This window comes from Rhodoblastus acidophilus (genome assembly GCF_009720655.1).
Taxonomy (GTDB): domain Bacteria; phylum Pseudomonadota; class Alphaproteobacteria; order Rhizobiales; family Beijerinckiaceae; genus Rhodoblastus; species Rhodoblastus acidophilus_A.
Window position 1 is genome coordinate 112,818 of sequence record NZ_WNKS01000003.1, and the last position, 56,413, is coordinate 169,230.

Consider the following 56,413-nt stretch of genomic DNA (forward strand, 5'->3'; position numbering starts at 1 on the left):
GTCTGCCGATGCGCGGAAATGATCAGTGCGCCGCCGTGCTCCATCGCGTCGCGGCCGTTGATGGCGAGATTGATGAGCACCGTTTCGAATTCGGCGCGGTCGAGACAAACGCGCGGCAAATCCGCGCCAATCTTCACGGTCAGCTTCGCGCCCTCGCCGAGAGACATCACCAGCAAATCGGAAAGTTCGACCAACAACACGGATGTATCGACCGATTGCGGGCACCTGTCCGATGGGCGCGAAAGCGAGAGCACGCGTCGGACGATCGATGTGCCGCGCGCTGCGGCGAGGGACAGGAGTTTCGAGGTTTTCTCGACAAGCTGTGTGTCGTCCGGCCGCTGACGGATGATTTCGGCGCCCATGATGACGGCCTGAAGGATATTGTTGACGTCGTGAGCGACGCCGCACGCCAGTTCGCCGACTGCGGCCAGCTTTTCCGACTGCGCCAGCCGCGCCACGAGTTGATCCCGCTCGATGACGGCGTCGCCTCCTCCGAACTGAGGATCGGAATTCGCGCGCTTCCTGGACGCCACCTTGCGCATGATGAATTCGTTTCCGACGACTATTCGCAGTTCAGAGGCTTCGGGATGATCTGCAAGCCCGCATCAAGGATGCATGGGCGCGACAATATGACGCACTATCGCCCATCTAAGCCTTTACGGCAAGAAACATTTACGTGCGTTCTTTGCGAGGCCAGTGTCAGCTGTGGCTTTGCTTTGCGCCGCCTCGGACAAAACCGCTGTTTTGGCGCGCTCTTCCCGCTATGGTCGCGGCGAGGAGCGAGCGGTGACCGAGTCGAACACGATCGAAATCTACAGTGATATCCTGGTGGTGCTCGGCGTCGCCGGGATCATCGTGCCCGCCTTGCGCCGTTTCGGGGTGAGCCCGATCCTCAGCTATCTCGGCGCGGGGGCCGTGCTGGGGCCGCTGGGGCTCGGCTCGCAAATCGAGAAATTCCCGTTCCTCTACTGGGTCACGGTGGTCAATCCGGACAGCGTGTCCGGCATCGGCGAACTGGGCGTGGTGTTCCTGCTGTTCCTGATCGGCCTGAAACTTTCGATCAAGCGGCTGTTCACCATGCGCCGGCTGGTGTTCGGTTTAGGCGGGCTCCAGGTGGCGGTCACCGGCGCGGCGCTCACGGGCATCGCCATCGCCCTCGGCCAGCCGCCGGCCGCCGCGACGATTATCGGCCTGAGCCTCGCTTTGTCCTCGACCGCCATCGTGCTCGAAATTTTGGCGGGGCAGGGGCGTCTCACCTCCAATGTCGGGCGCCTGAGTTTTGCCGTCCTGCTCGCCCAGGACCTCGCCGTCGTTCCGATCATCGTGCTGGTGTCGATCCTCGGCAATGGCGCCGGCGACTCCGTCCTGGTCAGCATCGCCACCGCGCTGCTCAAGGCGAGCGTCGCCATCGGCGCCATCGTCCTGTTCGGCCGTTTTTTGCTTCGCCCGATGTTCGAACTGGTGGCGACGGCGGGCTCCACGGAGCTGTTCATCGCCGCCGCCCTATTCGTCATCATCGGCTCGGGGCTGCTCGCCCACCAAGCCGGACTGTCCATGGCGCTCGGCGCCTTCGTCATCGCCCTGATGCTGGCGGAAACGGCCTACGGCAAGGCCATCGAGGCGGCCATCGACCCGTTCAAGGGTTTGTTGCTCGGCGTGTTCTTCTTCACCGTCGGCATGAAGATCGATTTCCGCGAATTTTTACATGAGCCCGGCGTGCTGCTTGGCGCCGTCGCGGGCCTGATCGCGCTGAAGCTGGCGATCTTCGTCGCTCTGGCGAGCTTTTTTCGCGCCAACTGGCGCACGTCGGTCGAAACCGGCGCGCTGCTCGGCCCCGGCGGCGAATTCGCCTTCGTCAGCATCGGCATGGCGTCGGCGCTGAAACTGCTGCCGGGCCCGGTCGCGAGCCTCGCCCTGGCCGCCGCCGCCGTGACCATGGCGCTGACCCCGATCCTGTCGCTGGCGGCGCGACGCCTGAAACCGCCGGCCCCGACCGCCGCCGAGCCGGACCTCACGTTCCGCGCGCAGCCCGGCGACAGGCACGCCATTGTCGTCGGTCATGGTCGTGTCGGAAAAGTGGTGTGTTCGCTGCTGCGGCAGCACGGGGTCGGCTTCGTCGCCATCGACCAGGACGCCACCGGCGTGGCCCGCGACCGGGGCGACGGCCATCTCGTCCATTTCGGCGACGCCTCCGATCCGCGCGTGCTCGACGCCATCGGCTTGCGGCAGGCGACCGGCGTGATCATCACCATCAACGGCCGCAAAACCATCGACCTGATCGTCGAGCGCATCCGCGCCGCGCGCCCCGATGTCATGATCGTGTCCCGCGCCCGCGACGAGGACCACGCGCGCCGGCTCTACGCGGTGGGCGTGACCGACGCGGTGCCGGAAACCATCGAGGCGAGTCTGCAATTGTCGGAAGCGTCGCTGGTGGGCTTGGGGGTGGCGACTGGCCACGCCATCGCCTCGATCCATCAGAGGCGCGACGAATTCCGCCATGCGCTGCAACAGGCGGCGCGCCTCGCCGGCCGCGACGAGAGCCACGCCGTCAAGGCGAAAACGACGTAAACGGGGACGGGATCGAATTGCGCTCGGCGCTCTTCCGGTTGAGGCGAGCGGACGGGCGCAATTCGTTCCTGTCCCCGGCCCACGAGCGCTCGCGCGTCAATTGTCGTCGGCGACCCGCACGATCACGTCCACGCCGACGATGCGCTTGCCCTTCGGCGCCTTCAACTGCAACTGGTGCGTGACGTCCTGCTCCATGTCGAACAGCACGGAGTGGTCCTCGTCGTAATAGTGGCAGTGCGACCCGGTCTTGGTGTCGTACCAGACTTTTGACCCGTAAAGCGCGATCTCGCGCACGAGGCCGGCGTCGGCGAACTGGTGCAGCGTGTTGTAGACGGTGGCGCGCGACAGCGGCATTTTCAGCGCCTGCGCCTCGGCAAAAACCTGTTCCGCGGTGACATGGCGGTCGCCGGCGACGAACAGCAGGCTGGCGATGCTCACCCTCTGCCGCGTCGGACGCAAGTCGACGGCGCGCAATTTTTCGCGGACCAGCCGCGCCAGGGCCCCGTTGACCCAGTCGTAGGTTGGCTTGGCCGGTTTGCCGGGGGTCAAAGTCGATTGCGTCATCATTCCCGCCTCATTCGTGTCACGATTAGCACGGTTTGACGCTCTTAGAAAGACTCTAAGTTTGTCGTAATTGTTCTGAAGCAAGTTAGGCGCCAAATGGAAAGCGCGCGGCGCTGAACGGGCCAGAGCGCTTGACGCCGCGCGCCCTCGGGTCCAAGTATCGCAAAAGCCAAGGGGAGCCCCGGCAGGGGGCTGAGAGGCTGGCAAGGCTCGAAAAACGGGCTGCCCGGCGACCCTCACACCTGATCCAGTTCATGCTGGCGGAGGGATGGCGCTGATCGACTCGAAAAATCCCGAGCCTTTCCGCGCCGAATGTTGCGGGAGGGTTTATGCGCATCAGAGTCATCGGGGCCGGCGCCGCCGGATTGACCGCGGCCTTCGAACTCGTGCGACAGGCGGAAAGCCAAAACCGCGACATCGCCGTTGAAATTGTCGAAAAGGCCGAGGGCCCCGGACGCGGCTGCTCGCATTACGCCGGCGGCATGATCGCGCCCTGGTGCGAGGCCGAATCGACCGAGCCGATCGTCGCGACGCTGGGCGAAGAGGCGCTGAAATTCTGGACCGAAACGTTTCCGGTCGCGGAAAAGCGCGGCAGCCTCGTGGTCGCGCCGAAACGCGACCGTCCCGACCTCCTGCATTTTTCCCGGCGCACCAAAAATTTCGTCACGCTCGACCGCGATGGCGTCGCGGCGCTCGAACCGGACCTGGCGGAAAATTTCGATCTCGCGTTGTATTTCGCGGAAGAGGCCCACCTCGCCCCCCGCGACGCGCTGACCAAACTCGCCGAGCATCTGGCGCAAAAGGCCAACGTGACCATCCACTATGGCGTGGACGCCATGGCGCTGGCCGAAAACTGCGACTGGACGCTCGACTGTCGCGGTTTTTCCGCCAAGCCGGACCTTTCCGGGCTGCGTGGCGTGAAGGGCGAGATGATGATCGTGCGCGCGCCCGACATCAAACTCACGCGGCCCGTGCGCATGGTGCACCCGCGCCACCCCGTCTATCTCGTGCCGCGCCCGGACGGGACGATCATGGTCGGCGCCACCATGTACGAGAACGAGGAGCGCGCCCGGGTGACGGCGGAAAGCCTTGTCGAACTCGTCAATTCCGCCTTCGCGCTGAATCCGGCCTTCGCCCAGGCGGAAGTTTTGGAGACCGGCTCGGACGTGCGTCCGAGTTTTGCCGACAACCTGCCGCGCATCCGCCGCGAGGGTAAAAAGCTGTTCCTCAACGGGCTGTACCGCCACGGCTTTTTGCTGTCGCCGCCCTTGGCGAGCCGCGCGGCGCGCGTCATTCTGGAAGGCGCCCATTTCCCGGAGGTCATGGATGAAAATCGCGGTCAACGGCGAAGCGCTTGAGGCGCAGGCGGGGACGCTCGCCGGTTTGCTGTCGGAACTCGGCTACGAGCCAGCGCTGGTCGCCACGGCGATCAACGAAACTTTTGTCCGCGCCAAAGACCGGGACGCTTGCGCGTTGAAGGAGGGGGATCGCGTGGAAGTGTTGAGCCCCAGGCAGGGAGGGTGAGATGATGATGAACAAAGAGGCGCGCTGGGGCCGCTTCCTTCTCCCCTTGCGGGACAAGGTGGCGCGCCAGCGCCGGATGAGGGGTTCGTCCTCTGCGACCGGCGGGTCCCCCTCATCCGTCTCGGCGCTGTGCGCCGAGCCACCTTCTCCCGCAAGGGGAGAAGGGAGGCCGTCACTTGCGGGAGCGCGCGCATCATGACCGATCCGCTGAATTTTTACGGCGTCACGCTGACCTCCCGCCTGCTCGTCGGCACCTCGCAATACCCATCGCCCGCCATTCTCGCGGAGGCCCTTGAAGCGTCGAAGGCCGAAGTCGTCACGGTCTCGCTGCGCCGCGAGGCCGGGGGCTCCCGCGCCGGCGAAAGTTTTTGGGGCCTGATCCGCGATCTGGGCCTGCGCGTCCTGCCCAACACGGCGGGCTGCCGCAGCGTCAAGGAAGCGGTCACCACCGCCCACATGGCCCGCGAACTTTTTGACACCACCTGGATCAAGCTGGAGGTGATCGGCGACGACGACCTTTTGGCGCCCGACCCCTTCGGCCTCGTCGAAGCCGCGCGCATCCTCTGCGACGACGGGTTTGACGTTTTTCCCTACATGACCGAGGACGTCACCCTGGCCGACCGTCTCGTGGACGCCGGCTGCCGCGTGCTGATGCCCTGGGGCGCGCCGATCGGCTCAGGCCGCGGCCTGAACAACATCTTCGGCCTGCGCGCCCTGCGCGCCCGCTTCCGCGACATCCCCCTTGTCATTGACGCCGGCCTCGGCGCGCCCTCCCAGGCCGCGCAAGCCTTCGAACTCGGCTATGACGCGGTTCTGCTCAACACCGCCATCGCCCGCGCCGGCGACCCCGCCGCCATGGCCCGCGCCTTTGCGCTCGCCTGCGAGGCGGGCCGCGCCGCGTACAAAGCCCTGCCCATCGAGCCGCGCGACATGGCCGAGCCCTCGACCCCCGTGCTGGGACGCGCCTTCACATGACACTCGACCCGTTTTACCTCATCGTCGATCACGTCGGCTGGCTGCGCCGCCTGCTCCCCTGCGGCGTCAAGCTGGCGCAACTCAGGGTCAAGCAAGCCGACGACCTGCGCGAACAGATCGCGGAAGCCCGCGACCTCTGCCAAGCCCACGGGGCGCAACTGATCGTCAACGACCACTGGCGCCTGGCGCTGGAGCTCGGCTGCGACTTTGTCCACCTCGGCCAGGAAGACCTTTCGAATGCCGACCTCCAGGCCATCAAGGCGGGCGGCCTGAAACTCGGCGTCTCCACCCATGACGAGGCCGAACTGCATAAGGCGCTGGCGGTCGAGCCGGATTATGTCGCGCTCGGCCCCATCTTCCCCACGATCCTGAAAAAGATGCCCTGGGCGCCGCAAGGTTTTGATAAAATCGACCTTTGGCGCAACAAAATCGGCGCGCTGCCGCTGGTCGCCATCGGCGGCCTGACGCCGGAGCGGGCGCTCGACTGTTACAAGGCCGGGGCCGATAGCGCGGCTGTCGTCACCGACATCTCGCTGAACCCGGACCCGGAAACGCGCTGCCGGGAATGGATTGCGGCGACCCGCCGCCCCATATCAGCGGCATGAGTCTGCACACCACCACGCTTGAAATCGAAGGCATGACCTGCGGCGCTTGTGTCGCCCATGTCGAAAAGGCGCTGAAAAGCGCGCCGGGCGTGCGCGACGCCCGCGTCAATCTCGCCACCGAGCGCGCGGAACTCGACCTCGCCCCGGACGCCGATCTCGCGGCTGTGGCGCGGCGGGTGGAGGAGGAGGGCTATCCGGCCCGCCGCCAGATTTTTGAAATCGGCGTCGGCGGCATGACCTGCGGGGCGTGTGTCGCCCATGTCGAAAAGGCGCTGAAAAAAATCCCCGGCGTGCTCTCGGCCACGGCCAATCTCGCCAACAACCGGGCGACAGTCGAGGTTTTGGCGGGCGTTGTCGATTACGCCACGCTGGCCGCCGCGATCCGCGCCGAGGATTACGAGCCGAGCCCGGTCGAAAGCGCCGCCCCCCTGGAGAACCGCGAAAAGGAGGCGGCGCGGCTCAAGCGCGATTTTTTCCTCGCGGCGGCCGGCGCGCTTCCGGTGGCGGCGGTGGAAATGGGCGCGCACATGTCTTCCGCCTTTTCCAACGCCCTGCATGCGACGCTCGGCCACGAGGCCCCGATGATGCTGGCGGCGGCGCTGACCACCTTCGTGCTGGCGGGGCCGGGGCGGCGCTTTTTCAAGCTCGGTTTCGGCTCGCTGAGGCGCGGCGCGCCCGACATGAACGCGCTGGTGGCGCTGGGGGCGGGCGCCGCCTACCTCTATTCGCTGCTGGCGACCTTCGCCCCCGGCGCGCTGCCGGAGGGCGCGCGTCACTCCTATTTCGAATCCGCCGCCGCCATTGTCGCCTTCATCCTGCTGGGCCGCTGGCTGGAGGCGCGGGCAAAAGGTCGCGCCGCCCAGGCCATCGCGGCGCTCGGCGCCTTGCAGCCGAAAATCGCCCATGTCCGCCGGGGCGCCGGCCCGGTCGATCTGCCGGTCGACGAAGTGCGCGTCGGCGATCTCGTCGAGATCAGGCCGGGCGAGCCGATTCCGGTCGATGGCGTGGTGGTCGAAGGCGCGAGCCATGTCGACGAAGCCCTGATGACCGGCGAGAGCCTGCCTGTGGCGAAAAAGCCCGGCGATCCCCTCATCGGCGGCGCGGTCAATGCAGCCGGATTCCTGCTGATGCGCACGGAAAAAGTCGGCGCGGGCACGGCGCTGGCGGGCATAATAAGGCTTGTGGAGGGCGCGCAGGGCGCCAAACTGCCGATCCAAGCGCTGGCCGACAAGGTCACGGCCATTTTCGTTCCCGTGGTGCTGGTCATCGCCGCCCTCACTTTTGCGCTCTGGATGTTTTTGGGACCACAGCCGGCGTTGGCGCTGGCGCTGGTCAATGCCGTCAGCGTGCTGATCATCGCCTGTCCCTGCGCCATGGGGCTGGCCACCCCCGCCGCGCTGATGACCGGCACGGGGCGCGGCGCGCAACTCGGTATTTTGTTTCGGCGCGGCGACGCGCTGCAAACGCTCGCGGGCGTCAAAACCCTGGCCTTCGACAAGACCGGCACGCTGACGCTGGGCCAGCCGCAGCTCACCACTCTGCGCGCCGAGGGCCTCCCCGAGGATGAGGCTTTGGCGCTGGCGGCGGCGGTCGAAGCCCGATCGGAGCATCCGCTCGCCCGCGCGCTGGTCGAGGCGGCGCTGGCGCGAGGGTTGTCCATGCCGCCGGTCGAGGATTTCGCCTATCAGCCGGGGCTCGGCGTGAGCGGCGTGGTCGGCGGCAAGACGGTCGCGGTCGGCTCCGGCGAGCTGATGGCGTCGTTGTCCGCGCATTCCGCCGCGCTTGAAGCCGAAGCCGAATTTTTGAGCGGGCAGGGGGCGAGCTGCTTTTTCCTCGCGGTCGACGGCCGTGCGGCCGCCGTTTTCGCCGTTTCCGATCCGCTGCGCCCCACGTCGGCGGAGGCGGTGGCGGCGCTGAAAAAGCTGGGGGTCGATGTCGCCATGCTCACCGGCGACCGCGCCGCCACGGCGCAATCCATTGCCGCGCAAGCGGGGGTGAGCGAAGTTTTTGCGGGACTGAAACCCGAGGGCAAGGTCGAGGTCTTGCAAAAACTCGGCCTGCGCGGCCCCGTCGCCTTCGCCGGCGATGGGGTCAATGACGCGCCGGCGCTGGCGGCGGCCGACGTCGGCCTCGCCATGGGCGCGGGCTCGGAAATCGCGCGCGCCAGCGCCGAAGTGGTCCTGGTCGGCTCCGACCCCCTCAAGGCGGCGCAAGCTGTGGCGCTGTCCCGCGCGACGCTGAGGAACATCAAGCAGAACCTGTTCTGGGCCTTCGGCTACAATGTGGTCTTGATTCCCGTGGCGATGGGCGCGCTCTATCCCGTGAACGGAACGCTTCTCAACCCGGCGTTGGGCGCGGCGGCCATGGCCTGTTCGAGCCTGTTCGTCCTCGCCAACGCGCTGCGCCTGAGGACATTCGCCTCGTGACGGCGGGGTGAAGTTTTGGTTAATATAAGATTACGCTTGACGTGAGCGGTTCGGGTTTGTTCTGCAAAAATGACGCCAGGACTACAGAGGAAGCGAGTTATCAGACTTATCCACAGGCTGGGGTTGATGTATATTCTCTAAATGTTCTTTTGAGATGCTGCGGTGTGATGACGAAAACGGGCGGAGGCAGGGACCATGAGTGAGTCGACGATTCTCCATGTCGAAGGCATGAGCTGCGGCAAATGCGCGGCGCGGGTCACCAAGGCGATCCAGACGCAGGCGCCGGAGGCGCAGGTGCAGGTCGAACTGGAGACCAAGCGGGTGACGGTCGCTCCAGCCGTCGCCGACCCGCAGGCGCTGGCGCAAGCCGTCACCGAGGCCGGCTATCCCGCGCGTCAGGCGTAGCGCGAATCTCCAATTCGAACGCCAGCGTCGAGGCGACGCCATCCCCATAAAACCCGCCCTCGACGGGCATGGTCGCCAACTGGTCCGCACCGGCGCACAGCGCGACATGCCCGTCGGAGACGACGAGCCCGTGGGTCGGATCGTAACCCCGCCACCCCGCGCCGGGCAGCAAAACCTCCGGCCACGCATGGAGATGCCGCTTGCCGTCGGGCGTTTCCGCGTGCGCCTGGTAGCCGCTGACGAAGCGGGCCGAAAAACCGATGCTGCGGGAGGCGGCCATGAACAGCAGGGTGAGGTCGCGGCACGCGCCTTTTCGGCGCAACAACGTGTCTTCGGGGTCCTGCGCATAGCCGGCGTCGCGGATGCGCCGCTCGGTGCGGGAAAACAGGTCGCGGTTGAGCGCGTCGAGGAAGAGAAGCGCATCACCCCCGCTGCGTTCGAAAAGGTCGGCGGCATAGGCGCGCACCTTTTGGCCAGGATCGAACCCCGCCGTTTCACGCCAGGGCAGGGCCGCAGCCTTAAGGGGGGGTGGCGCGCACGTCTCCAGCTCAAAAAAGCTTTCGATCAGCAGCCGGTCGGCAAGACCTTCAAATTCGACCCTCGTGGAGCGGTTGCCGTCGCGATCGACCTCGGCAGCGCGAAAAACCGGCTTCGGCTCGATGAGCAGGGTTTCGGAGCGTATCGTCACATCGATAGCGCGCGGATGCAGCCGCAAGACATGCCCGCCCAGCCGCACCGGCGCCGAATAGGTGTAGAGCGTGCGGTGGCGGACGGAAAACAGCATGTTGTTTCCCGCTCTAAGCCCCGCCGCGCCGCATCAACAAAGTCGCCCAGCCGTCGATGTGCCGGCGTTTGGCGATAAAAAACCCTTGCGCCGCCCAGGCCGAGGCGACGCCGGGCACGTCGCGCACCAGCATGCCCGACAGCACCACATCGGCGCCCGGCGCGGCCAGAGTGGACAGGCTCGGCGCCAAGACCCGCAGCGGCTTCGCCAGAATATTGGCGAAGATCAGGTCATAGGCGCCCGGACGCCAAAGCGCGGGATGCGCGGCGCCGCGCGCCTGCACGGGACGCAGATAGGGGCCCGCATGGTTGAGCACGGCATTGGCGCGCGCCGCCGCGACGGCTTGGGCGTCGATATCGCCCGCCGCCACGTTTTGCCGCAAGGCGCGGGCGGCGGCCAGCGCCAGAACCCCGGTGCCGCATCCCACATCCAGAATTTCTTGCGGCCGCCGGCATTTCAAAATGTCGTCGAGAAACAGCAGGCAGCCCCGCGTCGTGCCGTGATGGCCGGTGCCGAACGCCAGCGCCGCCTCGATCTCCAGCCCGATGTCGTTCGCCTTGACCCGCTCGCGGTCATGCGAGCCGTGAACGAGAAACCGCCCGGCGCGAACGGCGGACAGGCCTTCGAGCGAAGACGCCACCCAGTCTTTTTGCGAGACGCGGCCAAAGGTGATTTGCGCGGCCAGTTCCGCGCCGACGACGATCGCGGCGAGTTCGCGCAGGTTTTCCTCGTCGGGCTCATGGCCGAAATAGACCTCGACCACCCAGGGCGTCGCCGCCCAGCTTTCGGTCGACGCTTTTTCCTCGAAAGCGGCGGCCGCCGTTTCGGCAGGGTCAAACGTTTCGACGACGAGGTCGGCGAGGGCGCGGGCTTGCGCCTCGGCGCAGCGCAGGCGCATGACATGCGCGGCGTTGTTGGGGGGGAGACCTTCCAGCATGGCGCGGCTGTAGCATGCCGGCCCCGCCAAGTCGATCTTGCGCGCGATGCAGGTGCGGTGAGACAAGGGGCGGGGAGGGTTTTATGCGCCGAATCGTTGTCCTCGCGTTGTTGCTCGCAACCTCGCCGGCCTGGGCCGACGCGCCCACGCCGCCCCCCGCCGACCTGCGCCCGATGCAGCGCTATGGCGCGGACCATCCGGACTGCCTCGGCTGGACCAACGGCTGCACGATCTGCACGCCAAAAGCCTGCTCGACGCCGGGAATCGCCTGCACGCCGCGCGAGACGGTCTGCGAAGCCGAAAAACCCGTTGAGCCGCCGCCGGTTGCGCCGCCTGAGCAAAAGCCCTAAAGCTGGCGCGCCAGTCGGCCGGACAGCCGCCGTCGAAAGATGGAGGAAAGTCCGGGCTCCACGGAGAAACGGCGCCGGATAACGTCCGGCGGGGGCGACCCCAGGGAAAGCGCCACAGAAAGCAAACCGCTTTTCGCCAAGGATTCTCCTTGGCTAGGAGTAAGGGTGAAAGGGTGCGGTAAGAGCGCACCGCGTTGGCGGTAACGTCGGCGGCACGGCAAGCCCCGCCGGGAGCAAAACCGAATAGGGACGACAGGAGCAATCCACCCCTTCTCCGGGGCGTCGTCCGGGTTGGTTGCACGAGGCCTCCAGCAATGGAGGTCCCAGATGAATGGCTGTCACGCGCCGCAAGGCGCCATACAGAACCCGGCTTACAGGCCGACTGGCGCTCCATTCTCCTTATGTTATGCTGCCGCCTCCATCGGGAGGTCCGTCATGAAACGGCGGCTTTGGGCGGCGTTTTCAGCGGTGTTGTTTTTTGTCGCCGCGGCCCGCGCCGAAGATTTCGGCGAGCGTCTGAGGGCGCTGGAGCCTGTGATCGGCCATTACCCCGCCGAGATCAGCGATAGCAACGCCGCCGAGGTGAAGGCGCGTTACGAGGCGCTCAAGACCGATCTCGACCAGGGCCTCGCCCAAAACCCCGGCGACGAAAAGTTTTTGGCGCAACGCGGTTACCTTCAGGCCATGGGCCACAACGCCGACTATTCCGGCGCCTGGGAGGGGGCCACAACAGACCTGACCGCCGCGCTCGAAAAGGACCCCAACGACGTGTTCGCCATTTTGGCGCTGGCGAATTTGTGGGTGAACAGCCGTCCCGACCTTGCGGGCCGCGCGGAACTGCTGTTTCGCGCGGCGCAGTGCAATCGGGGCGACAAGCCGCTGGAGGAGGCGCAGCGCGGCCTGTTCTTCGCCTTCTATTACCAGGGCAAATTCAACGACGCCTGGCGGCAGGCGCGCTATCTCACGCAGACCTGGCCGGAGGTCAAAAACTACGCGCAATTCGTCGAGATCGGCGCCAAGGCCGCCCACAAGAAGGGTGGAGAAAAGCCTTCTCGCGTCGCGATGACGACGTGCAAGGCGCATTGACCGCGACGAGGGGGACTGGATCGCATTGCGCGGAGCAGGCTTCCGGCGTTCGCGACGCGCCGGGGGCGCAATTCGTTCCTGTCCCCGATTCTCGCCTCGCCGCGCCCTGACGTTCCGCAACCCTCTGATCCCGAACCCTCTTCCCCTCTCAACAAAGTCTTAACGCTAAGAATGCTTTAATGGGCTCAAGACCCGCGATCCGGTCCTTTGACGCCCAGACATGACGCATGTTAGTCCGCCCGCACACCCCCAAATGGCGCCGAGTCCGGCTTCGGCGGCGTGTTTCGCGCGCCCGCGCCACAAAATCTCAGGTTTTCATGCCTTTCCTTTCCACAAAAGCCTCGCCATGAGCGACGCGCGCCACATTCCCGTGCTGCTCGCCGAAGTGCTTGACGCGCTCGACGTCGCGCCCGGCAAGACATTCATCGACGGCACTTTTGGCGCCGGCGGCTACACGCGCGCGATTCTCGAACGCGGCGGCGAAGTTCTGGCGCTCGACCGCGACCCCACCGCCATCGCCGCAGGCCAAAGGCTCGTGGCCGAGGCGCAGGGCCGTCTGAAATTGGTGGAAACCCGGTTCTCCCAGATGGAGCAGGCGGCGGCCGGCGAAAAATTCGACGGGATCGCCTTGGATATCGGCGTGTCCTCCATGCAGTTCGACGAGGCCGAACGCGGCTTCTCGTTCCGCTTCGACGGCCCCTTGGATATGCGTATGTCGCGCGCCGGCCGCAGCGCCGCCGATCTCGTCAACGAACTGGAAGAGACGGATTTGGCCAATCTGATCTATCTCTATGGCGAAGAGCATGGCTCGCGCCGCGTCGCCCGATTCATCTGCCAGGCGCGGCAGGAGGCGCCGATCCTCACCACCTTGCGCCTGGCTCAGATCGTGGCCAAGGCCATTCCGGCGCGGCCGCAGGACATCCATCCCGCCACCAAAACCTTTCAGGCGCTGCGAATCGCCGTGAACGCGGAACTGGACGAACTGTCCCAGGCGCTTGAGGCGTCGGAACGGGTCTTGAAACCCGGCGGCCGCCTGGCGATCGTCACCTTCCATTCCTTGGAAGACCGCATCGTGAAAAAATTCTTCGCGGAGCGCAGCGGGCGCGGGCGCGCCGCCTCGCGGTTGCTGCCGGGCGAGGTCGCCCCGCCCGAACCCACGTTCACGCTTCGCCCGCCCCAGCCCGTCGCCGCCAGCGACGCGGAGGCGCGGAAGAATCCGCGCGCCCGCTCGGCGAAGCTGCGCTGGGCGGAAAAACTCCCAAGCCCGGCCGAGGAGAAATAAATGTTTCGCATCCTCAATATCGTGGCTGTGCTGGTGCTGGTGGGCTCGGCGGTCTACGCCTATGAGATCAAATATGCGGCGCTCTATCAGGCGGAGCAGCTCGCCAAGGCCAAGCGCGACCTCGCGCGCGAAACGGATCGCGTCACCATGCTCAAGGCCGAATGGGCGCAGCTCGACAGCCCCGGCCGCATGGAAACCCTGGCGGGCAAATATCTCGGCGGCCAGAAGCTGCACCTGAACCAGATCGTCACCGCCAGCGCCGTGCCCGAAAAGGCGTCGCGCGGCGACGAGATCGCCGCCAAGCTGAGCGACCTCGGGCTGGGCGCGCCGACCAGAACCCCGTCCGGCGACGGCGGCGCCTCGGCGACCCCAGCCAAGCCGTCCGCTAAACCCGCCGCCAAACCCGCCGCCAGTCCGGCCAAGCCGGCCGCCAGCGCCGCGAAGCCGTCCGTCAGCCCGGCCAAGCCCGCGGCCAGCCCCGCCAAGCCGGCGGCCAGCCCCGCCAAGCCGGCGAAAGTCGTGAAAGCGGAGAGATGAGCATGCGTTCCGCCGCCGCCCGCGCCGAGCACTATGACGAGACCGCCGCGCCGCACGCGCCGGGGCTCCAGGACCAGCCGCAGTCCCAGCCCGAGCCCGTCGTCGCGCCGATTGCGGTCGATGCCGCGCCGCCGCCGCCGCGCAAGCCGCCGCCGTTCTTCCTGCGGCGTTCGTTCTGGCGCGCGCTGTTTTCGACCGACCTCGGCAAGAGTCGCAGCCGCATCCGGTTCATCGCCCTGTTGTTCGCGGCGCTGTTCTGCGTGTTCGTCGGCCGCCTCGCCTGGTTCGGCATGACGCCCGGCCAGCAGTCGGCGCGGCGCGAGGCTTCGGAAGCGGTGTCCGCCGCCCGCCCCGACCTCACCGACCGTAACGGCGAGGTTTTGGCGACCGACGTCAAGGTGATGTCGGTGTTCGCGGAGCCGCGCTCGATCGTCGACAAGGACGAGGCGGTCGAGCAGCTCACCGCCATTCTCCCCGACCTCAACGCCAGCGATTTGCGCGAAAGGCTCGGCAAGAAGAAGGGGTTTGTCTGGGTCAAGCGCGAGGTGACCCCGGCGCAGCAACACCAGATCTTTCGCCTCGGCCTCCCCGGCGTCGGTTTTTTGCCGGAGCACAAGCGCGTCTATCCCAACGGACGGCTCGGCGCCCATATCGTCGGCTTCACCAACGCCGACAACAACGGCCTGCAGGGCGTCGAAAAATATCTGGACGACCAGGGGCTCGGCGCCCTGCGCGCCTCCGGCCTCGCCATGCCGCAGCACGACCTGAGGCCCGTTGCGCTCTCGATCGATATGCGCGCCACCCATGCCGTCCGCGACGAGTTGGCATTGGCGATGGACCGCTTCCACGCCAAGGCCGCCGCCGCCGCCATCCTCGACGTCAACACCGGCGAAGTCGTCGCCGCCGCATCTTTGCCCGATTACGACCCCAATGATCCCCGCGACGCGCAAAAGGATGAGAATCTGAATCGCCTCACCGGCGGCGTGTTCGAAATGGGCTCCACCTTCAAGGCGCTTACCCTCGCCATGGCGCTGGATTCCGGCAAGTTCACGCTGAACTCCACGATTTCGGGCCAGCAGCCGCTGCATATCGGACGCAACGCCATCCACGACTATCATGCCAAGAACCGTATGCTGACCCTTCCGGAGGTGTTCAAGTTCTCGTCGAATGTCGGCACGGCGCGTCTCGCCCTGACGGTCGGCCCCGACTACCAGAAGGCGTTCCTGAAGAAGATGGGCCAGCTCGACCGCATGCGCACGGAACTGCCGGAAAGCCGCGAGCCCATGCAGCCGCGTCAGGCGCACTGGTCGCAGGTGTCATCCGCGACCATCGCCTTCGGCCATGGCCTCGCCGTCGCGCCCCTTCAGGCGATGATGGCGGTGGGCGCGCTGGCCAATGGCGGCTATCTGATCACGCCCACCTTCATCAAGCGGCCCGCCGATTTCGACAAGACCGCGCAGCCGCGCGTCATCAGGGCGGAAACGTCCGAGGCGCTGCGCTACATGATGCGGCTCAACGCCGAAATCGGCACGGCGAAGAAGGCGAACGTCCCCGGCTATTTTGTCGGCGGCAAGACCGGCACGGCGGAAAAGGTTGTTCATGGCCGGTACGATCACAAAAAGCTGTTCACCACCTTCATGGCGCTCTCGCCGGCCGACCAGCCACGTTATCTGTTCCTGACCGTGATGGACGAGCCGCAGGGCCTGCCGGAAGACGGGCATTACGCCACCGCCGCCTACAATTCGGGCGTCGTGACCGGTAAGCTGATCGAACGCGTCAGCCCGCTGCTGGGTTTGCAGCCGCGCCTCGAGTTTCCGGCGCAGCCCTTCCCGCTGCTGGCGCGCATGGGCTACGGCTTTGTCAACCAGCCGGCGAAACCGGGGAGCGAGGACTGATGCTTCTCGCCGATTTCTTTCCCGACGTCCCCGCCGCGCTCTGCGATGTCGAGGTTTTGGGCCTGACCGCCGACAGCCGCGCGGTCAAACCCGGCTTCATCTTCTTCGCTTTGGCGGGGGTCAAGGCGGACGGCATGGCCTTTACCGAAAAGGCGCTTGCCGCCGGCGCCGCGCTTGTCGTCGGCGACCGCCGCGCTCCGCCGGCGATCGCCTCGCATTATCAGCGGGTGGACGACGCCCGCGCCGCGCTGTCTTTGGCCGCGGCGCTGTTTTATCCGCGCCAGCCGCAAAAAATCGTCGCGGTCACCGGCACGTCCGGCAAGACTTCGGTGGCCGATTTTTCGCGTCAGATTTTTGCGGCCTGCGGTTTCGCTTCGGCGTCGCTGGGGACCATCGGGGTCATAAAACCGGGCGGCGCCGTCTATGGCTCGCTGACCACGCCCGACCCGCTCACCCTGCACAAAACCCTCGATGCTCTGGCGGGCGAGGGGGTGACGCATCTGGCGATGGAGGCCTCCTCGCACGGGCTCGACCAGCGTCGCCTCGACGGGGTGAGGCTCACCGCCGCCGGTTTTACCAATCTTTCGCGCGACCATTTGGATTACCATCCCGATCTCGACGCCTATTTTGGCGCAAAGCTGCGCCTGTTCACCGACCTGCTGCCGCAAGACGGAACGGCTGTGGTGGCGGCCGACGGCGACCACGCGGAAAAGGTCGTCGCGGCGTGTGAGGCGCGCGGCCTCAAAACGTTCACGGTCGGCGCCAAGGGGCAGGGGATTCGCCTCGCGGAGGTGGTCGCGGACGGTTTCGACCAAATCCTCACCCTCGTCCACGCGGGCGTTGCGTACAAAATTCGGCTGCCGCTCGCCGGCGTTTTTCAAGCCGAAAACGCTCTGGTCGCGGCGGGCTTGGCGCTGGCCGGCGGCGCGCCGGCGGAAAAAGTCTTTCAAGCCCTGGAAAAGCTCAAGGGCGCGCCCGGCCGGCTGGAGCGCGTCGGCGACAGGAATGGCGCTCCCGTTTTCGTCGATTACGCCCACAAGCCCGACGCGCTGGAAAAAGCCATTGCGGCCCTCAAACCTTTCGCCAAAAACCGGCTGATCCTCGTGTTCGGCTGCGGCGGCGACCGCGACGCCGGCAAGCGCCCGATCATGGGTGAAATCGCCGCGCGCGGCGCGGATGTGGTCATCGTCACCGACGACAATCCGCGCGGCGAGCAGCCCGCCGAAATCCGCGCGCAAATCCTGAAGGGCGCGCCGGGCGCGAAGGAAATCGGCGATCGCGCGCAAGCCATTCGCGCGGGAGTGGCGGAGCTGGGTCCGGGCGACGCGCTTCTCATCGCCGGCAAGGGCCACGAAACCGGACAAATCGTCGGTTCGACAATCCTGCCGTTTTCGGATCACGAGGCGGCGCGTGGCGCGCTAAAGGAGTTCGCATGAGCGAATTTTTGTGGAGCGGACCATATTTGTGGAGCGGACTTGGACTCATCGCCCCATTGCGCGCGCGTGTGCTGGGACAAGTCCCGGAGGGCGTGAAAAACATCTCCATCGACAGCCGCAGCCTGGAGCCGGGCGACCTGTTCTTCGCCATCAAGGGCGACCGCACCGACGGCCATGACTATGTCGCCGCCGCTTTCGAGCGCGGCGCCGCCGCCGCTGTCGTCGATGAAGCGCACGCCGACGCGCTCAAGGGTCTGGGAACCCTGTACATCGTCCACGACGTGCTCAAGGCCATGGAAAACCTCGCCCGCGCCGCCCGCGAGCGGACGCGTGCGGCGGTGATCGCCGTCACCGGCTCCGTGGGAAAAACCTCGACCAAGGAGGCGCTGCGCTGCGTGCTCGGCGCGGCCGGAAAAGTCCACGCCTCCGAAAAAAGTTTTAACAATCACTGGGGCGTGCCGCTCACGCTGTCGCGGCTGCCCGAAGACGCCGATTTCGCCGTGTTCGAGATCGGCATGAACCATTCCGGCGAAATCGCCGCGCTGGTGGACATGGTGCGCCCCCATGTCGCCATCGTCACCAATGTCGCGCCGGTCCATCTCGAACATTTTGAAAATGTCGAAGCCATCGCCCGCGCCAAGGCCGAGATTTTTGCTGGACTCGTCGAAGGCGGCGTCGCCATTCTCAACCGCGACATCGACACATTCGCGGTCCTCGAAGAGGAAGCGCGCAAATCCGCCGGCCACATCCTCACCTTCGGCGAGACGGAGTCCGACGCCCAACTCGCGGATTACGAGCCGAAGGAGGCGTCCGCGAACCTTCTGGCGCGCGTGCTCGGCGAGGACGTCTTGTACGCCCTCGGCGCGCTGGGGAAACACTTGGCGATCAACAGCCTCGCCGTCCTGCTGGCGGCGCGTTCGGTCGGCCTCGACGTGCGCAAAGCCGGGGAGGCCCTCCAAAATTTCGCGCCCCCGCAAGGTCGCGGCGCGCGCGAAAACTTGCGCATCGATCCGTTGATCGAGGGCGGCGATGTCCTGCTGATCGATGAGAGCTACAACGCCAACCCCGCCTCGATGCGCGCGGCCATCGACCTGTTGGGCTCGGCGCCGGTCTCCGGCGACGGCCGCCGCATCGCCGCGCTCGGCGACATGCTGGAGTTGGGGTCAACCGGCCCGCAGCTGCACGCGCAACTGGCTGAGCCGCTGGAAAAAAACCGCATTGATCTGGTCTTCGCCGCGGGTCCGCTGAGCCGCTGGCTTTACGACGCCCTGCCGGCCGAAATGCACGGCGGCTGGGCGCCCGACGCCATCGGGCTCGAACCCATTCTGGCCCGCGCGCTGCGCCCCGGCGACGCGCTGATGGTCAAGGGGTCGAATGGTTCGAAAATGCACGCTTTGGTCGCGGCGCTGAAACAACGTTTCGCCGCGCCGGAAATGAATGCAGAGGCATAGATGCTCACCTGGCTCACCGATCTCACCCATTATTTCAACGCGCTGAACGTGTTTCGCTACATCACGTTCCGCGCCGCCGGCGCGAGCGCGACCGCGCTCGCCATCGTGGCCTATTTCGGTCCCGGAATCATCGCGGCTCTGCGGTTGAAACAGGGCAAAGGCCAGCCGATCCGCAGCGACGGCCCGCAATCGCACCTCGCCAAGCGGGGCACCCCGACCATGGGCGGCCTGATGATCCTGGCCGGCGTCGCGCTTTCCACGATCCTGTGGGCCAATCCGAAAAGCGCCTATGTCTGGATCGTGCTGTTTGTCACCCTCGGCTTCGGCGCGATCGGCTTTTACGACGACTATCTCAAGGTGACCAAGCAGAGCCACGCCGGCTTTTCCGGCCGCTCGCGCCTCGCCATCGAGGCGGGCATCGCCATGATCGCCGCCTATTTCATGATGTGCGCGTCAGTCGCGCCGCCGGTGACATCGTTCGCCGACTTGGGCGCCGCCCTGGTCGCGCCCTTCTACACGGCGGCGCCGGCCACCAAGCTCGCCGCCCCCTTCGTCAACGGCTGGTTGATTGATCTCGGCTGGTTCTTCATCCCCTTCGCGGCGCTGGTCATCGTCGGCGCCGGCAATGCCGTCAACCTCACCGACGGCCTCGACGGCCTCGCCATCGTGCCGGTGATGATCGCCTCGGCGACGTTCGGGATCATCGCCTATCTCGCCGGCAATTTCATTTATGCCCACTATCTCGGCATCAACCATGTCACCGGCGCTGGCGAGCTGACGGTGATGGCCGGCGCGGTGCTGGGGGCGGGCCTCGGTTTTCTCTGGTTCAACGCGCCGCCTGCGCAAATATTCATGGGCGATACCGGCTCGCTGGCGCTCGGCGGCATGCTCGGCGCGATTTCCGTGGCGATCAAGCACGAGATCGTGCTCGCCATTGTCGGCGGCTTGTTTGTGATGGAGGCGGTTTCGGTGATCGTGCAGGTGGTCTCGTTCAAGACCACGGGCAGGCGCGTGTTCAAGATGGCGCCGATCCATCACCATTTCGAGCAGCTCGGCTGGTCCGAGCCGCAGGTGGTGGTGCGCTTCTGGATCATCGCCTTCATATTGGCGCTGCTCGGCCTGACCACTCTCAAGGTGCGATAGGATGAAAGCGAAGTCTTTCATCCGTCGCGGGAGGAAAACCCGATGATCCCCGTCTCGACCTTTTCCGGCAAGACCGTCGCGCTGTTTGGCCTCGGCGGCTCCGGCCTCTCGACAGCCAAAGCGCTCGCCGCCGGCGGCGCCAGCGTGTTCGTCTGGGACGATTCGCAAGCCGCGCTCGAAAAGGCGGCCGAGGCCGGTTTCGCGCCTTACGACCTGCGCGAGGCCGACTGGTCGCTGTTCCACGCGCTGATCCTCACCCCCGGCGCGCCGCTGACCCATCCGGCGCCGCACTGGACCGTGGTGAAGGCGCAGGAGGCGGGCGTCGAGGTGATCGGCGACGTCGAGCTTTTCCTGCGCGAGCGCGCGAAAAACTGTCCGCACGCGCCGCTGATCGCCATCACCGGCACCAATGGCAAGAGCACGACGACCTCGCTGATCGCCCACATCCTGCGCGAAGCGGGGGCCGACGTGCAGATGGGCGGCAATATCGGCGTGCCCATCCTCGACCTGGAGCCCCCGGCCGAAAACCGCATCCATGTGGTGGAATGCTCCACCTTCCAGATCGACCTCGCGCCGTCGCTGAACCCGAGCGTGGGCGTGCTGCTGAACCTGACGCCCGACCACATCGACCGCCACGGGACCATGGAGAATTACGCCTCCATCAAGCAGCGCCTGGTGGAAGCCAGCGATTTTGCGGTCGTCGGCCGCGACGACGCCTTTTGCGAGGCGATTTTCCAATATCTGAAAAAGCTCGGCCATGCGGTCGTCGGCATCACCAACAGCCAGCCGCACGCCATCGGCGCGGTGCGCTGCGAGGCCGGCGCGCTGCGCCGCACTTTTGCCTTGCCCGCAATGAAGACGGTGGAAGAGGCCCTGTTCGATCTCTCGCAGGCGCCGGCCCTTCGCGGCGCGCACAACGGCCAGAACGCCGCCGCCGCCTTCGCGGTCTGCGAACGCCTCGGCCTCACGCATGACCGGATTTACGCGGGCCTCAAATCCTATCCGGGCCTCGCGCACCGCATGGAGCAGGTCGCCCGTTACGGCAAGGTGCTGTTTGTCAACGACAGCAAGGCGACCAACGCCGACGCCGCCGAAAAGGCGCTGCTCAGCTTTGACGATATCTATTGGATCATCGGCGGCAAGGCCAAGGAGGGCGGCGTCGAGCCGCTGCGCGGCCTGTTTGGAAAAGTCCGCAAAGCCTATCTGATCGGCGCGGCGACCGAGGACTTTTCGAAGACCCTGGAAGGCGCGGTCGCCTTCGAAAAATGCGGGACGCTCGACGTCGCCACCGCCGCCGCCGCGCGCGACGCGCAGGCGAGCGGCGCGGCGGAGCCGGTTGTTCTGCTGTCGCCGGCTTGCGCCTCTTACGACCAGTTCCCCAATTTCGAAAAGCGCGGCGACGCCTTTCGCGAGGCCGTGGAGGACTTGATCACCGGGCCATCCATCGACACGCCGGCTTCGCGGGCCGCCGAGGATGAGTGGCTCCAGGCTGACGGCGGCGCCGCTGCGGCGGAAGCCGACGAGCAACGGGACGAAACCATTTAGAGCGTTTTCGAGCGAAGTGGATGCCGGTTCGCGTGAAGAAAATGCGTCAAAACAAGAATCGAGAGCTTTTTCATGTTTCCATGAAACGTGAAAAAGCTCTAGGGCGGCGCTGAGGAAGGACGAGCAACATGGTATCACGCGCGGAACGCTCTCCGGTCGCCGATTGGTGGTGGACCGTCGACCGTTGGCTGCTGGCGGCGGTCGGCGCCCTGATCGTCTGCGGCCTGGTGTTGATCATGGCCGGCAGCCCGCCCGTCGCGGAGCGCATCGGCCTGCCCACCTTCCATTTCGTCAACCGACAGGTGGAGTTGCTGGCGCCATCGGTCGCGTTCATGATCGCCTGCTCCTTCCTGACGCCGCGCCAATTGCGGCGCGGGGCGCTGGTGCTCTACATTGTGGCCATGGCCGGCATTTTCGCCGCGCTGCTGTTCGGCCACGAGGTCAAGGGCGCGAAGCGCTGGATCTTTGGCGTCCAGCCGTCGGAATTCCTGAAGCCCGCCTTCGTCATCCTCGCCGCCTGGGCCTTTTCCGAAGGGGCGCGCCGCCGCGACGTTCCCGGCAACCTGCTGGCCATCGCGCTGCTGCCGGTGACCATCATCCCCCTGGTGCTGCAGCCCGATTTCGGCCAGACCTTGCTGATCTGTCTCGTCTGGGGCGCGCTTCTGGTCATGGCCGGCCTGCATTGGCTGTGGTTTCCGGCGCTGGGCGGCGTCGGCGTGGTCGGCGCCGGCCTCGCCTACAAATTCGCCCCGCACGTGCGCGCCCGCATCCAGAACTTTTTGAACCCCGGCGAGGGCGGCGGACAGGCCGACACGTTCCAGGTGGAGACCGCGCACGACGCCTTCGTCTCCGGCGGCTGGTTCGGCAAGGGGCCGGGCGAGGGCACGTTCAAGCAGATCCTGCCGGATTCGCACACCGACTTCATCTTCGCCGTCACCGGCGAGGAATTCGGCCTGATCTTCTGCATGGCGCTGGTCGGGCTGTTCGCCTTCATCGTGCTGCGCAGCCTGATCAAGGCGTCGAGCAACGAGGATCCGTTCTGCCGCTTCGCCACGGCGGGCCTCGCCATGCTGTTCGGCATCCAGGCGTCGATCAACATCGCCGTCAACCTGCACCTGATGCCGGCCAAGGGCATGACGCTGCCGTTCATCTCCTATGGCGGATCGTCGCTGCTGTCTCTAGGCATAGGCATGGGTTTTCTGATAGCGGTGACGCGCAAGCGTCCGCGTTCGGAAATCCTGTTCGATCATAGGCGCCCGCCCGAAGGACACGCCGCCTGATGGAAAGCGACAATCTGATTCTGGTCGCCGCCGGCGGAACCGGCGGCCATCTGTTTCCGGCGGCGGCGCTCGCCCACGAGCTCATCGCCAAGGGCGCGCGCGTCAGGCTCGCCACCGACGACCGCGCGCAGAAATACGTGGCGGACTTCCCCGCCGAAGCGGTTCATGTCATCGCCTCGGCGACGCCGACCGGCTCGGGGCTCGGCTCCAAATTGATGGCGCTTCTGACCCTCGCCAATGGCGTGCTCGAATCCTTCAATCTTGCCGGCGAGTTGAAACCCCGCGCCATCGTGGCGTTCGGCGGCTATCCCACGGTGCCGCCGGCGCTCGGCGCGTCGCTGCGCGGCGTGCCGCTGGTGCTGCACGAACAGAACGCGGTGATCGGCCGCGCCAACAAGTTTCTGGCAGGACGGGCAAAGCTGATCGCCTCCGGCTTTCCCACGCTCGACGGCGTTTCGCCCGGACGGGCGCAGGTCGCCTATGTCGGCAATCCCCTGCGCCCGGCGGTGCTGGAGGCGGCGAAGTCAGCCTATCCCGGCTTCGAGGACCAAAAACTGCGGCTGCTGGTCACTGGCGGATCGCAGGGGGCGCGCGTCTTTTCCGACGTGGTCCCCGAGGCGCTCGGCCTGCTCACCGAAGCGGAGCGGGCGCGCCTCGTCGTCACCCAGCAGGCGCGCGACGAAGATCTTGCGCGCGTCAAGGAAACCTACACGCGGCTGAAGATCGCGGCCGATGTCGCGCCCTTCTTCAGCGACCTGCCCAAGCGCATCGCAGCGTCGCATCTGGTGATCGGCCGCTCCGGCGCCTCGACCGTGTCGGAAATCGCCGCCATCGGCCGGCCGTCCATCCTCGTGCCCTTTCCGCACGCGCTGGACGCGGATCAGGCGGCCAACGCCGCCCATCTCGCCTCGACCGGCGCGGCCGACGTGGTGCGGCAGATCAATTTCACGCCCCTTGGGCTGGTGGAGCGGTTGCGGCATGCGCTCGCCCACCCCGAAGACTTGACGAAGCGCGCGGCGGAGGCAAAAACCGCCGGCGTGACCGACGCCGCCATAAGGCTGGCTTACCTGACCCTGCACATCGCGGGGATGATCGACTCGCCGGAGAGCCCCCAATGAAACTGCCCCGCACGCTCGGCCCGATCCATTTCGTGGGCATAGGCGGCATCGGCATGTCGGGCATCGCCGAGGTTTTGATGAACCTCGGCTATCAGGTGCAGGGCTCCGACGCCGCCGACAACGCCAACGTCAAGCGCCTCCGCGAAAAGGGCGCGAAAATCTTCATCGGCCATGACGCCAAGAACCTCGGCGACGCCGAGGTGATCGTGGTGTCCACGGCGATCAAGCGCGACAACCCGGAGCTGTCGGCCGCCCGCGAAAAACGCCTGCCGGTGGTGCGTCGTGCCGAAATGCTCGCCGAGCTGATGCGTCTCAAGCAATGCGTGGCGGTGGCGGGCACCCATGGCAAGACCACCACGACCTCGCTGGTCGCCACCCTGCTCGACGCCGGCGACCTCGACCCCACCGTCATCAACGGCGGCATCATCAACGCCTACGGCACCAACGCCCGCATCGGCGAGGGCCAGTGGATGGTGGTCGAAGCCGACGAAAGCGACGGCACCTTTTTGAAACTTCCGGCCGACGTCGCGGTCGTGACCAACATCGACCCCGAGCATCTCGACCATTTCAAGACCTTCGACGCCATCAAGGAGGCGTTCCGCACTTTTGTGGAAAACCTGCCGTTCTACGGTTTTGCGGTCATGTGCCTCGACCATCCCACCGTCCAGGAACTGGTGGGAAAAATTGAGGACCGCCGCGTCATCACCTATGGCGAGAACCCGCAGTCCGACGTGCGCCTCGAAAACATCGACCTGACCGGCGGGGTCAGCCGGTTCCAGGTGACGATCCGTGATCGCCTGCACGGTCGCGAGATCGTGCTCAAAGACCTCGTCCTGCCCATGCCCGGCCACCACAACGCGCTCAACGCCACGGCGGCCATCGCGGTCGCCTACGAGCTCGGCGTCGGCCTCGACCAGATTCAAAAAGGCCTTGCCGGCTTTGGCGGCGTCAAGCGCCGCTTCACCCGCACCGGCGACTGGAACGGGGTCGCGATTTTCGACGATTACGGCCACCACCCCGTCGAAATCGCCGCCGTGCTGCGGGCCGCGCGCGCTTCGACAAAGGCGCAGGTGATCGCCGTAGTGCAGCCGCACCGCTACACCCGCTTGCAAACCCTGTTCGACGCCTTTTCCACCTGTTTCAACGACGCCGACGTGGTGCTGGTCGCCGATGTCTATGCCGCCGGCGAATCCCCCATCGAGGGCATTGACCGGGACCATCTGGTCGCCGCGATCAAGGCGCACGGCCACCGCCAGGCCCTGGCCTTGCCCGCGTCGGAGGCCCTGCCGAAATACATCCGTGAACTCGCCAACCCCGGCGATTACGTCGTCTTCCTCGGCGCCGGCAACATCACGCAATGGGCTTACGCCTTGCCCGGCCAATTGGCGGAGGGCGGCGCGTGAAGCGTGCGCTGGTCCTGCGTCATGTCGCCTTCGAAAACCTCGGCATTCTGGCGCGCATTCTCCCCGATTACGGTTTTGCCTCGGTCTATCACGAAGTCGGCCTGGGTCCGCTCCCGGCTGACGAAATCCAGTCCTGCGACCTCTTGATTGTGCTCGGCGGCCCCATCGGGGTCTATGAAACCGAGGATTACCCGTTCCTGACGGAGGAAATCGCCGCCATCAGCCGCCGCCTGCTGGCGCAAAAGCCGACATTGGGCATTTGCCTCGGCGCGCAATTGATGGCGACGGCGCTGGGCGCGCCGGCCAGCCCGGGACCGGGCAAGGAGATCGGCTACGCGCCGCTCACCCTGCGCGACATCGGGGGCGAAAATCCGCTGTCCGATCTTGAAGGCGCGCAGGTGCTGCACTGGCACGGCGACGCTTTTGGCGTGCCGCCCAATGGCGTGTCGCTGGCCTCCACCCCGCTGTGTCCGCACCAGGCTTTTGCGCTCGGCCATTACGGCCTCGCCCTGCAGTTCCATGCGGAGGTCGAGCCGGACTCGCTCGAAGCTTGGCTGATCGGCCACACCTGCGAATTGGGAAAAGTGGGGATCAAGCCCGGCGACCTGCGGCGGCAGGCGGCGGAACAGGGCGCGGCGACGGCGCAGGCCGGGGCCAAAATGTTCCGGCGCTGGCTGGACGGGATTTTTGCATGACTTTTAAGGACATCACTGGCGAGCTCGCGGCGCGCATGCCGGAGTTGCGCGGCCGCTTGACCGCGAACGCCGAAATCGCGCCCTACACTTGGTTTCGAGTGGGCGGCCCGGCGCAGGTCCTCTTTAATCCATCGGATGAAGAAGACCTCGCGTATTTTCTCAAAAACATGCCGCAAGCCATTGATGTAACGGTGATTGGTCTCGGCTCCAATCTCATCATTCGGGACGGTGGCGTTCCCGGCGTGGTGATCAGGCTTGGCGGCCGGGCGTTTGGCGAGGTCAAGGTCGAGCCAGGCCATCGCCTGCGGGTCGGCGCCTGCGTTCCGGACATGCGCGTCGCCAAGGCGGCGGCCGACGCCGGCATCGACGGCCTCGCTTTTCTGCGCGGCATTCCGGGCTGCATCGGCGGCGCCTTGCGCATGAACGCCGGCGCCCACGGAGGCGAGACCAAGGATTATTTGGTCGAAGCCCGAGGCGTCGACCGCAAGGGCGACGTGCATGTGTTCAAGGTCGAGGGCCTGCACATGACCTACCGCCACAGCGGCGCCCCCGACGACATCATCTTCACCGAAGCGCTGTTCCAGGGGCGCCCGGGCGAGCCCGCGCAGATCAATGCGGAAATGGACCGCATCACGGAAGCGCGGGAAAAGAGCCAGCCAATCCGCGAAAAGACCGGCGGCTCGACCTTCAAGAACCCGCCGGGCGAAAAGGCGTGGCAACTGGTCGACAAGGCCGGCTGTCGCGGTCTGGTGGTCGGCGACGCGCAGGTTTCGGACCTGCACTGCAATTTTTTGATCAATCGGGGGAACGCCACCGCCGCCGACATCGAAAACCTCGGCGAGGAGGTCCGCGCCCGCGTAAAAGCCGCGACGGGCGTCGAATTGCAGTGGGAAATCAAGAGAGTAGGGATGAAGGCTTGACGGGCGACGGTGCAGCAAGTGTACTAAAGCGGTTATCTGAAGCTTGACCTAGTTCGCAGCGTGGTTTATCGATTTGTAACCCTGAATCACATTTCTGACATATTTCTGACCCCCTTGAGTGGAACTAAATTGTCCTGCTTCACACTTGAGTTGCGTTGTGGAGTGGGAGGGGGAGATGGCCAAAAAGGCGAAGAAAATGGGCATTGCAACCAAAAATGGTCCGCTAATCGATCGCGAAATCAAGATGGACATGATTGCCAGTCGCCATCCGCCTTTGGCGAATGCAGACAGTAAGGCAAGGTTGGAATTCTTCAAGTCGAACCCCGAATGGACCGCAAATCTCCGCGGCGCTTTGTTTCTGCGAATTAAAGATTTTTCCGCCAAGTTCCCCGACCTGACGAAGCCCGAAGGAGAGCGTGAGACCAACGAAAAGTGGAGAAAGGCGGGACACGATAACGTTGCCGCGGAGAATGAAGCTCTTGGCCTGAAGGGGCGCTGACGCGACGATCTGGACATTGATCAATTTGCTTCTTATACGCAGGCGGCTCCATGAGCAGCGGCTACGATCCTGAAACCGTTGGTGGCGTTCTTTCGCGTCTCTTCCCTAAGGGGACGAATCCAGACTTGGCTGGTCAGGACGGGTCTATTACGCGCGCGCCACATATGCCCGCCGACGTCTTTGGTGCCGTCGCTCACATGCTTTATGTGTCTGGTGCCTATCAGTTTCTGGTGGCGAACATCTCGCCAGACAGGGAATCCGGCGCTTGTGAGACTTGCGAAGATCCGAGCGGCTGTAAAGAATGTGACAGGTGCGAATATCAGTCACCAGTATGGCACGCCTCAAGCGATGATATGGATCGCTGGGTGAGAAGGGGGCGTCTCTGGCGGGATTGCCCTGCCAGTGCGGATGAAACTGACGAGGATAGCGTCGCTGAGTTGTGGCGACGCTTGTTGAGTTACGACTCGGAAAGCTTGGTCAAGCGCCTTCGACCCGATGAGCCGACACCGGAATGGTGGAAATGCGCGCATGCGCTGCTAGTGATTTCGGATGAAGCCAGTGCTGATATAGGGTTTGCGTCAGCTTCGCCAGAACGATCTGCCGTCGAGGATTGGGCTAGCACCGGTCCGCGCAAACTTGCGCCCGACTGGGCCAGCTTTGTGACGTCCGTCTATGAAGACCTGCTGACGAACTTCCGAGCCGTGGGCAGAGTCGGACGAAATCCGGATAAGGATCACGTTTCCAAACACGGCCCAACCGACACGATCGCCTTTGTTCTCAACTCGGAAATCGTGCGGGTCCTTCCCAAGAATCGAACACCTGCGCTCGGGTGCTCGATGCGCACGATGAGCCACAATTTGGCCATACTCTCGCCTCGTGGACCGACGAACGTTTACTGGCACTCAGCCATTGCGCATGGAAAAAAAGACAGTAAGCCGCTCAACATATTGATGCTGCCGTACCCCTATCAAATCAGCCCGAATTGTTTTTCGGGTACGGTGAATGGCAAAACCCATGTAACTGGCGCATCTGGCTCTCTCAACCAAGAGCGTTGGGGCCGCTTCAGCATTTTTCCTCGCTGGCTGTCGCCGAATGGCAGTTCAATTGAGTACCGGGGACCGGAAACGCGGTGGTCGACTGACGCATCGGCGGAGAATTTCGTCTCTTTCGCCTTGGCGCTGGTGGAGGAGGCGGAGCGCGACTGCGGTGCCGTTCATGGAATTGTACTGCCAGAGTACGCTTTGGATTGGCCAACCTATTACGACTTCGTCGCGGCGTTGAAATCTCGTAAGCCACAACTTGAATTTCTGATCTCAGGTTTGTCCGAGAACTGCGAAAGCGACCATGGCAATACTGTTATGTCGACAATATTCGCAACACCCTTAGATAGGGATGGTAAACCTTTGCGTCGTAAAGCGGTTTCGCAATCACGCAGAAAGCACCATAGATGGCGTCTTGATGGTGAGCAAATCAAAAATTATGGGCTTGCTAGCGCATTGGATCCGTTTGTTACATGGTGGGAGTATTTGGCAATTGGAACTCGAGAAATGCAGTTTAATGTATTTCGTCAAGGCTCCACTTTTACAACTATGATTTGCGAGGACTTAGCTCGTTTCGATCCCGCGCATCCATGGCTTCGCGCATTGGGACCCAATCTTGTTTTCGTCATTCTCATGGATGGACCGCAACTGCCGACGCGTTGGCCCGGGCGATATGCGACCGTCATCGCGGATGATCCAGGATCGTCTGTTCTAACTTTGACGTCGAGAGGCCTGATTGTTCGATCGAATATGAACCGAGAAAACAAAAACTATTCAATCGGTCTGTGGAGGGATGACACGGGGCATACGGTCGAATTGCATTGCCCACCGCAGGACCAAGCCATCCTGTTGACGCTTTCCGGCAAGAACGCCGACGAAGTCACGCTCGATGGGCGTCCAAATTACGATGCACGTGCGTGGCGCTATCATGGTCATCGTCCAGTTCGGTTATCCTCGGAGCAAATTGCAAGGGGAGATTGGGGTTGGATATTGGGAGAACGAAGGCTTGCCGCCTCGCTGAGTTCGCCCAGCAGCCAGTCGAACTGGACTAAATGGCTCGGTGCGACCAGACTTGCCCTCAAGTCACTGACGTAGGTTTCCGGAGATAGGGTGTAGTGCTACGAATGCCCCAGATCGCGTGCCTTGAACGTTTGAAATCATCGCGCGATTAGCGGTAATCGGGCTCACCCCTCGACCAAAATTGCCCTGAAATCATTGACATTGGTGAGAGTCGGCCCGGTCACGACGCTATCTCCCAGCGACTGGAAAAACCCGTGGCCATCGTTGGCCTCCAGCGCGCCGCGCGGCGAAATCCCCAAAACTCGCGCCCGCGCCAAAGAGTCCGGCGTCAACAAAGCTCCGGCGATCTCCTCGGCGCCGTCCACCCCATCGGTGTCGCCAGCCAAAGCGTAAACGCCCGGCATCCCCTCAAGCGCCAAACCCAAAGACAACAGAAACTCGACATTGCGCCCGCCGCGCCCCGCGCCCCGCACCGTCACCGTGGTCTCGCCGCCGGACAGCAGCACGCAGGGGGCGGCAAACGGCTGGCCCTTGGCGGCGATCTGCCGCGCCAGAGCGGCCAAAACCTTGCCAACCTCGCGCGCCTCGCCCTCAATGCGGTCGCTGAGGATGTGCGCCGCGAACCCGGCCTCGCGCGCCAAGGACGCCGCCGCCTCCAGCGCCATTTGCGGCGCGGCGATGAACCTGACTTCGGAGCGCGCCAACCGGGGATCGCCAGGCTTGACGCTTTCGCCAGCCCCAGAGCGCAGCACGTCCAGCACGGCGGGCGGCGCTTCGATGCCATAGCGGGACAAAACGGCAAGCGCATCGGCGCAGGTGGTGGGGTCGCCGACCGTCGGCCCGGAGGCGATGTCAATCGGGTCATCGCCGGGCACGTCGGAGATCAGCAGCGCGACAACCCGCGCCGGGGCGCAGAGCGCGCCGAGCCGTCCGCCCTTGAGGGCGGAAAGATGCCTTCGAATGCAATTCATTTCACTGATCGTCGCGCCGCTGGCGAGCAGGGCGGCGCTTAAATGCCGCTTGTCATCGAGCGTAAGGCCGGGCAGGGGCGCCGCGAGCAGTGCGGAGCCGCCGCCCGAAATCAGCGCAATCACCAGATCGTCGGCGCTCAGCCCCTCAACCAGCCCGGCGATCTTTTGCGCGGCGGCGAGTCCGGCGGCGTCGGGCAGGGGATGCGACGCCTCGATCACCTCAATTCTTTGGCACGCGACGCCATAGCCGAACCGCGTCACCACCGCGCCGGACAGAGGCCCGTCCCAAGAATCCTCCAGCGCGCGCGACATGGCGGCCGACGCTTTTCCCGCGCCGATGACCACGGTGCGCCCGCGCGGTTTTTCCGGCAGATGCGCCGGCAAGCACAAAGCCGGCTGCGCCGAAGCGATCGCGGCGTCAAACATGCGTCTTAAAAGGCTGCGCGCGTCCATGGCGCATCAAAACACGGCTCGCCCTGCGAGGCCATTGAAATCCGAGGCGATTGCGGCGACAGTGCCGCGATGACACAGCGAAAAACCCTGTTGTGGCTGCAAGCGGGCTCATGTGGCGGCTGCTCCATGGCGGCGCTCGAACAGGGCGGCGCCGGCCTGTTCGCCGAGCTGCAAAACTTGCGGCTGGACCTGCTCTGGCACCCGAGCGTCAGCGAGGCGACGGGCGCGGAAGTTCTGAAAATTTTGGCCGACATCGAAACCGGCGCCGTAAAACTCGACATCCTTTGCGTGGAAGGCTCGATTCTGCGCGGCCCCCATGGCACAGGCGCGTTCAACCGGCTGTCGGGAACGACCCGCACCTTGCTCGATCTCACCCGCGCGCTGGCGCAGCACGCCGAAACCTGCGTCGCCGTCGGCTCCTGCGCGGCGTTCGGCGGCATTCCCGCCGGCGATCCCGACCCAACCGACAGCTGCGGCCTGCACTACGACGGCGCCGAACCCGGCGGCGTTTTGGGTGTGGCGTGGCGGTCGCGGAGCGGGTTGCCGGTGGTGAACGTCGCCGGCTGCGCGCCGCATCCCGGCTGGATTGTCGAAACGCTGGGCGCGTTGGCTGCGGGCGACCTCAAGGCGAGTGACCTCGACGCCTTCGGCCGACCCCTGTTTTTCGCCGGCCATCTCGCCCATCACGGCTGTTCGCGCAACGAATTCTACGAGTTCAAGGCTTCCGCGCGCGTCCTTTCGGAACGTGGCTGCCTGATGGAGCATCTCGGCTGCAAGGCGACGCAGGCGATCGGCGACTGCAACCAGCGCGCCTGGAACGGCGGCGGCTCCTGCACCCATGCCGGTTTCGCCTGCATTTCCTGCACCTCGCCGGGTTTTGAAGCCGCGCGCGAAACCCATGTCACGCCGAAAATCGGCGGCATCCCCGTTGGGCTGCCGCTCGACATGCCGAAAGCCTGGTTCATGACTTTGGCCGCCCTGTCGAAATCGGCGACGCCGGCGCGGGTGCGCCAAAACGCCGAGGCCGACCGCATCCTCGTCAGTCCGAAGAGGCAAAAGTGACCCGGCTGGTCGTGGGTCCCTTCAACCGGGTCGAGGGCGATCTGGAGCTGACGCTGGACATCGAAGAAGGCCGCGTCGCCGAGGCGCGCGTGGCGGCCACGCTCTATCGCGGTTTCGAGCAAATCCTCGTCGGGCGTCCGGCGGGCGACGCGCTCACCATCGCGCCGCGCATCTGCGGCATTTGCTCGGTGTCGCAAAGCCTGGCGGCCGCCGCCGCCTTGCGCGAAATTTCGGGCGTCAAGCCGCCGCGCAACGGGGAACTGGCGGCGAACCTCGTTCATGCCGCCGAAAACATCGCCGACCACCTGAGCCATTTTTATTTGTTCTTCATGCCGGATTTTGCCCGCGCCGAATATGCGCCAAAGCCGTGGCATGCCGAAATTGCCGCGCGCTTCAAGGCGGTGGAGGGCGCCGCCGCGCGCGACATGCTTCCCGCGCGCGCCCGCCTACTGCACATCATGGGCCTGCTCGCGGGCAAATGGCCGCATTCCCTGGCCCTGCAACCGGGCGGCGTCACCCGCGCGCTCGATCTCGGCGGGAAAATGCGCCTTTTGGCGATCCTGGGCGATTTCCGCGCCTTCGCGGAATCAAACCTGTTCGGCGCGCCGCTCGAAGACATCGCCGCGATGGAGACGCCCGAGGACCTGTGGGCCTATGCGGAGACCAAAGCCGATTTTGCAGCTTTTTTGCGCCTCGCCCGCGACCTGAGCCTGGACAAACTCGGCCGCTGCGCCCTGCCGCTGATGAGTTTTGGCGGCTATCACGGCGCGGAAGGGCCGCTGTTCCAAGCCGGCGTCGTCGACGCCGCCGGCGCCGCGAAAACCATGGGCAGGATCGGCGAGCAGGTCGCGGCCTCCTATTTCGCCGATTGCGCCGAAGACCCTTTTCGCGCGCACACACTGCCCGACATGGAGCGCGTCGGGGCCTATTCCTTCGCCAAGGCGCCGCGCCTCGACGGAAGCCCCGCCGAAACCGGCGCGGTGGCGCGGCAGGCGGTCGCGGGCCAAAAGCTGGTGCGCGCGCTGCTGGCGCAATCCGGCGGCAGCCAAGTGCTGGCGCGGGTCGTCGCCCGCGTGCTCGAAATCGCCCTGATTACAATCGCCGCCGAAAACTGGGCCAGGGCGCTCAATGTCCGGGAAAATTTCTGCGAGACCGCGCCGCCGCTGGCGAGTGGCGCGGTCATCGGCCGGGTCGAGGCGGCGCGTGGCGCGCTCGGCCATTGGGTGAGCGTGGAGCGCGGCGCCATCCGCGCCTATCAAATCATCGCGCCGACCACATGGAATTTCTCGCCCCGCGACGCGGCGGGCGTTCCCGGTCCGTTGGAGCAGGCGCTGGTCGGCGTCGAAACCGGCGCGCTCGGCGCGAAAGCGGCGGCGATCCAGCATGTGGTCAGGAGTTTCGATCCCTGCATGGTGTGCACGGCGCATTGAGGGCGCGTTAACCGCGTTTCAAGCCGTCGTCCCGCCCTTAACGCGCCGGCAAGGCGCGTGGCCAAAACTCGCGTCAAGCTTACCCAAGTCTTGACGAGGCCGCTCAAATGAACGCATCGAAAATTTTTCTGGCCGGCGCGGCGCTGCTCGGCCTCACCTGTGGCGCCCACGCCTGGGAGGAAGGGGCGATCGTATCGGTCTGCGGCGCCTGCCCCTCGGGGCAATCGCCCTCGGCCCTGGCGCTGGAGATGACGGTGACGCAGATGCAGGCGCATAATCCGCAGACGCAGCATACCGTCATCGTCAATCACCCGATGGATGCCTGGCAGCGCCCGATCAGCGTCCGCTACTGAGACGCGCGCGGCGCGCACGGACAGGTCCCCGCGAAGTTGAACGGCGCTTTGGCCTTGAATGCGCCCTGAGTCGGGTTCAACCAGCCACAGCACATTGGCGACCAGCCCCGCCGCGTTCATCCCGTCCGTCCTCGCGCTGGCGATCGCGCCGTCCTATTTCGACGTCCAACGCAGAGCGTTCGGGCAGACTTCGCCTGACCGGGCCATCCCGCGCGGGAAAATCCAGAGGTTGGTCCCGATATCCGCCTTCCAGTCGATGGAGCGCGCGGCAATGACTCCGTCATTGAGGCCGTGGCGGACGACGCGCGTCCGGGGATGGAGCGAAAAGGGACGCAAGGAAAGCCGCGCAAACAAGGCCCTGCCACCGGAAACCGGGCGCCACGATTCTCTCCGTGTTTGAAATCATTTTGCAGAAACAATTTTACGCGCGGCGCGCTTCACCCGAAGCGCCTGCGCCTTCCCCTGGGGCGCCAAGAAACTTGCGTCCGGCGCCAGCGCTCTTTCCACTTTTTTAAGCAGAACACGCGGAATTTTATTCCTACAAGTCCTTGAATCCTGGAGGAAGCAGACAAATTGTCGCAGTTGGCGCCCTTTTTGCCAACTGGAGCCCAACCGCAGGCGGCGCAGCCGTCGCGAGGGCGCGGGGCTCGCGCCCAAAGAACCGGACCAGGGCAGGAGAGCGCTTGATGTCGGCAACCGAAACTTTTTACGACGTGATCCGTCGCCAGGGGATCACCCGGCGCAATTTTTCGAAATTCTGCTCGCTCACCGCCGCCAGCATGGGTCTGGGCGCGACCGGCGCCTCGCAAGTGGCGCATGCGCTGGAGACGAACCCGCGCGTCCCCGTGATCTGGATGCACGGCCTCGAATGCACCTGCTGCTCGGAAAGTTTTATCCGCTCGGCGCACCCGCTGGTGAAGGATGTGGTGCTGTCGATGATCTCGCTCGACTATGACGATACGATCATGGCGGCGGCGGGCCATCAGGCTGAGGCGATTCTCCAGGAGACCCGCCAGAAGTACAAGGGCAAGTACATCCTCGCGGTGGAGGGCAATCCGCCGCTGAACGAGGACGGCATGTTCTGCATCGACGGCGGCCGTCCCTTCGTCGAAAAACTCAAGGAAATGGCCGCCGACGCCATGGCCGTGATCGCCTGGGGCTCCTGCGCCTCCTGGGGTTGCGTGCAAGCCGCGAAACCCAATCCGACCCACGCCGTGCCGATCGACAAGGTCATCACCGACAAGCCGATCATCAAAGTGCCGGGATGCCCGCCGATCGCCGAAGTCATGACCGGCGTCATCACTTTTGTGAACACCTTTGGACGGCTGCCGGAGCTCGACCGCCAGGGCCGTCCGCTGATGTTCTATTCGCAGCGCATCCACGACAAGTGCTACCGCCGTCCGCATTTCGACGCCGGCCAGTTCGTCGAGGAATGGGACGACGAAAACGCGCGAAAGGGTTTTTGTCTTTACAAAATGGGCTGCAAGGGCCCAACCACTTACAACGCCTGCTCCACCGTGCGCTGGAACGACGGCGTCTCCTTCCCGATCCAGTCGGGCCACGGCTGCATCGGCTGTTCGGAAGACGGTTTCTGGGACAAGGGGCCATTCTACGAACGCCTCTCGAACATCCACCAGTTCGGCATCGAGGCCAACGCCGACAAGATCGGCATCGCCGCCACGGCCGCGGTGGTCGGCGCCATGGCGATTCACGCCGGCATCACGGCGGTCGGCCGCCTGCGGGTCAAACACGACCACAAGACGCCGCCCGCCTCGGCGCAAGAATGATCGCCCGCCCGCAAGACCGGTCTCAAGAATTTTAGGGAAACGCACACATGGGTCTCGAAACGCCGAACGGCTTTAAGCTCGACAATTCTGGCAAGCGGGTCGTCGTCGATCCGGTCACCCGAATCGAAGGCCATCTTCGCGTCGAGGTGAACGTCGATTCCAACAACGTCATCCGCAACGCCGTCTCCACCGGCACGATGTGGCGCGGCATCGAGGTGATCCTGCGCGGCCGCGATCCGCGCGACGCCTGGGCCTTTACGGAGCGGATCTGCGGCGTCTGCACGGGAACGCACGCGCTGACTTCGGTCCGCGCCGTGGAAGACGCCTTGGCGATCAAGATTCCGGAGAACGCCAACTCCATCCGCAACATCATGCAGCTGACCCTGCAAGTGCACGACCACATCGTGCATTTCTATCATCTGCATGCGCTCGATTGGGTGGATGTCGTTTCCGCGCTGTCGGCCGATCCCAAGGCCACCTCGGCGCTGGCGCAGTCGATTTCGTCCTGGCCGCTGTCCTCGCCCGGCTATTTCAAGGAGCTTCAGGGCCGCTTGAAGCGGTTTGTCGAATCCGGCCAGCTCGGCCCGTTCAAGAACGGCTATTGGGGTTCGCCCGCCTACAAGCTGCCGCCGGAAGCCAACCTGATGGCGGTCGCCCACTATCTGGAAGCGCTCGACTTCCAGAAGGATATTGTCAAAATTCACACCGTCTTCGGCGGCAAGAACCCGCATCCGAACTGGCTGGTCGGCGGCGTGCCGTGCCCGATCAACGTCGATGGAATCGGCGGCGTCGGCGCGATCAACATGGAGCGGCTGAATCTCGTCAGCGAGATCATCGACCGTTCGATCGAGTTCACCAACAAGGTCTATATTCCCGACCTGCTCGCCATCGCCTCGTTCTACAAGGATTGGCTGTACGGCGGCGGCCTGTCGAGCAAGTCGGTGCTGTCCTACGGCGACATTCCCGAGCGCGCCAACGATTATTCCGCCGCGAACCTGCTCCTGCCGCAAGGCGCGATCATCAACGGCAACCTCAACGAGGTCTTCCCGGTCAATCTCCGCGATCCCGAGGAGATCCAGGAATTCGTCGCCCATTCCTGGTACAAGTACCCGGATGAAACCAAGGGCCTGCATCCCTGGGACGGCGTCACCGAGCCGAATTTCGTGCTCGGCCCCAACGCCAAGGGCACGAGAACCAATATCGAAGCCCTGGACGAAAGCGCGAAATACAGCTTCATCAAGGCGCCGCGCTGGAAGGGCAACGCCATGGAGGTCGGGCCGCTCGCCCGCTGGATCATCGGCTACGCCCAGAACAAGCCGGAATTCAAGGAGCCCGTCGAAAAGGTCCTGAAGGACCTCGGCGCGCCGACGTCGGCCCTGTTCTCGACGCTCGGCCGCACGGCGGCGCGCGGTCTGGAATGCCAGTGGGCCGCCAACAAGCTCAAGCATTTCCATGACAAGCTGATCGCCAACATCAAAGCGGGCGACTCCAGCACCGCCAATGTCGACAAGTGGGATCCTCAGACCTGGCCCTCCGAGGTCAAGGGCGTGGGCTTCACCGAGGCGCCGCGCGGCGCGCTCGCCCATTGGATCAAGATCAAGGACGGCAAGATCGACAATTACCAGGCGGTGGTGCCCACCACCTGGAACGGCAGCCCGCGCGACCCCAAAGGCAATATCGGCGCCTTCGAGGCCTCGCTGCTCGACACGCCGATGGCGGATCCGTCGCAGCCGCTGGAGATCATCCGCACCTTGCATTCCTTCGACCCCTGCCTCGCCTGCTCGACTCACGTGATGAGCGAGGACGGCCAGGAAATGGCGAAGATTCAGGTTCGCTGACCGCTGATCGTCCCCTCTCCTCGCTCGCGGGGAGAGGGGCAGCCCGCACAAGGGCCAAGTAATCAAATGAATCCCTCGGGAGGTCGTCATGGATGATCTGGCGAAAATCGCCGATATCAGCGAATTGAAGGGTGAGGTCGTCGTCGCCCGCCGCACGGTCTATGTCTATCAGGCGCCGGTGCGCATCTGGCACTGGGTCAATGCGGCGTGCATGACCGTGCTGTTCATCACCGGCTATCTGATCGCCTCGCCGCCCGGCTCGCTCGGCGGCGAAGCCAGCGCCCATTACCAGATGGGGTATATTCGCTTCGCCCATTTCGCGGCGGGCCAGACCATGGCCGTGTTCTTCCTGATGCGGTTCGTCTGGGTGTTCCTGGGCAACCCCGCCTCGAAGCAGCTGTTCTGGGTTCCCGTCTGGAAGAAGAACTTTTGGGATGGCCTGTGGAACGAGGCCAAATGGTACGCCTTCGCGGTCAAGTTTCCCCGGCAATACGTCGGCCATAACCCGCTGGCGCATCTGATGATGTTCTTCGTGTTCACCCTCGGCACGATCTTCATGATCTGCACCGGCTTCGCCCTGTATTCCCAAGGCGCCGGCGAAGGCTCGATCTGGGCCAAGCTGTTCGGCTGGGTGTTCCTGATCTTCCCCAACAGCCAGGACGTGCACACCTATCACCACCTTGGCCTGTGGGTGCTGTGCATTTTCGCCGCCATCCACGTCTATGCGGCGGTCCGCGAAGACATCATGTCGCGCCAGAGCATGATTTCGTCGATGATCTCCGGCGAACGCCAGTTCCGCGACGACAAGGTTTGACATGGACAAGAAAATCCTCGTCCTCGGCATTGGCAACATCCTTTGGGCCGACGAAGGTTTCGGAGTGCGCGCGCTGGAAATTTTTCACAGCCTCTATCGCGTCCCCGAAAACGTCAGCCTGCTGGACGGCGGCACGCAGGGCCTCTACCTCGTGCAGTTCGTCCAGGAGGCGGATTATCTTCTGGTGTTCGACGCCATCGACTACGGCCTAAAACCCGGAACGCTCAAAATCGTCGAGGGCGGCGAGGTGCCAAAGTTCACCGGCGCCAAGAAAATGAGCCTGCACCAGACCGGCTTTCAGGAAGTGCTGTCCGCCGCCGACCTGCTCGGCGACTATCCGGAAAAGCTCGCCCTGATCGGCTGCCAGCCCGAGGATTTGGAAGACTGGGGCGGGCCGCTGACCCAGCCGGTTCGCGACCAGTTGGTCCATGCGGCGGAAATCGCCGCGTCGATTCTTGAACAATGGGGCGCGTCATGCACGCGCCGCGAAAAGGGCGAAATGGTCGAGCCGCTGCTCGCCAATGACATCGACCACGCGAGCTACGAGCGGCCGATCGCGGCCGCGTAAAAAAGCCTTTCGGTCGCATCGTCCCCTGCGGCCGAAACGGCGGCGCGGCGCAAATGCCGCGTCGCCCTTTTCAAAGGAACTGTCTTCATGTGTCTTGGCGTGCCGATGACGGTGATCGAAAGCGACGAGGTGTCCGCGCTCTGCGCGCGCGGGAACGAGACGCGTCGCGTGTCGGTGCTTCTGGTCGGAGGGCAGCCAGCCGGCGCCAAGCTCTTGATTCACATCGACAGCGCCGTGCGCGTGCTCGATGACGAGGAGGCGGCGCTGATCGACCAGGCGCTGGTCGGTCTCGAAGCCGCGATGCGCGGCGAGAATTTCGAAAGCGCCTTCGCCGATCTCATCAACCGGGAGCCACAGCTTCCCGAGCATCTGCGCTGAACGAGATGCTCCGACAACAGTAGAATTTCAAGCCCTGGCGTCGTCATTGCGAGCGGAGCGAAGCAATCCAGACCACCCAAGCGACGCATGACTGGCGCTCTGGCAACAAAGTCGCGCAATCGTTGCCTAAGAGACTCCTGGATTGCTTCTCTCCACTCACAATGACGTCATCAAGGCTCGTGAATATTTCTCAACCCATTTGATCTGCATCAAAAATAATCCATTCCAGCCCATTATTTCTGCTGGAAAGATCATTTCTCTTTCTGTAAGCTTCGCTTCCATAGATGACGCCGAACGGCGCAAATACCCCGCTTTTCCAAGGAGAAGCCGCGTGGCGCGCTTCTTGCGGAGACGGGAAACGAAAGGAAACGCTCGTGGATCATTCCCTGCTCAAGGCGCTTGTCGAGCGCCATGGCTTGCCCGTTATCGATGATGCCTCCATCGACGCCTTTTTCGCCTCCGGCGGCCCCCATGCCCTGCTGTTCTTCTCCGGCGCTGGCGCGCCCCGCCCGGAAACCTCCGATGTCGCGGTGCTGTTTCCCGAACTGCTCAAGGTGTTTTCCGGCCAGGTGCGCGGCGCGCTGGTCGCGCCGGAGGCCGAAGCGGCGCTGAAAAACCGTTTCCAGGTGTTCGTCTTCCCCTCCGTCGTCGTGACGCGCGACGGACAGCCGGTCGCCGTGCTGCCCAAAATCCTTGATTGGGCAGACTACCGCCAAAGAATCGCCGAGGCCCTTGCGCCCGACGCGCCCGTGCTGGTCGCGCCGCAAAAGCCCAGGACCGAATTCGCCCACGTCCATCGCGCGTAGACTCAGGGAGAGAAATATGAAAGCCGGATTCTGGGTCGCGCCCGAAGACGCCGAGGACACCATGACCATCCTCCCGATTGGTGTTGAGGAGGAGGCGCGTAAGTCGATTTCGCTGCTGGCCACCGGAGAGGGCGAGGCGCTGGCCAAAGCCTGTCCGCGCGTGCGCGACATGCTGCCGAAAATCGTCGCCGCGCTCGAAAGCCAGCGGGCGCACGCGCAGGGCCAATTGTTCGACCTCACCGAATTCTCCGACGACGAAAAGCGCCTGATCTCCGGCGCCATCGGCGAGGGCGAGGTCGGCGGTCTCGCCGCGACGCCCGACGGCGTCGTCGCGCAAATCCAGGAAGCGGTCATGGCCGGCCTGTGGCGGGTGCGCTTCACTGACGCGGACGGCAAACTGTTCGCCGATTATCTCGAAGTGTCGAGCCTGCCGGAAATCGCCCGCCGCGCCGCGCTCGCCAATTGCCGCCCGCTCAAAATCGGCGCGCCACCAGAAGGCGTGATGAACGTGATGCCGCTCTTGCAAGAAATTTCCGCGCGCGCGGAAGCGTGGAAGGAGGGCGATCCCACCCACACCATCACTTTCTCGCTGCTGCCGATGAACGCGGCGGACATGGACTTCTTGCAGAAGACGCTCGGCCCCGGCTCCGTAAAACTTGTATCAAAAGGCTACGGCGCCTGCCGCGTCCACTCGACTGGCGTGAAGCATGTGTGGTCGGTGCAATATTTCAACGCCTCGGACGAGGTCGTGCTGGACACGCTGGAAATCGGCGCGCCCCCGCCGGCCGCTTGCGCGGCCGACGAGGATTTTGAGGACAGCGCCCATCGCCTGCGCGAGATCGAGGAGGCCTATTTCTCGTGAGCGCTTTCGAGCAATTCGGCAAGCACGAAAACCTCGCCGACGACGCGAAGATGGAATGCGGCGTGTGCTGGCATGTCTACGATCCCGCCGTCGGCGATCCCGTCTGGCAGATCGCGCCGGGCACGCCATTTTCGGCCCTGCCGGAAGACTGGCGCTGTCCCAATTGCGACGCCGTGCAAGCGCGGTTCCTGCGGCTCGACAAAGATGACTGACGATCTGGAAGCGACAAGACTGGCGGAGCGGCTCAAGGAGCATTTCGAGGAGCTCTACGAGCGCTGCATGAAGGACATGCCGATCTGCAACCCGCACCTACGGGTCGCCTGCGTCGGCTTCTGTCCCCATGGCGATTTCAACCTCGGCATCGTGCTCACGCCCTGGTTCATGAACGTCTGCGCCTCGCCGCGCGCGGGCGCGCCGAAAGTGGAGGACAGGCCCGGGGCGACGCGGGGCCTCACCCTGCCCACCGGCAACGTGGATTTCCTCGCGACCGATCTCGACGGTTTTGACCGGCTGCTGTTCGCCTCGCTGTTCTCGCCCATGGACAATTTTGGCGATCACGCGGCGGCGCTGGCGACGGCCGAAGCCGCGATGGACGCGCTTATGAAGGCGCCGGAACCCGCGCCGTCGCCCGAACCGCCCAGGAAGGAAACGGTCGCCATGGACCGCCGCGCCTTCTTCCGCCTGGGACGGCGCGCATGACTCCGCTCCGCATCCGCGCGCGCACGCGCCACAAGGCGGTCGCCGAGATCGAAATCCTTTCGCCGCGCGTCGATCCCTGCGCGGTCTTTGTCGGGCTTTACCCCGAGGAGGCGGTTGCGCTCGCGGGCCGGCTGTTTTCGCTCTGCCCGGTCGCGCAGGCCACCGCCGTGCGCGCCGCGACGGGACTGCCGCCGCAAGAGGATGAGGCGGAAAAACTGCTTGCCGAGCGGCTTGGCGAATTGCTGCGCGCCAGCCTGCTGGACTGGCCGGGCGCGGCGCCGACCCCGGACGAGATCGCGGCCTTGCGCGACGCGCTGGCGCTGCTGCGCCGCCTCCGCGCTGGCGTCAGCGCCGACGATTTGCGCGACGCCCTCACCCGGTTCGGTCTTGGCACAAAAGATGGTTTTGTCGCCCGCCAGATGGCGGAGGCCATGGCGGACGAATTTTTCATGGGCCTGCGCCCGCGCCGCATCGATCCGCTGACCGCCAGCGACGATCCTCTCGTCGTCGATTTGCTCTGGGCCGACAAGACGTTCAGCCGCGCGCCGCGAATCGGCGAACGCCGCGCCGAAACCGGGGCCGCCGCTCGCGCCGGCATCGGCTCCGCCGCGCTGACGGGTCGGCTGGCGGCGCGCGAGGCCGACATGATGGGGACCGGCGGGGTGCTGCAATGGCTGCTTAAAGGCGGCCCCTCGCTCGAAGAGCTTTGCGCACGCGGTGATGGTTTCGCCGCGGTGGAGTCCGCGCGCGGCCGCTTGCTTCACGCCTGCAAGCTCGACGGCTCCGGGCGCATCGGCGACTATCGGATCGTCGCGCCCACCGAATGGAATTTCCACGAAGACGGCCCCTTCGCGCGTCTGTTGATCGGCGCGAAGATCGGCGAGGGCGCGGAGGCGAAGCGCCGCGTCGAGCGCCTCGCCTTCGTCTTCGATCCCTGCATCAAGGCCGAGGCCGAAATCCTGGAGGCGGTCGATGCATGAAATGTCGCTCACCGAGGGCGTCGTCGAAATTTTGGCCGAGGAAGGCCGCAAGCAGGGTTTTCGAAAAGTGAAAACCGTGTGGCTGGAAATCGGCGAACTCTCCGGCGTCGAGCCGGAGGCCATGCTGTTTTGTTTCGACGTGGTCGCGCGCGGCACGCTCGCCGAGGGCGCGAAGCTGGAAATTTTCAGGACGCCGGGCGCCGGCTGGTGTCTCGATTGTTCGAAAACCGTGGCGCTCGCGGAGCGCTTCGGTCAGTGCCCGGAATGCGGTCAATATCACGTGCAGATGACGTCGGGCGACGAGATGCGCGTCAAGGAACTGGAGGTCGAGTGATGTGCACGGTTTGCGGATGCGGAACGGCCAGCGTCGAAGGCGAAAAGCACGAGCACAAACATAGCCACGCCCACCGTCACGCGCATTCGCATGGCGGGCAGGAGCATACGCATGAACACAGCCATGAACATGCGCATGGCCACGATCACAGCCACGACCACGATCACACGCACGATCACGGCCACGGTCATCATGATCATGATCATGATCATGACCATGACCATGACCATGACCACCACCACGACCATGACGAAGCGCATGCCCACGCCCATGACGGCGAGCACGGCCACGACCACGCCCACGGCGACCACGCGCACGACCACCACCACGTCCACAGCCACACGCACGCGCATGGCGGCGTGACGCACGAACACCATCACGAGCACGGCCATACCCACGCGCATGGTGAAGGCCACGGCGATCATTCCGACAGCGTCGAGCACGCCCATACCGGCGCGCACGACCACGACCACACCCACACCCACGATTACGGCGCGGGGATTGCCGGCGTTCATGTCCCCGGCATGAGCCAGGAGCGCATCGTCCAAATCGAGCGCGACATTCTGGGCAAGAACAACTCTTACGCCAACGCCAACCGCGCGGCGCTGGCGCAAAAGGGCGTGCTGGCGCTGAATTTTGTCTCAAGCCCCGGTTCCGGCAAAACCTCGCTGCTGGTGCGCACCATTTCGGATCTCAAGGACAAGTTCCCCATCGCGGTGATCGAGGGCGACCAGCAAACCTCCAACGACGCCGAGCGCATCCGCGCCACCGGCGCCAAGGCGTTGCAGGTCAATACCGGCAAAGGCTGCCACCTCGACGCCCACATGGTCGGCCACGCGCTCGAACATCTCGACGTGGCGCAAAACTCGCTGCTGTTCATCGAGAACGTCGGCAATCTCGTCTGTCCCGCCGCCTTCGATCTCGGCGAGGCGCACAAGGTGGTCTTGCTCTCGACCACCGAAGGCGAGGACAAGCCGGCCAAATATCCCGACATGTTCGCCGCCGCCGATCTGATGATTTTGAACAAGTCGGACCTGCTGCCGCACCTCGATTTCGACGTCGGCGCCTGCCTCGCCCACGCGCTGCGCGTCAACCCGCGCCTGCAAACGTTTGTTGTTTCCGCGCGCACCGGCGAAGGTCTGGCGAGTTTTTACGCCTGGATTTCCGCGCGCGCCGCGCTGGCAAGGAAGCCATGACGCAGGCCGCCCGCCAGCACGAGGAGCACGTGACTCGCCTGCGTCTGCGCCTGCGTGGCGCGGTGCAGGGCGTGGGCATGCGCCCCTTCGTGCACGGGCTGGCGGCGCGCTTGTGTCTGACGGGATTTGTTCGCAACGACGCCGAAGGCGTGTTGATCGAAGTCGAAGGTTTTGCGAAAAATTTCGTCGCGACATTGCGCGCGGAATTGCCGCCGCTGGCGCGCCTGGACTCGCTTCATTGCGAGGACATCGCGCCACGCGGCGACACGAATTTCGTCATCGAGACCACGCGACAGGGCAGGGCGCAAACCCGCATCCCCGCCGATGCGGCGATTTGCGAAAACTGCCTCGACGACCTCTTCAACCCGTCGAGCCGTTTTCATCATTATCCCTTCGTTAACTGTACGCACTGCGGCCCGCGCTACACGCTGACGAAAAACCTTCCCTACGACCGCGCGCGGACCTCGATGGCGCGTTTTCCCATGTGCGAAGAGTGCGCGCGCGACTATGCGGACCCGACAAATCGCCGCTTCCACGCCGAGCCCATCGCCTGCGCAAACTGCGGCCCGCGCCTGAGCCATCCGCCGTCGGAACTCGTCGCCGCCCTCCGCGCCGGAAAAATCGTCGCGCTCAAGGGCATTGGCGGCTTCCATCTGCTCTGCGACGCGAGCAACGCCGACGCGGTGGCGGAACTGCGCCGCCGCAAGGATCGCGAAGCCAAACCTTTTGCGCTGATGCTGGCAAACGAAGCGTCGGCAGAACTGTTCGGCCAACCGACGCCGCAAGAACTGGCGCTGTTGCGTTCGCCGGCGCATCCCATCGTCCTCATCGATTCCCTAAAGAATCTCCCAGAAGCGGTCGCGCCGGACATGAGCCGCCTCGGCGTGATGCTGGCTTATGCGCCAGTCCATCATTTGTTGTTTGAAGCGGCGGGCGCCCAGCGAAACGCGTCTTGCGAGTTCGCTTTGGTCGCGACTTCGGCGAATCCCGGCGGTGAGCCGCTCATCACCGACAACGACGAGGCGCTTCGAAAACTCGCAAACATCGCCGACCTCATCGTCACGCACGACCGCGACATTGTCGTGCGCGCCGATGACAGCGTCATGCAGATCGTCGATGGCGCCCCCGCCTTCCTGCGCCGGGCGCGCGGATTTGTGCCCGAGCCCATCGACCTCGGCGACGACGGCCCCAGCGTGCTCGCCTGCGGCGGCCATCTGAAGGCCACCCTCACCCTAACGCGCGGCCGCGAAGCGTTTGTGTGCCAGCACATCGGCGACCTCTCCGACGCCGAAACGTTTCGGTTCTACGAAGAAAGCGCCGCGCATCTGCTGCGCCTGCTCGACGTGAGGCCGGAAGCCGTCGCCTGCGACCTGCACCCGGACTATCTCTCGACCCGTTTCGCCGAAAATTTTGGCCCGCCCATCCTGCGCTTCCAGCACCACGCCGCCCATGTCGCGGCGATCGGCGCGGAGCATGGCGAAACGCAAATCTTCGGCGCGGCGCTCGACGGGACCGGCCTCGGCGACGACGGCGGCGTCTGGGGCGGCGAATTCTTGCGGCTTGACGGGCAGGGCGGTTTTGCGCGCGAAGGATCGCTCAGCCCCCTGCCGCTGTGGGGCGGCGACCGCGCCGCGCGCGAGCCATTTCGGATGGGCCTCGCGGCTTTTGCCGCGCTCGGCCGTCTCGAAGAGGCTTCGACCTTTTTCAGCCAGGTCCCGCAAGCCGCGCAATCCGCGAAAATGCTCGGCGCCAACTATCCGCAGACCACCAGCCTCGGCCGCCTGTTCGACGCCTGCGCCGCGCTGCTCGGCTTCCCCCAAAGACAAGATTTCGAGGGACAGGCGGCGATGCGCCTCGAAGCCGCCGTCCGCCAGCCCAAAGCCCTGCCCGGCGGACATGCCTGGCGCGAGGGCAAACTCGATTTCACGCCGCTGCTCGCACATCTCATCGATGCGGATCCGGACGCACGCGAGGGCTCGGACTTGCTGCACGGAACGCTGATCGCCGGCCTCACGGAAGCCCTCTGCGCCCTGACCCAGCAAGACGAAAAAATTGCGCTCGGCGGCGGCTGCATGATGAACCGCATTTTGTCGGAAGGTCTCGCGCAAAATCTGCGCGACAACAATCGTGCGCCGCTGCTGGCGCGCAAACTGCCGCCCAACGACGGCGGCCTGTCGCTCGGACAGGCCGCGCTCGCAAGGGCGGTGCTGAGGAACAATTCTACATCGTCATTGCGAGAACCGTAGCGGCGAAGCAATCCAGGATTCTCTTCCATCCGCAAGAATCCTGGCTGCGCTCGCAAATGACGGACGAGAGGTGAGGGAGAGAAACAAATGTGTCTCGCAATCCCCGTCCAGGTGACGGAGCTGCTGGACGGCGACATGGCGAAGGTCAGTCTCGACGGCGTGCAAAAAGTGATCTCGTTGGCGCTGGTCGAGGACGTCCAGGTAGGCGATTACGTCATCCTTCACGTCGGCTACGCGCTCAACAAGCTCGACCCCGAGGAGGCGCAAAAAACGCTTGAGCTCTTGGCGGAAGCCGGCTTGGGGGCGCCATCATGAAATATGTCGACGAATATCGCGACGGCAAGCTGGCGCGCAAAATCGCCGCGACCATCGCCGCCGAGGCGAAACCCGACCACGACTATCGCTTCATGGAATTCTGCGGCGGCCACACCCACGCCATCGCCCGCTACGGCCTCGAAGATTTGTTGCCCAAAAACGTGCGCATGATCCACGGCCCCGGCTGCCCCGTCTGTGTGCTGCCCGTGGGCCGCATGGACGATGCGATCAAACTGGCGCAGCGGCCCGACGTGACGCTGTGCACCTATGCCGACCTGATGCGCGTACCCGGTTCGAACGGCCTCAGCCTGATCAAGGCCAAGGCGGCGGGCGCCGACATCCGCATGGTCTATTCGACGCTCGACGCCTTGCGCATCGCGCAGGAGGAGCCCGCGCGAAAAATCGTGTTCTTCGCCATAGGCTTCGAGACCACCACGCCGCCGACCGCGCTCGCGCTCGTGCAGGCGCAAAAACTCGGCCTGAAAAATTTCTTCGTGTTCTGCAATCACGTCCTCACTCCGGCGGCGATCCAGAACATTTTGGAAAGCCCCGACGTGCGCGACCTCGGCCTTGTTCGCATAGACGGGTTCATCGGCCCGGCGCATGTCTCTACCGTGATCGGCACGCGCCCTTACGATTTTTTCGCCGAGGAGTTCCAAAAGCCGGTGGTGGTCGCCGGCTTCGAGCCGCTCGACGTCATGCAGGCCATTTTGATGCTGGTGCGCCAGGTCAATGACGGCCGCTGCGAGGTCGAGAACGAATACAGCCGCGCGGTGACGCCGGACGGCAACCTCAAGGCGCAAGATTTGGTCAGCAGCATTTTCGAACTGCGCGACATGTTCGAATGGCGTGGCCTCGGCGACGTCCCGTATTCGGCGCTCAAACTGCGTGACGCCTATGCCGCTTTCGACGCCGAAAAAGTGTTCGAAATCACCACCCAGCCGGCGCAGGACAATCCCGCCTGCGAGTGCGGCGCGATCCTGCGCGGCGTGAAAAAACCCACGGATTGCAAGCTGTTCGGCACCGTCTGCACGCCGGAGACGCCGATGGGCTCGTGCATGGTGTCATCCGAGGGCTCCTGCGCCGCTCATTGGACTTACGGTCGCTTCCGCGACGCAACGGAGAAACAAGCGTCATGAACGCCCCGCGCCTTCGCACCCGAAAACTCGACATCAGAAACGGACGCGTCGATCTCTCCCATGGCTCGGGCGGCCGCGCCATGGCGCAACTGATTTCGGAAATTTTCGCCGAAAACTTCGCCAACGATCTTTTGGCGCAGGGTAACGACCAGGCCGTGTTTTCCATCCCGCCTGGACGCCTCGCCATGACGACAGACGGCTATGTGGTGTCGCCGCTGTTTTTCCCGGGCGGAAACATCGGTTCGCTCGCCGTGCATGGCACGGTGAACGATCTCGCCATGGCCGGCGCCAAGCCGCTGCACCTCTCCGCCAGCTTCATTCTAGAGGAAGGTTTTGCGCTCGCGGACCTCGCGAAGATCGCCGAGAGCATGGGCAACGCCGCGCGCGAAGCCGGCGTGAAAATCGTCACCGGCGACACCAAGGTCGTCGAGCGCGGCAAGGCGGACGGCGTGTTCATCTCCACGGCCGGCATCGGCGTCGTTCCCGACGGTCTGACTCTCTCCGGCGACAGAGCGCGTCCCGGCGACAAGATTCTTGTGTCCGGCACGCTCGGCGACCACGGCGTGGCCATCATGTCGAGCCGCGAAAACCTGCAATTCGAAACGCAAATTCTTTCGGACTCCGCCTCGCTCAACGGCCTCGTCGCCGACATGGTCGCGGCCTGCGGCCCGCACTTGCGGTTGTTGCGCGATCCCACGCGCGGCGGCCTCGCGGCAACCCTCAACGAGATCGCACACCAGTCGAACATCGGCGTGCGCATCGACGAGGATTCTTTGCCGGTGAAGGCGGAAGTCGCGGCGGCCTGCGAGTTGTTAGGCCTCGATCCGCTGCACGTCGCCAACGAGGGCAAGCTGATCGCCTTCGTCGCGCCCGAGGCGGCCGAGGCCTTGCTGGCGGCGATGCGCGCGCATCCGCTGGGACGCGACGCGGCGATCATCGGCGAGGCCGTCGAGGACGCGCACAATTTCGTCCAGATGCGCACAGCGTTCGGTGGCGGGCGCATTGTCGACTGGCTGTCGGGCGAACAGCTCCCGCGCATCTGCTGAGGGCGACAAAAAGATGCGCATCCTGCTGCTCTGCCATTCTTTCAACAGCCTGACGCAAAGGTTGTTCGTGGAACTGCGCGAGCGCGGCGAAGAGGTCAGCGTCGAGTTCGACATTTCCGACGCAGTGCTCCGCGAGGCGGTGGACCTGTTCGAGCCCGACCTCGTCCTCGCGCCCTTCCTCAAGCGGGCGATCCCCGAGGACGTCTTGGCCCGCGCAAAATGCCTGATCGTGCATCCGGGGCCGCCGGGGGATCGCGGTCCCTCCGCGCTCGACTGGGCGATTTTGGAAGGCCGTGAAAACTGGGGCGTGACCTTGCTCGAAGCCGCGCCGGACCTCGACGCCGGCCCGGTCTGGGTGACGCGCGCCTTCCCCATGCGTGCGGCGAGCAAGTCCAGCCACTACCGCCACGAAGTCACGCGTGGCGCCGTCGCCTGCGTGATCGAGGCCTTGCAAAAATTCCGAAACGGCGAACGCGCGCAGCCGCAGCCCGAACTCACGCCCATGCGTCCCGTCTGTCCGCGCGCGCTGCGCCGCATCGACTGGGCCGCCGACGATGTGGATGCGGTGCTGCGAAAAATTCGCTCGGCGGACGGTTCCCCGGGCGCGCCAGGGTCCATCGGCGGGCGTGAATATCTGCTATTCAATGCCGAGGCGGCGCACGGCCTTCCCGCAGCCGAACCCGGAACGTTTTTGGCGCGGCGCGGTGGGGCGGTCGCTTTGGCGGCGCGCGACGGCGCGGTGTGGATCGGCCATTTGCGCGAGCCCGCAGCCGGATCGCTCAAACTGCCGGCGGCGCACATGCTCGGCGACGTTTTTTCCGCGCTGCCAGAAAAACCTTCGCCGCTGATCCGTTATGAGCAGGACGGCGACATCGGTTATTTGCATTTCGCCTTCCACAATGGCGCGATGAGCGTCGCGGACTGCCGCACGCTCGAAGCGGCGATTGTTTCCGCACGCCGCGAGAAAGCGCGCGCGCTCGTCCTCACCGGCGGCCCGGATTATTGGTCGAACGGCCTGCATCTCGGCGTCATCGAAGCGGCGCAAAGCGCGGCCGAAGAATCCCTTCAAAACATCGAGGCGATGAACGATTGCGTGCGAACCCTGCTCGCCATCGACGACCGTCTCGTGGTCGCGGCGCTGCGGGGCAACGCCGGCGCCGGCGGCGTGTTCCTGGCGCTCGCCGCCGATGTCGTGATGATGCGCGACGGCGTGATCCTCAACCCGCATTACAAGGACATGGGCAATCTCTACGGCTCGGAATACTGGACCTACCTGCTGCCCCGCCGCGTCGGGTCCGAAAAGGCGCGGCTGATCACGCAGAACCGCCTGCCGATGGGCGCGGCGCAGGCCGCGCGTCTCGGCCTCGCCGACATCATCCTGCCCGAGGCGCCGGAAGAGGCGGAAGCGGTCATGCGCGCACGTGTGCAATTAATCGCATCGGTGGCGGATTTCGCCGAACGCCTCGCGGCCAAAAGGCTTGCGCGCGAAAAAGACGAGGCGACAAAACCTCTGGAAAAATATCGTTCTGAAGAACTGGAAAAAATGCAGCGCAATTTCTTCGGTTTCGATCCCTCCTATCATGTCGCGCGGCACAATTTCATTCGCAAGGTGGCGAAATCGCGGACGCCATTGCATCTGGCGCTGCATCGCTCCCTTCGTCCGCGGAGAGACATCGCATGACGTCTGGCGCCGTTCTCATCGTCGACGACGAATTGCGCTCGCAGGAATCGCTGAAGCGCGTGCTCTCTGAAGAGTTCGACGTGCTGCTCGCCAGCAATGCGGAGGAGGCCGAGGCCATCCTGGCGGGCGATCTGGTGCAGGCCATCCTGTGCGACCAGCGCATGCCCGGCGAATCCGGCGTCGATTTCCTGCGCCGCGTGCGCGAGGCCTGGCCCGATCCCGTGCGCATGATCATCTCGGGCTTTTCCGAATCCGAGGACATTATCGCCGGCGTCAACGAGGCCGGAATTTATCAGTACATCACCAAACCCTGGCGCCCGGAAAAACTCCTGGAGACCGTGCGCGACGCCGTGCGGCTCTACCATTTGCAGAAGGGACCGGGGGGCGGGGACGTCAAGCCGTCGCACGGAACGCTCAACCGCATGCTCTCGGACCGGCGGCGCGAACAGAAAAAAATGTTCGAGTTCGAGCGCATCGTCCACGACCCCAAGGGGCCCATGGTGGACACGCTGGCGCTGGCGCGCAAGGCGGCGTGCTACGACATTTCCGTCCTGATCACCGGCGCGTCCGGCGCTGGCAAAGAGCTCTTGGCGCGCGCCATCCACTTTGGTTCAGCGCGCGGCGACAAGCCTTTCGTGGTCGAAAATTGCGGCGCGCTCCCCGACGAATTGCTGGAGAGCGAACTGTTCGGCTGCAAGAAGGGGGCCTACACCGGCGCCTATCAGGACCGCATCGGCCTGTTCGAACTGGCCGACGGCGGCACGATTTTTCTCGACGAAATCGGCGAGACCTCCCCGGCCTTCCAGGTCAAACTGTTGCGCGTGTTGCAGGAGCGCGAGATGCGCCCGCTCGGCGCGGCGCGGTCGCGAAAGATCGATGTGCGCGTCATTTCCGCCACCAACCGCGACCTCGAAAGCGATGTCGAACAGGGGCGCTTCCGTCGCGACCTTTTTTACCGCCTCAACGCCTTCCCGCTGCACCTGCCGGCGCTGAACGAGCGGAGCGGCGACATTCCGCTGATCGCCGAAAGCATTTTGGCCGAGGTCAACCGCGCGTTCCGGCGCAAAATTCCGGGTTTCACGCCGGAAACCCTGCGGCAGCTGCGCGCTTACGCGTGGCCGGGCAATGTGCGCGAACTCCACAACGAGATTCAGCGCATGGTGGTGATGGCGGAAGCGGATGCGCCGCTCGCCGCGCATCTGCTGTCGGCGCGGGTGGCGAGCGGCGATGTGCGCATCAACCTGAACGGCCACACGACGCTGAAGGATCAGGTGGAGGCGCTGGAGCGCGCCGCGATTTCGCGAACCCTCGCCGCCTGCTCCGGCAACATCAGCCACGCCGCGGAAAAGCTTGGCCTGTCCCGCGTCGGCTTGCGCGCGAAAATCGACCGCTACGACTTGCGAAAAGATGTGGCGCAGGGGTGTGAGCCATGAGCCCCAACCGCCCGTCGCGCCCCGAAAACATCCTGGCGCTCGCGGGCGCCGGCGCGGACGGCGATCTCTCGGACAGCCAGGAATCCGTCTGGCAGGAGGTCGTCAAGCGCGTTGACGAGGTTTACTCCGACCTGCTGCGCTATGAATCCGACCTCGAAGCAAAAAATGCGGAATTGGAGGAGGCGCAAAGTTTTATCTCCAGCGTGATCGCCTCGGTCTCTGACATTCTGGCCGTCTGCGACGCCGAGGGCCGGATCGTCCAGGCCAATCCGGCCTTTGTCACCTTGCTTGGCCGTAGTGAAGCCAAGCTGATCGGCGCGCCGCTGCCTGACGTGATCGTCGAGGATGACCGCGCGGTGGCGCGGCAGTTCTTGTATGCGGGCGCGCCGGCCGGCGATTGCGAGTTGCGGTTTTCGACGGCGAGCGGCCCGACCGACGTCATGGCGATCAATTTCTCCAGCCGCTTCGACCACACCGGCCGTTGCGTCGGCGCCGTGCTCACGGGACGGCCGATCGGCGAATTGCGCCGCGCCTATCAGGCCCTGCACACAGCCCATCTCGACCTGCAACACGCACAGAAGAAACTAATCGAACAGGAGAAGATGGCGAGCCTCGGCCGGCTCGTCGCCGGTGTCGCGCACGAGCTGAACAATCCCATCAGTTTCGTTTACGGCAACGTCCATGTGCTGGAGCGCTACCGGAAGAATCTGTCGAATTATTTCGTCGAGGCTGAAAAGCTGGAGGATTCCGCCGCCGCGGCGCTGCGAACAAAATACCGGATCGACCCCATTCTTGCGGATCTCACGCCGCTGATCGAGGGCACGCTGGAAGGCGCGCACCGCATCAGCGAAATCGTGAAAAACCTGCGCCGTCTCTCGTTCAACCGCGCGCATGAGGCGCAAAAGATCGACGTGGAGCGCATCGTCGCGGTGGCCGCGCAATGGGCGGCGCGGTCGAAGAAGAATCAGGCGCGCATCTGCGTCGATGTCGAATCCGGTCTGACCCTGTGGGGCAACGAGGGGCAGATTCACCAGATTGTCGTCAACCTGATCGACAATGCGCTCGACGCCGTGCGCGGCCGCGCCGATGCATGTGTCACCGTTCGCGCGCGCGAAAAAAGTGGCGGCGATGTCGAGATCGTGGTCGAGGACAATGGCGGCGGCATAGCCGAATCCGCCTTCGACAAGATGTTCGAGCCGTTCTTCACCACCAAGACGGTGGGCGAGGGGACGGGCCTGGGACTCTGGATCTCCTATTCCATCGCCCGCGAACACGGCGGCGATATATCCGCCGCCAATCGCCCCGAAGGCGGCGCGGCGTTCACCCTGCGGCTGCCGGTCGGGGGGTGAGATTTTGCCGCGACGCGTTTATTGCGATAGATAGCAGCCCGCTCACCTTGGGATATGACGTGGACTTTCTACACCCCTTCACCACCATAGGCGGCTGGATCAGCCTTCTGAGCCTTTCCGCCATGGAAATCGTGCTCGGCGTCGACAATCTGGTGTTCGTCGCGCTGGCCACCCAGGGCCTGCCGGAGGACAAGCGGGCGCGCGCGGCGCGGCTCGGCCTCGCCCTGGCCATCCTGTTCCGCCTGGGCCTACTGTCGAGCATGTTCCTGCTGGCGCATCTGACAGAACCTTTGTTCACCGCGCTCGACCATGCTTTCAGCGGCCGCGACATCGTGCTGGGGCTGGGCGGCCTGTTCCTGCTCTACAAGGGCACGCAGGAAATCCATGAGGAAATCGTTCCCGACGAGCCGGACGAGCGCGGCGGCCGGACGACAAAAAGTTTCGCCAAGGCCATTTTTCAGATCGCCATTCTCGACATCGTCTTCTCGCTCGACAGCGTGCTCACCGCCATCGGCATGGCCGACCATCTCGAAATCATGGTCGCGGCGGTGGTGCTCGCCATCCTGATGATGATGGTGGCGGCGGCGCCGCTCAGCCGGTTCATCCACGCCAATCCGACGGTCAAGATGCTCGCGCTGAGCTTTTTGTTGCTGATCGGCATGAGCCTGATGACCGAAGCCTTCGGCTACCACGTACCAAAAGGGTTCATTTACGCGGCCATCGGCTTTTCCGTGCTGGTGGAGGCGCTCAACCAGTTCGCTCTCCGCGCGCGCCGGCGCGCCAGGGAGCGCCAGCCGCCGCAATAAAGCGCTTGGCGAAAACCCCGGCATTCGCTATAAAGCCGTGTGAGGCGCGCGACCGAGAGGTTCCGCGCCCACTTTTTTAGCCCGCGACCGTCTAACACGCGGTCCGAAACGACAAGTCGGAACCGTCATGGCAAATCCGTTCACTTTCCTCCAGGAAGTCCGCGCCGAAGCCGCCAAGGTGACCTGGCCCACGCGTCGCGAAACCATGATCACCACCGGCATGGTCGCGCTGATGGTCGTGCTGGCCTCGCTGTTCTTCCTTTCGGCCGACCAGCTCATCCGACTGTTCGTCGGCTTCATTCTCAGCTTCGGCCGCTGAGAAGTTTGGTTTCGACGCGTTTTCTTCACGCGAACCGGCGGCCACTTCGCTTGAAAACGCTACTGAGTTCATACGGGACACATTCATGACCAAGCGCTGGTACATCGTCCACGCCTATTCCAACTTCGAGAAGAAAGTCGCCGAATCGATCCGCGAGGGCGCGGCGCAGCGCGGCTTGAGCGAAAAGTTCGACGAGATCCTGGTGCCGACCGAACAGGTGGTGGAGGTTCGTCGCGGGCGCAAATTCAACGCCGAGCGGAAATTCTTTCCCGGCTATGTGCTGGTGAAATGCGACCTGTCCGACGAAGTGTTCCATCTGATCAAGAACACGCCCAAGGTCACAGGCTTTTTGGGACAGGACAACAAGCCGTTCCCGATCCCCGATCATGAGGCCGAGCGGATCAAGGGCCAGGTGGCCGAGGGCGTCGAGCGCCCCAAAACCTCCGTCAGCTTCGATGTCGGCGAAAAGGTGCGCGTCAACGACGGCCCGTTCGCCTCGTTCGAAGGCCTCGTGGAAGAGGTCGACGAGAGCCGTTCGCGCGTCAAGGTCGCGGTGTCGATCTTCGGCCGCGCCACCCCGGTCGAACTGGAATACGGTCAGGTCGACAAGCTCTGACATACGACCGGGCGCCGGCTCGCGGCGCCCGGGAAGTCCGCACTTCCATCACGGTCTGCCCGGCCATGCCGGCGTAAAGCCGCGTCGCCTCCTGCATAGGCTCGTGTTCGCGCCGGGATTTTCCCGACGGGTCCTCACCTCGGGTTGAACACCGCCAGCGTGATCTTCCCGAACGTCTTGAGCGCGATCACGCGCGCCTGCCGCCCCGCGACTGGCACATTGTAGCGCAGATAGGGCGTATTCGGATTTTCATTGGACGCGTAACGCTGCGCGCTCTCGCCCAGGCAGGAATCGAGCGTCGCCTTGAGATCGGCGAGATCGAGTTTTTCCGCCTGACACGAGTAGGAAATCTCCGAAATCTTCTTCTTGTCGAGAATTTCGCAGGCGCCAAACAGCGGCGCAGGCACGGCATAAGCAGCCACGCTGTCCTCGTCGCGCACCACGGCACCGCGCAGTGATGCAAACCCGTCGGGCGCGGCCGCGATCACCGCCTTGAAGGCCGGACAATCAAAAGCCTTGTCATCGATCTTGTCGTCGGCGAAAGCGGGACAGCCCCCGGCCTGAAACAGGACGGAGGCGGAGAGAGCGATGGTGAAAAATTTCATCACGCGCGCGAGGCGATCTTCACATATTCGCGGCGGGGTTCGCCGGTGTAGAGCTGGCGCGGACGGCCGATCTTCTGGTGCGGGTCCTCGATCATTTCCTTCCACTGCGCGATCCAGCCGACGGTGCGGGCCAAAGCGAACAGCACGGTGAACATCGAGACCGGGAAGCCCATCGCCTTGAGCGTGATGCCCGAGTAAAAGTCGATGTTCGGATACAGCTTCTTCTCGATGAAATAATCGTCGTGCAGCGCGATGCGCTCCAACTCCACGGCGACGTCGAGCAGCGGATCGTCCTTGATGCCAAGTTCGCCCAGAACCTCGTGGCAAGTCTTGGCCATCAGTTTGGCGCGCGGGTCGTAGTTCTTGTAGACACGATGGCCGAAACCCATGAGGCGGAACGGATCGTTCTTGTCCTTGGCCTTGGCGATGTATTTCGGAATATTGTCGACGTGGCCGATTTCAGTGAGCATCTTCAGCGCGGCCTCATTGGCGCCGCCATGGGCGGGGCCCCACAGGCAGGCGATGCCGGCGGCGATGCAGGCGAAGGGATTCGCGCCCGAGGAGCCGGCGAGACGCACCGTCGAGGTCGAGGCGTTCTGCTCGTGGTCGGCGTGCAGGATGAAGATGCGGTCCAGCGCGCGGGAAACAACCGGATTGACCTTGTACTCCTCGCACGGCACGCCGAAACACATCCGCAGGAAGTTGGAAGTGTAATCGAGGTCGTTCTTCGGGAACATGAAGGGCTGGCCGATATTATACTTGTAGGCCATGGCCGCGATGGTCGGGATCTTCGCGATGATGCGGACGGTCGCGACCTGACGCTGCACCGGATCGGTGAT

Annotated in this window: 55 protein-coding genes, 1 other RNA gene and 1 riboswitch (2 of these 57 only partly in view); of the genes, 49 read left to right on the forward strand and 7 right to left on the reverse strand. The window is 64.6% G+C overall.

Annotated elements, in window-relative coordinates; genetic code table 11:
• A protein-coding gene (locus GJ654_RS04835; protein WP_155444982.1) for a sensor histidine kinase crosses the window boundary here: on the reverse strand, positions 1-542 show its 5' portion. It extends 265 nt beyond the left edge of the window; the window shows 542 of its 807 coding nt (coding positions 1-542); the start codon lies at positions 540-542; its stop codon lies off the left edge, out of view.
• Positions 543-786: 244 nt separating this feature from the next.
• Between GJ654_RS04835 and GJ654_RS04840 the strand changes: the two genes are divergently transcribed.
• Positions 787-2,568: a cation:proton antiporter gene (locus GJ654_RS04840; RefSeq protein WP_264586127.1), complete on the forward strand. Its 1,782-nt coding sequence runs from the start codon at positions 787-789 to the stop codon at positions 2,566-2,568.
• A gap of 96 nt (positions 2,569-2,664) precedes the next feature.
• Here the strand turns inward: GJ654_RS04840 and irrA are convergent, their stop codons facing one another.
• A complete protein-coding gene (gene irrA, locus GJ654_RS04845; protein WP_155444983.1) occupies positions 2,665-3,132 on the reverse strand; it encodes an iron response transcriptional regulator IrrA in 468 nt (155 codons plus the stop codon).
• A 162-nt stretch (positions 3,133-3,294) separates the two neighbouring features.
• Positions 3,295-3,418, forward strand: a riboswitch (TPP riboswitch).
• A 43-nt stretch (positions 3,419-3,461) separates the two neighbouring features.
• On the opposite strand from irrA, the gene GJ654_RS04850 reads away from it, so the two are divergent.
• The 6 genes from GJ654_RS04850 to GJ654_RS04875 all read left to right on the forward strand — a co-directional run bounded on the left by GJ654_RS04850 (position 3,462) and on the right by GJ654_RS04875 (position 9,067).
• The gene (locus GJ654_RS04850; protein ID WP_155444984.1) at positions 3,462-4,490 is read left to right on the forward strand and encodes an FAD-dependent oxidoreductase; all 1,029 of its coding nucleotides are present in this window, start codon (positions 3,462-3,464) and stop codon (positions 4,488-4,490) included.
• Positions 4,459-4,656: a sulfur carrier protein ThiS gene (thiS, locus tag GJ654_RS04855; RefSeq protein ID WP_155444985.1), complete on the forward strand. Its 198-nt coding sequence runs from the start codon at positions 4,459-4,461 to the stop codon at positions 4,654-4,656. Before GJ654_RS04850 ends, thiS begins: the two co-directional genes overlap by 32 nt.
• 195 nt (positions 4,657-4,851) lie before the next feature.
• The gene (locus GJ654_RS04860) at positions 4,852-5,631 is read left to right on the forward strand and encodes a thiazole synthase (protein ID WP_155444986.1); all 780 of its coding nucleotides are present in this window, start codon (positions 4,852-4,854) and stop codon (positions 5,629-5,631) included.
• Positions 5,628-6,236 (forward strand): thiamine phosphate synthase, encoded by a 609-nt coding sequence (locus GJ654_RS04865; protein WP_155444987.1) that lies wholly within the window; start codon positions 5,628-5,630, stop codon positions 6,234-6,236. Before GJ654_RS04860 ends, GJ654_RS04865 begins: the two co-directional genes overlap by 4 nt.
• Entirely contained in the window at positions 6,233-8,662 is a 2,430-nt protein-coding gene (locus GJ654_RS04870; protein ID WP_155444988.1) for a heavy metal translocating P-type ATPase, read from the forward strand. Before GJ654_RS04865 ends, GJ654_RS04870 begins: the two co-directional genes overlap by 4 nt.
• Positions 8,663-8,857: 195 nt before the next feature.
• Positions 8,858-9,067, forward strand: coding sequence for a heavy-metal-associated domain-containing protein (locus GJ654_RS04875; protein ID WP_155444989.1), 210 nt, complete (start codon positions 8,858-8,860; stop codon positions 9,065-9,067).
• Here GJ654_RS04875 and GJ654_RS04880 read toward each other — a convergent pair.
• Positions 9,033-9,851 carry a transglutaminase family protein gene (locus GJ654_RS04880; RefSeq protein WP_155444990.1) on the reverse strand — a complete coding sequence of 273 codons (819 nt, stop codon included), beginning with the start codon at positions 9,849-9,851 and terminating at the stop codon, positions 9,033-9,035. The genes GJ654_RS04875 and GJ654_RS04880 overlap by 35 nt on opposite strands.
• A gap of 13 nt (positions 9,852-9,864) precedes the next feature.
• A complete protein-coding gene (locus tag GJ654_RS04885) occupies positions 9,865-10,788 on the reverse strand; it encodes a 50S ribosomal protein L11 methyltransferase (RefSeq protein WP_155445271.1) in 924 nt (307 codons plus the stop codon).
• Between the two features lie 83 nt (positions 10,789-10,871).
• On the opposite strand from GJ654_RS04885, the gene GJ654_RS04890 reads away from it, so the two are divergent.
• The 17 genes from GJ654_RS04890 to GJ654_RS04970 all read left to right on the forward strand — a co-directional run bounded on the left by GJ654_RS04890 (position 10,872) and on the right by GJ654_RS04970 (position 29,563).
• Positions 10,872-11,138, forward strand: coding sequence for a hypothetical protein (locus tag GJ654_RS04890; protein ID WP_155444991.1), 267 nt, complete (start codon positions 10,872-10,874; stop codon positions 11,136-11,138).
• Between the two features lie 10 nt (positions 11,139-11,148).
• Positions 11,149-11,528: RNase P RNA component class A (gene rnpB, locus GJ654_RS04895), an RNA gene on the forward strand.
• A 45-nt stretch (positions 11,529-11,573) separates the two neighbouring features.
• Positions 11,574-12,224, forward strand: a complete 651-nt coding sequence (locus GJ654_RS04900; protein WP_155444992.1) for a hypothetical protein — start codon at positions 11,574-11,576, stop codon at positions 12,222-12,224.
• A 346-nt stretch (positions 12,225-12,570) separates the two neighbouring features.
• The gene (rsmH, locus tag GJ654_RS04905; protein ID WP_155444993.1) at positions 12,571-13,506 is read left to right on the forward strand and encodes a 16S rRNA (cytosine(1402)-N(4))-methyltransferase RsmH; all 936 of its coding nucleotides are present in this window, start codon (positions 12,571-12,573) and stop codon (positions 13,504-13,506) included.
• Positions 13,507-14,043 (forward strand): cell division protein FtsL, encoded by a 537-nt coding sequence (gene ftsL, locus GJ654_RS04910; protein ID WP_155444994.1) that lies wholly within the window; start codon positions 13,507-13,509, stop codon positions 14,041-14,043.
• 2 nt (positions 14,044-14,045) lie between these two features.
• Positions 14,046-15,938, forward strand: coding sequence for a peptidoglycan D,D-transpeptidase FtsI family protein (locus GJ654_RS04915; protein ID WP_155444995.1), 1,893 nt, complete (start codon positions 14,046-14,048; stop codon positions 15,936-15,938).
• Positions 15,938-17,374: a UDP-N-acetylmuramoyl-L-alanyl-D-glutamate--2,6-diaminopimelate ligase gene (locus tag GJ654_RS04920; RefSeq protein WP_155444996.1), complete on the forward strand. Its 1,437-nt coding sequence runs from the start codon at positions 15,938-15,940 to the stop codon at positions 17,372-17,374. The genes GJ654_RS04915 and GJ654_RS04920 overlap by 1 nt, the downstream gene beginning before the upstream one ends.
• Complete coding sequence (locus GJ654_RS04925; RefSeq protein ID WP_155444997.1) at positions 17,371-18,825, forward strand: UDP-N-acetylmuramoylalanyl-D-glutamyl-2,6-diaminopimelate--D-alanyl-D-alanine ligase; 1,455 nt, start codon at positions 17,371-17,373, stop codon at positions 18,823-18,825. Before GJ654_RS04920 ends, GJ654_RS04925 begins: the two co-directional genes overlap by 4 nt.
• On the forward strand, positions 18,826-19,968 hold the full coding sequence (gene mraY, locus GJ654_RS04930; RefSeq protein ID WP_155444998.1) for a phospho-N-acetylmuramoyl-pentapeptide-transferase: 1,143 nt from the start codon (positions 18,826-18,828) through the stop codon (positions 19,966-19,968).
• A 42-nt stretch (positions 19,969-20,010) separates the two neighbouring features.
• The gene (gene murD, locus GJ654_RS04935; RefSeq protein ID WP_155444999.1) at positions 20,011-21,513 is read left to right on the forward strand and encodes a UDP-N-acetylmuramoyl-L-alanine--D-glutamate ligase; all 1,503 of its coding nucleotides are present in this window, start codon (positions 20,011-20,013) and stop codon (positions 21,511-21,513) included.
• Between the two features lie 128 nt (positions 21,514-21,641).
• Positions 21,642-22,793: an FtsW/RodA/SpoVE family cell cycle protein gene (locus GJ654_RS04940; RefSeq protein ID WP_155445000.1), complete on the forward strand. Its 1,152-nt coding sequence runs from the start codon at positions 21,642-21,644 to the stop codon at positions 22,791-22,793.
• Complete coding sequence (locus GJ654_RS04945) at positions 22,793-23,911, forward strand: UDP-N-acetylglucosamine--N-acetylmuramyl-(pentapeptide) pyrophosphoryl-undecaprenol N-acetylglucosamine transferase (RefSeq protein ID WP_155445001.1); 1,119 nt, start codon at positions 22,793-22,795, stop codon at positions 23,909-23,911. The genes GJ654_RS04940 and GJ654_RS04945 overlap by 1 nt, the downstream gene beginning before the upstream one ends.
• On the forward strand, positions 23,908-25,314 hold the full coding sequence (gene murC / locus GJ654_RS04950; RefSeq protein ID WP_155445002.1) for a UDP-N-acetylmuramate--L-alanine ligase: 1,407 nt from the start codon (positions 23,908-23,910) through the stop codon (positions 25,312-25,314). The genes GJ654_RS04945 and murC overlap by 4 nt, the downstream gene beginning before the upstream one ends.
• A complete protein-coding gene (locus GJ654_RS04955; RefSeq protein WP_264586125.1) occupies positions 25,311-26,009 on the forward strand; it encodes a glutamine amidotransferase in 699 nt (232 codons plus the stop codon). Before murC ends, GJ654_RS04955 begins: the two co-directional genes overlap by 4 nt.
• Entirely contained in the window at positions 26,006-26,929 is a 924-nt protein-coding gene (murB, locus tag GJ654_RS04960; protein ID WP_155445004.1) for a UDP-N-acetylmuramate dehydrogenase, read from the forward strand. Before GJ654_RS04955 ends, murB begins: the two co-directional genes overlap by 4 nt.
• 175 nt (positions 26,930-27,104) lie before the next feature.
• Positions 27,105-27,428, forward strand: a complete 324-nt coding sequence (locus GJ654_RS04965; protein ID WP_155445005.1) for a hypothetical protein — start codon at positions 27,105-27,107, stop codon at positions 27,426-27,428.
• A 50-nt stretch (positions 27,429-27,478) separates the two neighbouring features.
• Positions 27,479-29,563 carry a hypothetical protein gene (locus GJ654_RS04970; RefSeq protein ID WP_155445006.1) on the forward strand — a complete coding sequence of 695 codons (2,085 nt, stop codon included), beginning with the start codon at positions 27,479-27,481 and terminating at the stop codon, positions 29,561-29,563.
• Between the two features lie 89 nt (positions 29,564-29,652).
• Here the strand turns inward: GJ654_RS04970 and GJ654_RS04975 are convergent, their stop codons facing one another.
• Entirely contained in the window at positions 29,653-30,885 is a 1,233-nt protein-coding gene (locus tag GJ654_RS04975; RefSeq protein WP_246664607.1) for a glycerate kinase type-2 family protein, read from the reverse strand.
• A 96-nt stretch (positions 30,886-30,981) separates the two neighbouring features.
• Between GJ654_RS04975 and GJ654_RS04980 the strand changes: the two genes are divergently transcribed.
• The 25 genes from GJ654_RS04980 (at position 30,982) to nusG (ending at position 54,969) form a co-directional block, all read left to right on the forward strand.
• A complete protein-coding gene (locus GJ654_RS04980) occupies positions 30,982-31,974 on the forward strand; it encodes a HupU protein (RefSeq protein WP_155445008.1) in 993 nt (330 codons plus the stop codon).
• Positions 31,971-33,404, forward strand: a complete 1,434-nt coding sequence (locus GJ654_RS04985) for a nickel-dependent hydrogenase large subunit (protein ID WP_264586124.1) — start codon at positions 31,971-31,973, stop codon at positions 33,402-33,404. Before GJ654_RS04980 ends, GJ654_RS04985 begins: the two co-directional genes overlap by 4 nt.
• 107 nt (positions 33,405-33,511) lie before the next feature.
• Positions 33,512-33,757 (forward strand): hypothetical protein, encoded by a 246-nt coding sequence (locus GJ654_RS04990; RefSeq protein WP_155445009.1) that lies wholly within the window; start codon positions 33,512-33,514, stop codon positions 33,755-33,757.
• 686 nt (positions 33,758-34,443) lie between these two features.
• Positions 34,444-35,544 carry a hydrogenase small subunit gene (locus tag GJ654_RS04995; RefSeq protein WP_196305438.1) on the forward strand — a complete coding sequence of 367 codons (1,101 nt, stop codon included), beginning with the start codon at positions 34,444-34,446 and terminating at the stop codon, positions 35,542-35,544.
• A gap of 47 nt (positions 35,545-35,591) precedes the next feature.
• Positions 35,592-37,382 carry a nickel-dependent hydrogenase large subunit gene (locus GJ654_RS05000; RefSeq protein WP_155445011.1) on the forward strand — a complete coding sequence of 597 codons (1,791 nt, stop codon included), beginning with the start codon at positions 35,592-35,594 and terminating at the stop codon, positions 37,380-37,382.
• Between the two features lie 88 nt (positions 37,383-37,470).
• Positions 37,471-38,196 carry a Ni/Fe-hydrogenase, b-type cytochrome subunit gene (gene cybH, locus GJ654_RS05005; protein WP_155445012.1) on the forward strand — a complete coding sequence of 242 codons (726 nt, stop codon included), beginning with the start codon at positions 37,471-37,473 and terminating at the stop codon, positions 38,194-38,196.
• Between the two features lies 1 nt (position 38,197).
• A complete protein-coding gene (locus tag GJ654_RS05010; RefSeq protein ID WP_155445013.1) occupies positions 38,198-38,764 on the forward strand; it encodes a HyaD/HybD family hydrogenase maturation endopeptidase in 567 nt (188 codons plus the stop codon).
• 87 nt (positions 38,765-38,851) lie between these two features.
• Entirely contained in the window at positions 38,852-39,142 is a 291-nt protein-coding gene (locus GJ654_RS05015) for a HypC/HybG/HupF family hydrogenase formation chaperone (RefSeq protein WP_155445014.1), read from the forward strand.
• Between the two features lie 374 nt (positions 39,143-39,516).
• Positions 39,517-39,948, forward strand: a complete 432-nt coding sequence (locus GJ654_RS05020) for a hydrogenase accessory protein (protein ID WP_264586123.1) — start codon at positions 39,517-39,519, stop codon at positions 39,946-39,948.
• Positions 39,949-39,964: 16 nt separating this feature from the next.
• Entirely contained in the window at positions 39,965-40,810 is an 846-nt protein-coding gene (locus tag GJ654_RS05025) for a hydrogenase expression/formation protein (RefSeq protein ID WP_155445016.1), read from the forward strand.
• The gene (locus GJ654_RS05030; protein ID WP_319802122.1) at positions 40,807-41,022 is read left to right on the forward strand and encodes a rubredoxin; all 216 of its coding nucleotides are present in this window, start codon (positions 40,807-40,809) and stop codon (positions 41,020-41,022) included. The genes GJ654_RS05025 and GJ654_RS05030 overlap by 4 nt, the downstream gene beginning before the upstream one ends.
• Positions 41,015-41,509, forward strand: a complete 495-nt coding sequence (gene hybE / locus GJ654_RS05035) for a [NiFe]-hydrogenase assembly chaperone HybE (protein WP_155445017.1) — start codon at positions 41,015-41,017, stop codon at positions 41,507-41,509. Before GJ654_RS05030 ends, hybE begins: the two co-directional genes overlap by 8 nt.
• Complete coding sequence (locus tag GJ654_RS20970) at positions 41,506-42,489, forward strand: nickel-dependent hydrogenase large subunit (protein WP_210350806.1); 984 nt, start codon at positions 41,506-41,508, stop codon at positions 42,487-42,489. Before hybE ends, GJ654_RS20970 begins: the two co-directional genes overlap by 4 nt.
• Positions 42,482-42,823, forward strand: coding sequence for a hydrogenase maturation nickel metallochaperone HypA (hypA, locus tag GJ654_RS05045; protein WP_155445018.1), 342 nt, complete (start codon positions 42,482-42,484; stop codon positions 42,821-42,823). Before GJ654_RS20970 ends, hypA begins: the two co-directional genes overlap by 8 nt.
• Positions 42,823-44,019, forward strand: a complete 1,197-nt coding sequence (gene hypB / locus GJ654_RS05050; RefSeq protein WP_155445019.1) for a hydrogenase nickel incorporation protein HypB — start codon at positions 42,823-42,825, stop codon at positions 44,017-44,019. The genes hypA and hypB overlap by 1 nt, the downstream gene beginning before the upstream one ends.
• Positions 44,016-46,265, forward strand: coding sequence for a carbamoyltransferase HypF (gene hypF / locus GJ654_RS05055; protein WP_155445020.1), 2,250 nt, complete (start codon positions 44,016-44,018; stop codon positions 46,263-46,265). Before hypB ends, hypF begins: the two co-directional genes overlap by 4 nt.
• Before the next feature lie 87 nt (positions 46,266-46,352).
• Positions 46,353-46,580 carry a HypC/HybG/HupF family hydrogenase formation chaperone gene (locus GJ654_RS05060; RefSeq protein WP_155445021.1) on the forward strand — a complete coding sequence of 76 codons (228 nt, stop codon included), beginning with the start codon at positions 46,353-46,355 and terminating at the stop codon, positions 46,578-46,580.
• Positions 46,577-47,719 carry a hydrogenase formation protein HypD gene (gene hypD / locus GJ654_RS05065; protein WP_155445022.1) on the forward strand — a complete coding sequence of 381 codons (1,143 nt, stop codon included), beginning with the start codon at positions 46,577-46,579 and terminating at the stop codon, positions 47,717-47,719. The genes GJ654_RS05060 and hypD overlap by 4 nt, the downstream gene beginning before the upstream one ends.
• On the forward strand, positions 47,716-48,765 hold the full coding sequence (gene hypE, locus GJ654_RS05070; protein WP_155445023.1) for a hydrogenase expression/formation protein HypE: 1,050 nt from the start codon (positions 47,716-47,718) through the stop codon (positions 48,763-48,765). Before hypD ends, hypE begins: the two co-directional genes overlap by 4 nt.
• A 13-nt stretch (positions 48,766-48,778) precedes the next feature.
• Positions 48,779-50,446, forward strand: a complete 1,668-nt coding sequence (locus tag GJ654_RS05075; RefSeq protein ID WP_155445024.1) for a hydrogenase maturation protein — start codon at positions 48,779-48,781, stop codon at positions 50,444-50,446.
• Positions 50,443-51,879: a sigma-54-dependent transcriptional regulator gene (locus GJ654_RS05080; RefSeq protein WP_155445025.1), complete on the forward strand. Its 1,437-nt coding sequence runs from the start codon at positions 50,443-50,445 to the stop codon at positions 51,877-51,879. The genes GJ654_RS05075 and GJ654_RS05080 overlap by 4 nt, the downstream gene beginning before the upstream one ends.
• Positions 51,876-53,228: a sensor histidine kinase gene (locus tag GJ654_RS05085; protein ID WP_155445026.1), complete on the forward strand. Its 1,353-nt coding sequence runs from the start codon at positions 51,876-51,878 to the stop codon at positions 53,226-53,228. Before GJ654_RS05080 ends, GJ654_RS05085 begins: the two co-directional genes overlap by 4 nt.
• Positions 53,229-53,275: 47 nt before the next feature.
• The gene (locus GJ654_RS05090) at positions 53,276-54,034 is read left to right on the forward strand and encodes a TerC family protein (RefSeq protein ID WP_196305439.1); all 759 of its coding nucleotides are present in this window, start codon (positions 53,276-53,278) and stop codon (positions 54,032-54,034) included.
• A gap of 127 nt (positions 54,035-54,161) precedes the next feature.
• Positions 54,162-54,353: a preprotein translocase subunit SecE gene (gene secE, locus GJ654_RS05095; RefSeq protein ID WP_155445027.1), complete on the forward strand. Its 192-nt coding sequence runs from the start codon at positions 54,162-54,164 to the stop codon at positions 54,351-54,353.
• Between the two features lie 85 nt (positions 54,354-54,438).
• Positions 54,439-54,969: a transcription termination/antitermination protein NusG gene (gene nusG, locus GJ654_RS05100; RefSeq protein WP_155445028.1), complete on the forward strand. Its 531-nt coding sequence runs from the start codon at positions 54,439-54,441 to the stop codon at positions 54,967-54,969.
• A 134-nt stretch (positions 54,970-55,103) separates the two neighbouring features.
• Here the strand turns inward: nusG and GJ654_RS05105 are convergent, their stop codons facing one another.
• Both GJ654_RS05105 and gltA read right to left on the reverse strand, forming a co-directional pair.
• Positions 55,104-55,574: a hypothetical protein gene (locus GJ654_RS05105; RefSeq protein WP_155445029.1), complete on the reverse strand. Its 471-nt coding sequence runs from the start codon at positions 55,572-55,574 to the stop codon at positions 55,104-55,106.
• A protein-coding gene (gene gltA / locus GJ654_RS05110) for a citrate synthase (RefSeq protein ID WP_155445030.1) crosses the window boundary here: on the reverse strand, positions 55,574-56,413 show its 3' portion. 450 nt of this gene lie beyond the right edge of the window; only the last 840 of its 1,290 coding nucleotides appear in the window; its start codon lies beyond the right edge, outside the window; its stop codon occupies positions 55,574-55,576. The genes GJ654_RS05105 and gltA overlap by 1 nt, the downstream gene beginning before the upstream one ends.

Coding starts and splice junctions, on each gene's coding strand:
- GJ654_RS04945 (WP_155445001.1), top strand. CDS start 22,793: ATGGAAAGCGACAATCTGATTCTGGTCGCCGCCGGCGGAACCGGCGGC.
- GJ654_RS04915 (WP_155444995.1), top strand. CDS start 14,046: ATGCGTTCCGCCGCCGCCCGCGCCGAGCACTATGACGAGACCGCCGCG.
- hybE (WP_155445017.1), top strand. CDS start 41,015: ATGACTGACGATCTGGAAGCGACAAGACTGGCGGAGCGGCTCAAGGAG.
- rsmH (WP_155444993.1), top strand. CDS start 12,571: ATGAGCGACGCGCGCCACATTCCCGTGCTGCTCGCCGAAGTGCTTGAC.
- GJ654_RS04880 (WP_155444990.1), bottom strand. CDS start 9,851: ATGCTGTTTTCCGTCCGCCACCGCACGCTCTACACCTATTCGGCGCCG.
- GJ654_RS04850 (WP_155444984.1), top strand. CDS start 3,462: ATGCGCATCAGAGTCATCGGGGCCGGCGCCGCCGGATTGACCGCGGCC.
- GJ654_RS04975 (WP_246664607.1), bottom strand. CDS start 30,885: ATGTTTGACGCCGCGATCGCTTCGGCGCAGCCGGCTTTGTGCTTGCCG.
- GJ654_RS04885 (WP_155445271.1), bottom strand. CDS start 10,788: ATGCTGGAAGGTCTCCCCCCCAACAACGCCGCGCATGTCATGCGCCTG.
- GJ654_RS05000 (WP_155445011.1), top strand. CDS start 35,592: ATGGGTCTCGAAACGCCGAACGGCTTTAAGCTCGACAATTCTGGCAAG.
- GJ654_RS05105 (WP_155445029.1), bottom strand. CDS start 55,574: ATGAAATTTTTCACCATCGCTCTCTCCGCCTCCGTCCTGTTTCAGGCC.
- hypD (WP_155445022.1), top strand. CDS start 46,577: ATGAAATATGTCGACGAATATCGCGACGGCAAGCTGGCGCGCAAAATC.
- ftsL (WP_155444994.1), top strand. CDS start 13,507: ATGTTTCGCATCCTCAATATCGTGGCTGTGCTGGTGCTGGTGGGCTCG.
- hypE (WP_155445023.1), top strand. CDS start 47,716: ATGAACGCCCCGCGCCTTCGCACCCGAAAACTCGACATCAGAAACGGA.
- GJ654_RS04970 (WP_155445006.1), top strand. CDS start 27,479: ATGAGCAGCGGCTACGATCCTGAAACCGTTGGTGGCGTTCTTTCGCGT.
- mraY (WP_155444998.1), top strand. CDS start 18,826: ATGCTCACCTGGCTCACCGATCTCACCCATTATTTCAACGCGCTGAAC.
- GJ654_RS04965 (WP_155445005.1), top strand. CDS start 27,105: ATGGCCAAAAAGGCGAAGAAAATGGGCATTGCAACCAAAAATGGTCCG.
- GJ654_RS20970 (WP_210350806.1), top strand. CDS start 41,506: ATGACTCCGCTCCGCATCCGCGCGCGCACGCGCCACAAGGCGGTCGCC.
- hypF (WP_155445020.1), top strand. CDS start 44,016: ATGACGCAGGCCGCCCGCCAGCACGAGGAGCACGTGACTCGCCTGCGT.
- GJ654_RS04925 (WP_155444997.1), top strand. CDS start 17,371: ATGAGCGAATTTTTGTGGAGCGGACCATATTTGTGGAGCGGACTTGGA.
- hypB (WP_155445019.1), top strand. CDS start 42,823: ATGTGCACGGTTTGCGGATGCGGAACGGCCAGCGTCGAAGGCGAAAAG.
- GJ654_RS04900 (WP_155444992.1), top strand. CDS start 11,574: ATGAAACGGCGGCTTTGGGCGGCGTTTTCAGCGGTGTTGTTTTTTGTC.
- GJ654_RS05085 (WP_155445026.1), top strand. CDS start 51,876: ATGAGCCCCAACCGCCCGTCGCGCCCCGAAAACATCCTGGCGCTCGCG.
- GJ654_RS04865 (WP_155444987.1), top strand. CDS start 5,628: ATGACACTCGACCCGTTTTACCTCATCGTCGATCACGTCGGCTGGCTG.
- GJ654_RS04860 (WP_155444986.1), top strand. CDS start 4,852: ATGACCGATCCGCTGAATTTTTACGGCGTCACGCTGACCTCCCGCCTG.
- GJ654_RS05080 (WP_155445025.1), top strand. CDS start 50,443: ATGACGTCTGGCGCCGTTCTCATCGTCGACGACGAATTGCGCTCGCAG.
- GJ654_RS05015 (WP_155445014.1), top strand. CDS start 38,852: ATGTGTCTTGGCGTGCCGATGACGGTGATCGAAAGCGACGAGGTGTCC.
- murD (WP_155444999.1), top strand. CDS start 20,011: ATGATCCCCGTCTCGACCTTTTCCGGCAAGACCGTCGCGCTGTTTGGC.
- GJ654_RS05075 (WP_155445024.1), top strand. CDS start 48,779: ATGCGCATCCTGCTGCTCTGCCATTCTTTCAACAGCCTGACGCAAAGG.
- GJ654_RS04920 (WP_155444996.1), top strand. CDS start 15,938: ATGCTTCTCGCCGATTTCTTTCCCGACGTCCCCGCCGCGCTCTGCGAT.
- irrA (WP_155444983.1), bottom strand. CDS start 3,132: ATGACGCAATCGACTTTGACCCCCGGCAAACCGGCCAAGCCAACCTAC.
- GJ654_RS05060 (WP_155445021.1), top strand. CDS start 46,353: ATGTGTCTCGCAATCCCCGTCCAGGTGACGGAGCTGCTGGACGGCGAC.
- hypA (WP_155445018.1), top strand. CDS start 42,482: ATGCATGAAATGTCGCTCACCGAGGGCGTCGTCGAAATTTTGGCCGAG.
- cybH (WP_155445012.1), top strand. CDS start 37,471: ATGGATGATCTGGCGAAAATCGCCGATATCAGCGAATTGAAGGGTGAG.
- murB (WP_155445004.1), top strand. CDS start 26,006: ATGACTTTTAAGGACATCACTGGCGAGCTCGCGGCGCGCATGCCGGAG.
- GJ654_RS05025 (WP_155445016.1), top strand. CDS start 39,965: ATGAAAGCCGGATTCTGGGTCGCGCCCGAAGACGCCGAGGACACCATG.
- GJ654_RS04870 (WP_155444988.1), top strand. CDS start 6,233: ATGAGTCTGCACACCACCACGCTTGAAATCGAAGGCATGACCTGCGGC.
- GJ654_RS04980 (WP_155445008.1), top strand. CDS start 30,982: ATGACACAGCGAAAAACCCTGTTGTGGCTGCAAGCGGGCTCATGTGGC.
- GJ654_RS05010 (WP_155445013.1), top strand. CDS start 38,198: ATGGACAAGAAAATCCTCGTCCTCGGCATTGGCAACATCCTTTGGGCC.
- GJ654_RS04875 (WP_155444989.1), top strand. CDS start 8,858: ATGAGTGAGTCGACGATTCTCCATGTCGAAGGCATGAGCTGCGGCAAA.
- GJ654_RS04890 (WP_155444991.1), top strand. CDS start 10,872: ATGCGCCGAATCGTTGTCCTCGCGTTGTTGCTCGCAACCTCGCCGGCC.
- secE (WP_155445027.1), top strand. CDS start 54,162: ATGGCAAATCCGTTCACTTTCCTCCAGGAAGTCCGCGCCGAAGCCGCC.
- GJ654_RS04990 (WP_155445009.1), top strand. CDS start 33,512: ATGAACGCATCGAAAATTTTTCTGGCCGGCGCGGCGCTGCTCGGCCTC.
- murC (WP_155445002.1), top strand. CDS start 23,908: ATGAAACTGCCCCGCACGCTCGGCCCGATCCATTTCGTGGGCATAGGC.
- nusG (WP_155445028.1), top strand. CDS start 54,439: ATGACCAAGCGCTGGTACATCGTCCACGCCTATTCCAACTTCGAGAAG.
- GJ654_RS04995 (WP_196305438.1), top strand. CDS start 34,444: ATGTCGGCAACCGAAACTTTTTACGACGTGATCCGTCGCCAGGGGATC.
- thiS (WP_155444985.1), top strand. CDS start 4,459: ATGAAAATCGCGGTCAACGGCGAAGCGCTTGAGGCGCAGGCGGGGACG.
- GJ654_RS04940 (WP_155445000.1), top strand. CDS start 21,642: ATGGTATCACGCGCGGAACGCTCTCCGGTCGCCGATTGGTGGTGGACC.